General features: G+C 59.3%; 51 protein-coding genes, 2 tRNA genes, 1 other RNA gene and 3 pseudogenes (2 of these 57 cut by a window edge). 19 read left to right on the plus strand and 38 right to left on the minus strand.

Translation table 11 applies throughout. The annotated features are described in order from the left end of the window. From pnp to rlmE, 15 genes are all read right to left on the minus strand, one after another. Positions 1-271, minus strand: partial view of a polyribonucleotide nucleotidyltransferase gene (pnp, locus tag PMI26_RS19605; protein WP_007973102.1) — the start only. It extends 1835 nt beyond the left edge of the window; the window shows 271 of its 2106 coding nt (coding positions 1-271); it begins with the start codon at positions 269-271; the stop codon falls past the left edge of the window. Positions 272-477: 206 nt separating this feature from the next. Then, positions 478-747 carry a 30S ribosomal protein S15 gene (gene rpsO / locus PMI26_RS0129500; protein WP_015093441.1) on the minus strand — a complete coding sequence of 90 codons (270 nt, stop codon included), beginning with the start codon at positions 745-747 and terminating at the stop codon, positions 478-480. A 118-nt stretch (positions 748-865) separates the two neighbouring features. Next, positions 866-1783, minus strand: coding sequence for a tRNA pseudouridine(55) synthase TruB (gene truB, locus PMI26_RS19600; RefSeq protein WP_007973105.1), 918 nt, complete (start codon positions 1781-1783; stop codon positions 866-868). Between the two features lie 3 nt (positions 1784-1786). Further along, positions 1787-2188, minus strand: coding sequence for a 30S ribosome-binding factor RbfA (rbfA, locus tag PMI26_RS19595; RefSeq protein ID WP_007973108.1), 402 nt, complete (start codon positions 2186-2188; stop codon positions 1787-1789). Between the two features lie 159 nt (positions 2189-2347). Next, entirely contained in the window at positions 2348-4873 is a 2526-nt protein-coding gene (infB, locus tag PMI26_RS19590) for a translation initiation factor IF-2 (protein WP_007973110.1), read from the minus strand. A 27-nt stretch (positions 4874-4900) separates the two neighbouring features. Beyond that, the gene (nusA, locus tag PMI26_RS19585; protein WP_007973112.1) at positions 4901-6382 is read right to left on the minus strand and encodes a transcription termination factor NusA; all 1482 of its coding nucleotides are present in this window, start codon (positions 6380-6382) and stop codon (positions 4901-4903) included. Positions 6383-6441: 59 nt separating this feature from the next. Then, positions 6442-6900: a ribosome maturation factor RimP gene (gene rimP, locus PMI26_RS19580; protein ID WP_007973115.1), complete on the minus strand. Its 459-nt coding sequence runs from the start codon at positions 6898-6900 to the stop codon at positions 6442-6444. A 138-nt stretch (positions 6901-7038) separates the two neighbouring features. Then, a tRNA-Met gene (locus PMI26_RS19575) sits at positions 7039-7115 on the minus strand. A 97-nt stretch (positions 7116-7212) separates the two neighbouring features. Continuing rightward, positions 7213-7298, minus strand: a tRNA-Leu gene (locus PMI26_RS19570). A gap of 22 nt (positions 7299-7320) precedes the next feature. Beyond that, positions 7321-7704: a preprotein translocase subunit SecG gene (secG, locus tag PMI26_RS30525; protein ID WP_017336473.1), complete on the minus strand. Its 384-nt coding sequence runs from the start codon at positions 7702-7704 to the stop codon at positions 7321-7323. A 4-nt stretch (positions 7705-7708) separates the two neighbouring features. Beyond that, positions 7709-8464, minus strand: a complete 756-nt coding sequence (tpiA, locus tag PMI26_RS19565; RefSeq protein WP_007973117.1) for a triose-phosphate isomerase — start codon at positions 8462-8464, stop codon at positions 7709-7711. 66 nt (positions 8465-8530) lie between these two features. Then, on the minus strand, positions 8531-9868 hold the full coding sequence (gene glmM, locus PMI26_RS19560) for a phosphoglucosamine mutase (protein WP_007973118.1): 1338 nt from the start codon (positions 9866-9868) through the stop codon (positions 8531-8533). Between the two features lie 16 nt (positions 9869-9884). Then, entirely contained in the window at positions 9885-10736 is an 852-nt protein-coding gene (gene folP, locus PMI26_RS19555; protein WP_007973120.1) for a dihydropteroate synthase, read from the minus strand. 8 nt (positions 10737-10744) lie between these two features. Next, entirely contained in the window at positions 10745-12655 is a 1911-nt protein-coding gene (ftsH, locus tag PMI26_RS19550; protein WP_033047686.1) for an ATP-dependent zinc metalloprotease FtsH, read from the minus strand. 199 nt (positions 12656-12854) lie between these two features. After that, on the minus strand, positions 12855-13487 hold the full coding sequence (gene rlmE / locus PMI26_RS19545) for a 23S rRNA (uridine(2552)-2'-O)-methyltransferase RlmE (RefSeq protein ID WP_007973124.1): 633 nt from the start codon (positions 13485-13487) through the stop codon (positions 12855-12857). A 105-nt stretch (positions 13488-13592) separates the two neighbouring features. On the opposite strand from rlmE, the gene PMI26_RS19540 reads away from it, so the two are divergent. Continuing rightward, on the plus strand, positions 13593-13901 hold the full coding sequence (locus tag PMI26_RS19540) for a YhbY family RNA-binding protein (protein ID WP_007942889.1): 309 nt from the start codon (positions 13593-13595) through the stop codon (positions 13899-13901). Positions 13902-13910: 9 nt separating this feature from the next. On the opposite strand, the gene PMI26_RS19535 is transcribed toward PMI26_RS19540, so the two are convergent. The 8 genes from PMI26_RS19535 to grpE all read right to left on the minus strand — a co-directional run bounded on the left by PMI26_RS19535 (position 13911) and on the right by grpE (position 24378). Next, positions 13911-14315 (minus strand): hypothetical protein, encoded by a 405-nt coding sequence (locus PMI26_RS19535; protein WP_007973126.1) that lies wholly within the window; start codon positions 14313-14315, stop codon positions 13911-13913. A 28-nt stretch (positions 14316-14343) separates the two neighbouring features. After that, a complete protein-coding gene (gene greA, locus PMI26_RS19530; RefSeq protein ID WP_032829443.1) occupies positions 14344-14820 on the minus strand; it encodes a transcription elongation factor GreA in 477 nt (158 codons plus the stop codon). 2 nt (positions 14821-14822) lie between these two features. Beyond that, on the minus strand, positions 14823-18044 hold the full coding sequence (gene carB / locus PMI26_RS19525; protein WP_007973129.1) for a carbamoyl-phosphate synthase large subunit: 3222 nt from the start codon (positions 18042-18044) through the stop codon (positions 14823-14825). A 117-nt stretch (positions 18045-18161) separates the two neighbouring features. Further along, positions 18162-19298 (minus strand): glutamine-hydrolyzing carbamoyl-phosphate synthase small subunit, encoded by a 1137-nt coding sequence (gene carA, locus PMI26_RS19520; protein WP_007973130.1) that lies wholly within the window; start codon positions 19296-19298, stop codon positions 18162-18164. Positions 19299-19557: 259 nt separating this feature from the next. Further along, positions 19558-20361, minus strand: coding sequence for a 4-hydroxy-tetrahydrodipicolinate reductase (gene dapB, locus PMI26_RS19515; RefSeq protein WP_007973131.1), 804 nt, complete (start codon positions 20359-20361; stop codon positions 19558-19560). A gap of 10 nt (positions 20362-20371) precedes the next feature. After that, the gene (gene dnaJ / locus PMI26_RS19510) at positions 20372-21496 is read right to left on the minus strand and encodes a molecular chaperone DnaJ (protein WP_007973132.1); all 1125 of its coding nucleotides are present in this window, start codon (positions 21494-21496) and stop codon (positions 20372-20374) included. A 296-nt stretch (positions 21497-21792) separates the two neighbouring features. Beyond that, positions 21793-23709 (minus strand): molecular chaperone DnaK, encoded by a 1917-nt coding sequence (dnaK, locus tag PMI26_RS19505; RefSeq protein ID WP_007973133.1) that lies wholly within the window; start codon positions 23707-23709, stop codon positions 21793-21795. A 102-nt stretch (positions 23710-23811) separates the two neighbouring features. After that, positions 23812-24378, minus strand: coding sequence for a nucleotide exchange factor GrpE (gene grpE / locus PMI26_RS19500; protein WP_007973134.1), 567 nt, complete (start codon positions 24376-24378; stop codon positions 23812-23814). A 240-nt stretch (positions 24379-24618) separates the two neighbouring features. Between grpE and recN the strand changes: the two genes are divergently transcribed. Continuing rightward, positions 24619-26292, plus strand: coding sequence for a DNA repair protein RecN (gene recN / locus PMI26_RS19495; RefSeq protein WP_007973135.1), 1674 nt, complete (start codon positions 24619-24621; stop codon positions 26290-26292). A 189-nt stretch (positions 26293-26481) separates the two neighbouring features. Here recN and fur read toward each other — a convergent pair whose 3' ends face one another. After that, the gene (gene fur / locus PMI26_RS19490) at positions 26482-26886 is read right to left on the minus strand and encodes a ferric iron uptake transcriptional regulator (protein ID WP_003197684.1); all 405 of its coding nucleotides are present in this window, start codon (positions 26884-26886) and stop codon (positions 26482-26484) included. Between the two features lie 97 nt (positions 26887-26983). Here fur and PMI26_RS19485 point away from each other — a divergent pair, with 97 nt between their 5' ends. Then, positions 26984-27511 (plus strand): outer membrane protein assembly factor BamE, encoded by a 528-nt coding sequence (locus PMI26_RS19485; RefSeq protein WP_007973139.1) that lies wholly within the window; start codon positions 26984-26986, stop codon positions 27509-27511. Positions 27512-27572: 61 nt separating this feature from the next. On the opposite strand, the gene PMI26_RS19480 is transcribed toward PMI26_RS19485, so the two are convergent. The 3 genes from PMI26_RS19480 to PMI26_RS19470 are packed head-to-tail and all read right to left on the minus strand — an operon-like array spanning position 27573 to position 29725. Beyond that, positions 27573-27887 carry an RnfH family protein gene (locus PMI26_RS19480; RefSeq protein ID WP_033047687.1) on the minus strand — a complete coding sequence of 105 codons (315 nt, stop codon included), beginning with the start codon at positions 27885-27887 and terminating at the stop codon, positions 27573-27575. Continuing rightward, on the minus strand, positions 27880-28314 hold the full coding sequence (locus tag PMI26_RS19475; RefSeq protein WP_007973142.1) for a type II toxin-antitoxin system RatA family toxin: 435 nt from the start codon (positions 28312-28314) through the stop codon (positions 27880-27882). Before PMI26_RS19475 ends, PMI26_RS19480 begins: the two co-directional genes overlap by 8 nt. A gap of 7 nt (positions 28315-28321) precedes the next feature. Continuing rightward, on the minus strand, positions 28322-29725 hold the full coding sequence (locus PMI26_RS19470; RefSeq protein ID WP_007973143.1) for a sodium-dependent transporter: 1404 nt from the start codon (positions 29723-29725) through the stop codon (positions 28322-28324). Between the two features lie 118 nt (positions 29726-29843). Here PMI26_RS19470 and smpB point away from each other — a divergent pair, with 118 nt between their 5' ends. Then, positions 29844-30326 carry an SsrA-binding protein SmpB gene (gene smpB, locus PMI26_RS19465; RefSeq protein ID WP_007973144.1) on the plus strand — a complete coding sequence of 161 codons (483 nt, stop codon included), beginning with the start codon at positions 29844-29846 and terminating at the stop codon, positions 30324-30326. A 116-nt stretch (positions 30327-30442) separates the two neighbouring features. Here the strand turns inward: smpB and PMI26_RS19460 are convergent, their stop codons facing one another. Continuing rightward, positions 30443-31210, minus strand: a complete 768-nt coding sequence (locus PMI26_RS19460; protein ID WP_007973145.1) for a GntR family transcriptional regulator — start codon at positions 31208-31210, stop codon at positions 30443-30445. 261 nt (positions 31211-31471) lie between these two features. Between PMI26_RS19460 and PMI26_RS19455 the strand changes: the two genes are divergently transcribed. From PMI26_RS19455 to ssrA, 8 genes and pseudogenes are all read left to right on the plus strand, one after another. Then, positions 31472-33166: a lactate permease LctP family transporter gene (locus PMI26_RS19455; RefSeq protein ID WP_007973146.1), complete on the plus strand. Its 1695-nt coding sequence runs from the start codon at positions 31472-31474 to the stop codon at positions 33164-33166. A 150-nt stretch (positions 33167-33316) separates the two neighbouring features. Beyond that, positions 33317-34141 carry a (Fe-S)-binding protein gene (locus PMI26_RS19450; RefSeq protein ID WP_007973147.1) on the plus strand — a complete coding sequence of 275 codons (825 nt, stop codon included), beginning with the start codon at positions 33317-33319 and terminating at the stop codon, positions 34139-34141. After that, positions 34138-35592, plus strand: a complete 1455-nt coding sequence (locus PMI26_RS19445; RefSeq protein ID WP_007973151.1) for a LutB/LldF family L-lactate oxidation iron-sulfur protein — start codon at positions 34138-34140, stop codon at positions 35590-35592. Before PMI26_RS19450 ends, PMI26_RS19445 begins: the two co-directional genes overlap by 4 nt. Next, positions 35592-36263, plus strand: coding sequence for a LutC/YkgG family protein (locus tag PMI26_RS19440; RefSeq protein WP_007973154.1), 672 nt, complete (start codon positions 35592-35594; stop codon positions 36261-36263). Before PMI26_RS19445 ends, PMI26_RS19440 begins: the two co-directional genes overlap by 1 nt. Next, positions 36260-39070, plus strand: a pseudogene (locus PMI26_RS19435) (FAD-binding and (Fe-S)-binding domain-containing protein). Before PMI26_RS19440 ends, PMI26_RS19435 begins: the two are co-directional and overlap by 4 nt. Positions 39071-39259: 189 nt before the next feature. Then, on the plus strand, positions 39260-39535 hold the full coding sequence (locus PMI26_RS19430; RefSeq protein ID WP_007973159.1) for a hypothetical protein: 276 nt from the start codon (positions 39260-39262) through the stop codon (positions 39533-39535). Positions 39536-39708: 173 nt separating this feature from the next. Next, positions 39709-39987 (plus strand): hypothetical protein, encoded by a 279-nt coding sequence (locus tag PMI26_RS19425; RefSeq protein WP_007973162.1) that lies wholly within the window; start codon positions 39709-39711, stop codon positions 39985-39987. Between the two features lie 94 nt (positions 39988-40081). After that, positions 40082-40475: a transfer-messenger RNA gene (gene ssrA / locus PMI26_RS30530) on the plus strand. A gap of 96 nt (positions 40476-40571) precedes the next feature. On the opposite strand, the gene PMI26_RS19420 is transcribed toward ssrA, so the two are convergent. Next, positions 40572-40835, minus strand: a complete 264-nt coding sequence (locus tag PMI26_RS19420) for a hypothetical protein (RefSeq protein WP_007973164.1) — start codon at positions 40833-40835, stop codon at positions 40572-40574. Between the two features lie 243 nt (positions 40836-41078). On the opposite strand from PMI26_RS19420, the pseudogene PMI26_RS0129510 reads away from it, so the two are divergent. Further along, positions 41079-41276 (plus strand): annotated as a pseudogene (locus PMI26_RS0129510) (hydrolase); the annotation flags it as partial. 162 nt (positions 41277-41438) lie between these two features. On the opposite strand, the gene PMI26_RS19415 reads toward PMI26_RS0129510, so the two are convergent. From PMI26_RS19415 to PMI26_RS19405, 3 genes are all read right to left on the minus strand, one after another. After that, positions 41439-43286 (minus strand): CocE/NonD family hydrolase, encoded by a 1848-nt coding sequence (locus tag PMI26_RS19415; protein ID WP_033047697.1) that lies wholly within the window; start codon positions 43284-43286, stop codon positions 41439-41441. An 88-nt stretch (positions 43287-43374) separates the two neighbouring features. Further along, positions 43375-44817, minus strand: a complete 1443-nt coding sequence (locus tag PMI26_RS19410; protein ID WP_007973169.1) for a YfcC family protein — start codon at positions 44815-44817, stop codon at positions 43375-43377. A 106-nt stretch (positions 44818-44923) separates the two neighbouring features. After that, positions 44924-45844 carry a LysR family transcriptional regulator gene (locus PMI26_RS19405; RefSeq protein ID WP_007973171.1) on the minus strand — a complete coding sequence of 307 codons (921 nt, stop codon included), beginning with the start codon at positions 45842-45844 and terminating at the stop codon, positions 44924-44926. A 229-nt stretch (positions 45845-46073) separates the two neighbouring features. Here PMI26_RS19405 and PMI26_RS19400 point away from each other — a divergent pair, with 229 nt between their 5' ends. The 4 genes from PMI26_RS19400 to PMI26_RS19385 all read left to right on the plus strand — a co-directional run bounded on the left by PMI26_RS19400 (position 46074) and on the right by PMI26_RS19385 (position 50012). Further along, positions 46074-47297, plus strand: a complete 1224-nt coding sequence (locus PMI26_RS19400) for an OprD family porin (RefSeq protein WP_007973173.1) — start codon at positions 46074-46076, stop codon at positions 47295-47297. Positions 47298-47492: 195 nt separating this feature from the next. Next, positions 47493-47954, plus strand: coding sequence for an isochorismatase family protein (locus PMI26_RS19395; RefSeq protein ID WP_007973175.1), 462 nt, complete (start codon positions 47493-47495; stop codon positions 47952-47954). Between the two features lie 162 nt (positions 47955-48116). Further along, on the plus strand, positions 48117-48479 hold the full coding sequence (locus PMI26_RS19390) for a DUF6124 family protein (protein ID WP_007973177.1): 363 nt from the start codon (positions 48117-48119) through the stop codon (positions 48477-48479). Positions 48480-48605: 126 nt separating this feature from the next. Then, positions 48606-50012: a DUF2252 domain-containing protein gene (locus PMI26_RS19385; RefSeq protein WP_007973180.1), complete on the plus strand. Its 1407-nt coding sequence runs from the start codon at positions 48606-48608 to the stop codon at positions 50010-50012. Between the two features lie 269 nt (positions 50013-50281). On the opposite strand, the gene PMI26_RS19380 is transcribed toward PMI26_RS19385, so the two are convergent. Together PMI26_RS19380 and PMI26_RS19375 are read right to left on the minus strand one after the other, a co-directional pair. Continuing rightward, complete coding sequence (locus tag PMI26_RS19380) at positions 50282-51115, minus strand: phosphatase PAP2 family protein (protein ID WP_007973181.1); 834 nt, start codon at positions 51113-51115, stop codon at positions 50282-50284. Positions 51116-51149: 34 nt separating this feature from the next. Next, complete coding sequence (locus PMI26_RS19375; protein WP_033047688.1) at positions 51150-51821, minus strand: histidine phosphatase family protein; 672 nt, start codon at positions 51819-51821, stop codon at positions 51150-51152. Positions 51822-52216: 395 nt separating this feature from the next. Here PMI26_RS19375 and PMI26_RS32300 point away from each other — a divergent pair. Continuing rightward, positions 52217-53095 (plus strand): annotated as a pseudogene (locus PMI26_RS32300) (methyl-accepting chemotaxis protein); the annotation flags it as partial. Between the two features lie 201 nt (positions 53096-53296). Further along, positions 53297-54001, plus strand: a complete 705-nt coding sequence (locus tag PMI26_RS32305; RefSeq protein WP_371319542.1) for a methyl-accepting chemotaxis protein — start codon at positions 53297-53299, stop codon at positions 53999-54001. A gap of 146 nt (positions 54002-54147) precedes the next feature. Here the strand turns inward: PMI26_RS32305 and PMI26_RS19365 are convergent, their stop codons facing one another. From PMI26_RS19365 to PMI26_RS19350, 4 genes are all read right to left on the minus strand, one after another. Beyond that, on the minus strand, positions 54148-54567 hold the full coding sequence (locus tag PMI26_RS19365; protein ID WP_007973184.1) for a type II toxin-antitoxin system VapC family toxin: 420 nt from the start codon (positions 54565-54567) through the stop codon (positions 54148-54150). Next, positions 54564-54809, minus strand: a complete 246-nt coding sequence (locus PMI26_RS19360; protein WP_007973186.1) for a FitA-like ribbon-helix-helix domain-containing protein — start codon at positions 54807-54809, stop codon at positions 54564-54566. Before PMI26_RS19360 ends, PMI26_RS19365 begins: the two co-directional genes overlap by 4 nt. Before the next feature lie 87 nt (positions 54810-54896). Then, positions 54897-56270, minus strand: a complete 1374-nt coding sequence (locus tag PMI26_RS19355; protein ID WP_007973188.1) for a DUF1329 domain-containing protein — start codon at positions 56268-56270, stop codon at positions 54897-54899. A gap of 134 nt (positions 56271-56404) precedes the next feature. After that, positions 56405-57671, minus strand: partial view of a DUF1302 domain-containing protein gene (locus tag PMI26_RS19350; RefSeq protein ID WP_007973190.1) — the 3' portion only. 689 nt of this gene lie beyond the right edge of the window; only the last 1267 of its 1956 coding nucleotides appear in the window; its start codon lies off the right edge, out of view; the stop codon is at positions 56405-56407.

The following is a 57671-nucleotide window of genomic DNA, read 5'->3' on the forward strand; positions in this document are numbered from 1 at the left end:
TCAGGGTTTCTTTCTCGGAAGGACGGCCTTCGCGCTTGAAGAAACCGCCAGGGATCTTACCGGCAGCGTAAGTCTTTTCCTGGTAGTGAACAGACAGAGGGAAGAAGCCCTTGCCTGGATCGGCTTGCTTGGCACCGACTACGGTCACCAATACGCTGACGTCGTCGTCAACGGTGACCAATACTGCGCCGGAGGCCTGACGGGCGATGCGGCCAGTCTCGAGGGTAACGGTCGACTGACCGAACTGGAATTTTTTGATTACCGGGTTCACGGTGTCCTACCTTCTTTGTGGCTCTTGGGGGAACTGGTTTCTTGCGAAATTCTTGGGCAATGTCGGGAATCGGCCCGACCGGTTTGTCCAGGTGTTACTCAGGCAAAGCAGGTATCCAGATAAAACTTGAGGCTGGGAGCCTGCCATGCGCCGGCGGGAAACCCGCTGGTGCACGACAGACAACCAACCTCTAGCGCAATCGCTTATTAGCGACGCAGACCCAGGCGACCGATCAGAGTCTGATAGCGACCCAGATCCTTGCCTTTCAGGTAGTCCAGCAGCTTACGACGCTGGTTAACCATGCGGATCAGACCACGACGGGAGTGGTGGTCTTTACCGTTGGCCTTGAAGTGACCTTGCAACTTGTTGATGTTGGCGGTCAGCAGTGCAACTTGCACTTCTGGCGAACCAGTGTCACCAACAGCTTGCTGGTAGTCAGCAACGATTTGAGCTTTTTCTTGAACGTCGAGAGCCATGAGGCAATCCTTTTATCAGGAAACTGTTTGTCGAAAAACAGTTTCAACAGGCCAGGGACAAATCCCTGTATCTAAAAATGAGTAGTGACCGTGCCTGTTAACAGCCACCCTCGTTCGGTCATTCTGACCGAATCAGTCGACGCGGCGCGATGCGCCCGTCTTCGCTCACTTCACCGATACCGATGAAGCGACCATTGTGATCCTGTACCCGCACCATGCCGAACTTCGGAGCATCCGGGGCGCGTACCGGCTGGCCGTTGAGCCAGTAGAACGCACTCGCTTCCGAGAACTGCAACAGTGGCCAATCCAGCAGACCGCTGTCCGATGGCATCAGGAAGCGATCGACCGCTTCGTTGCCGCCTTCGGCATGTACCGCTTCCAGCTCTTCGAGAGTAACCGTCTGCGCCAGGGTGAATGGCCCGGCCTGGGTACGTCGCAGTTCTGCAACGTAAGCGCCACAACCGAGTTGCTCACCGATATCCTCCACCAGGGTACGGATATAGGTGCCTTTGCTGCAATCCACCGCCAGCCGCGCAGTATCTCCTTCGAAGGCCAGCAATTCCAAGCGCGTAATAGTAACAGAACGCGGTTCGCGCTCCACTACTTCGCCTGCACGCGCCAGCTTGTACAGCGGCTGACCATCACGCTTGAGCGCCGAGTACATCGGCGGTATCTGACTGATTTGCCCACGAAATTTCGGCAGTACAGCCTCGATATCGGAGCGACCAACGGTCACCGGGCGCTCCTGCAAAACTTCACCTTCGGCATCCGCCGTGGTGGTGGTCTTGCCCAGTTGCGCCAGGGTTTCGTAACCCTTGTCGGAATCGAGCAGGTATTGCGAGAACTTGGTGGCCTCGCCGAAGCACAGCGGCAACACGCCGGAGGCCAAGGGATCGAGACTGCCGGTATGACCTGCCTTTTCGGCGTTGAGCAACCAGCGAACCTTCTGCAAGGCCGCGTTGGAGGTGAACCCCAGCGGCTTGTCGAGAAGGATAATGCCGCTGACGTTACGACGGATACGTTTGACCTGAGCCACCGGTTACTCCTTGGTGTCTTCGGCTTCTGCCGCAACCGGATGCTGATTGTCTTCAGCCACTGCGCGCTCGATCAATGCCGACAGATGCGCACCACGCACGACGCTTTCGTCGTAGTGGAAGTGCAGCTGTGGAACGCTGCGCAGCTTCATCTCGCGAGCCAGCTGCATGCGCAGGAAACCGGCGGCGGAGTTCAGCACCTTGATGCTTTGTGCGATTTCTTCGGCACTGTCCTGCCCCATCACGGTGATGAAGATCTTGGCGTGACCGACGTCACGGCTGACTTCCACTGCGGTAATGGTGACCAGGCCGACGCGCGGGTCTTTGACTTCACGACGGATCAGTTGTGCCAGCTCACGCTGCATCTGATCGCCGATACGTTGGGTACGGCTGTATTCTTTTGCCATGTCTTGTTACCTGTAACTGCCCCACGGTGAAACCCGCAAGGTCTGAAAGCGGCAAACGCCCGGCCTGACAAAAGCCAGACCGGGCGTTGCGTTTAGAGTCCTGGTGACGAATTGAGCATTTGCATGCGGCTACCCGTCACGGCTCCTGAAGTGCGCGAATTAGAGGCTGCGAGCAACCTGCACCTTCTCGAAGACTTCGATCTTGTCACCGACCTTGACGTCGTTGTAGCTCTTCACGCCGATACCGCATTCCATGCCGGCACGTACTTCGGAAGCGTCATCCTTGAAGCGGCGCAGGGATTCCAGCTCGCCTTCGAAGATAACGATGTCTTCACGCAGTACACGGATTGGACGGTTACGGTGCACAACACCTTCGATAACCATGCAACCGGCGATCGCGCCAAACTTCGGCGAACGGAACACGTCACGCACTTCGGCGATGCCCAGGATGTTCTCGCGAACATCGCTGCCGAGCATACCGGTCAGGGCTTTCTTGACGTCTTCGATGATGTCGTAGATCACGTTGTAGTAACGCATATCCAGACCTTCCTGCTCGACGATCTTGCGCGCGCCGGCATCGGCACGCACGTTGAAGCCGAACAGTACAGCGTTGGAGGCCAGTGCCAGGTTGGCATCGGATTCGGTGATACCACCGACGCCGCCACCGACCACACGCACTTGCACTTCGTCGTTACCCAGGCCGTTCAAGGCGCCGTTCAACGCTTCGAGCGAACCACGGACGTCGGATTTGAGGACGATGTTGAGCGTCTTCTTCTCTTCCTGACCCATGCTTTCGAAGATGTTTTCCAGCTTGCCGGCGTGAGCGCGAGCCAATTTGACTTCGCGGAACTTGCCTTGACGGAACAGAGCCACTTCACGGGCTTTCTTCTCGTCGGCAACCACGCTCATCTCGTCGCCAGCGTCCGGGGTACCGTCCAGGCCGAGGATCTCGACAGGGATGGCCGGACCGGCTTCCTTGATTGGCTTGCCGTTCTCGTCGAGCATGGCGCGCACGCGGCCATAGTTCGAACCGACCAGGACCATGTCGCCCTGACGCAGGGTACCGTCTTGAACCAGCACGGTAGCCACCGGGCCACGGCCCTTGTCCAGGCGGGACTCAACCACGACACCACGGCCAGGAGCCGATGGGGTTGCAGTCAGTTCCAGGACTTCGGCTTGCAGCAGAACGGCTTCGAGCAGTTCGTCTACACCGGTACCCATCTTCGCCGAAACCGGTACGAATGGAGTGTCGCCACCCCACTCTTCCGAAGTCACGCCGTGTACCGACAGTTCGCTACGGATGCGATCGAGGTCAGCACCTGGCTTGTCGATCTTGTTCACAGCGACAACCAGCGGAACGCCAGCAGCCTGGGCGTGCTGAACAGCTTCGATGGTTTGCGGCATTACGCCGTCGTCCGCTGCAACCACCAGGATCACGATGTCGGTCGCCTTGGCACCACGGGCACGCATCGCGGTAAACGCGGCGTGACCAGGGGTGTCGAGGAACGTCACCATGCCACGGTCGGTTTCAACGTGGTACGCACCGATGTGCTGGGTGATGCCGCCGGCTTCGCCAGCAGCAACCTTGGCACGACGGATGTAGTCGAGCAGGGAAGTCTTACCGTGGTCAACGTGGCCCATTACGGTCACGACTGGAGCACGGGAAACTGCCTCGCCTTCAAACTTCAGGGACTCGGCCAGGGAATCTTCCAGGGCGGTGTCGCTGACCAGGGTCACTTTGTGGCCCAGCTCTTCGGCAACCAGTTGGGCAGTTTCCTGATCCAGTACCTGGTTGATGGTCGCTGGAGTACCCAGTTTGAACATGAACTTGATGATTTCAGCAGCCTTGACCGACATCTGCTGGGCCAGATCGCCCACAGTGATGGTCTCGCCGATCTTCACTTCGCGCACGACAGGGCCGGTCGGGCTCTGGAAACCGTGGGCGTTGCGCTTCTTCAGCTTGGCCTTGCCGCGACCACCACGACGGAAGCCATCGCTTTCTTCGTCGGTAGTACGTGGGGCAACGCGTGGCGCTGGCGCCTTTTCCTTGACCGAAGCACGATGCGGAGCGTTTTTGCGCTCGCCATCGCCACCACCGCGACGATTGTTGTCGTCGGCACGTGGTTTGTCCGGACGACGCTGTTCGTCGCGCTTGCGAGTGTCTGCCGCAGGTGCCGGAGCAGCTGCCACAACCGGTGCGCTTTCACGCACTGGCTCGGCTACCACAGCAGGCGCTGCAACAGGTTCGGCTGGAGCGGTCGGCGCAGCAGCAGGCTGGCGACGCGCTTCTTCTTCGGCGCGACGCTTGGCTTCTTCTTCAGCCTTCTGACGTGCAGCATTTTCTACTGCGCGACGTTCATCCAGTTCACGCTTGCGCTCGGCTTCGATTTCTTCCGGGCTGCGCTGTACGAAGACTTTCTTCTTGCGTACTTCAACGCTGATGCTTTTGCTGCCGGCAACCCGCAGGGTGCTGGTGGTTTTACGCTGCAGCGTAATCTTGCGTGGTTCTTCCACTTTCGCCTTGTGGCTGCTTTTCAAGTGAGTCAGCAACGATTGCTTCTCACTGTCAGTCACACTTTCTTCGGCGGCGGTGTGCGGCAGACCTGCCTCACGCATCTGCTGCAACAGGCGCTCTACCGGTGTTTTGACCTCATCGGCCAGTTGTTTCACCGTGACTTGCGTCATGCACTTCTCTCCTCAGGCCGCGCCTAATTACTCGAACCAGTGGGCTCGGGCGGCCATGATCAACTTGCCGGCACGATCATCGTCAATGCCGTCGATGTCGAGCAGGTCGTCAATAGACTGCTCGGCCAGGTCTTCGCGGGTAACTACGCCGCGCACCGCCAGTTCCATCGCCAAATCCTTGTCCATACCCTCAAGCGAGAGCAGGTCTTCGGCCGGATGGGCGTCTGCCAGCTTTTCCTCAGTAGCGATGGCTTTGGTCAACAAGCGATCCTTGGCACGAGCGCGAAGCTCGTTGACGATTTCCTCGTCAAAGCCGTCGATGTTGAGCATTTCTTCCAGCGGTACGTAGGCAATCTCTTCCAGGCTGGTGAAGCCTTCATCTACCAGCACCTGAGCCAGCTCTTCGTCGACTTCCAGCTCGTCGATGAAGTTGCGCAGGATGTCGCCGGTTTCTGCTTGCTGCTTAGCCTGGATGTCCGATTCGGTCATCACGTTCAGGGTCCAGCCAGTCAACTGGCTGGCCAGACGCACGTTCTGACCACCGCGACCAATGGCCTGAGCCAGATTGTCTGCGCCAACGGCGATGTCCATTGCGTGGGCATCTTCGTCAACGATAATTGCCGCAACCTCGGCCGGGGACATGGCGTTGATCACGAACTGAGCCGGGTTGTCGTCCCACAGAACGATGTCAACACGCTCACCACCCAACTCACCCGACACTGCCTGGACGCGCGAACCGCGCATACCGATGCAGGCGCCTTGCGGGTCGATGCGTTTGTCCTTGGAGCGAACGGCGATCTTGGCGCGGGATCCCGGATCACGGGACGCAGCCATCACTTCGATCAGGCCTTCGGCAATTTCCGGCACTTCGATGCGGAACAACTCGATCAGCATTTCCGGCGCGGTACGCGACAGGATCAGCTGCGGGCCGCGGTTCTCGGTGCGGATTTCCTTGAGCAGCGCACGCAGACGCACGCCAACCCGGAAAGTTTCGCGAGAAATGATGTCTTCACGGGCCAGCAACGCTTCGGCGTTGTTGCCCAGATCAACGATCACGTTGTCGCGGGTGACTTTTTTCACGGTGCCGGAGATGATTTCACCCAGGCGCTCGCGATAAGCGTCAACAACCTGAGCGCGCTCGGCTTCGCGAACTTTCTGCACGATGACTTGCTTGGCAGTCTGTGCAGCAATGCGGCCGAATTCGATGGACTCGATTTTCTCTTCGACAACGTCACCGACCTTGGCGCCAGGGTGCGTTTCAGCAACCTTGCTCGGCCAGGTTTCGATGGCCGGATCGTCCAGGTCTGCCTCTTCGACGACCGTCCAGCGACGGAAAGTCTCGTAGGCACCCGTGTGGCGGTTGATTTCCACACGCAGATCAACTTCGTCTTCGAAACGCTTTTTGGTCGCAGTGGCCAGGGCCAGCTCCAGCGCTTCAAAAATCACGTTTGCCGGTACACCCTTTTCGTTGGATACCGACTCAACAACCAGCAGTACTTCTTTGCTCATCGTACGCCTCGCCTTTCGCAAGCCATTGGATCCGCGGGATCCGCAGTATCTGGCACGCCTCAGTCAAAACTGGGAATAATGTTGGCCTTGTCGATCATATCGATCGGCAACAGGAACTCATGGTCTTCTACCTGCACCACGACATCCTGCTCTTCTACGCCGCGCAGAAGGCCCTGAAAGTTGCGTCGTCCTTCAAAAGGCGAGCGCAGCTTGATCTTCACTTGTTCACCGGCAAATTTTGCAAACTGCTCAAGAGTGAACAGAGGGCGTTCCATGCCAGGCGAGGAAACTTCAAGGGTGTATTCAACGGAGATCGGATCTTCAACATCCAGCACACCGCTGATCTGACGGCTGACGATGGCACAATCGTCCACCAGCACGCCGCCTTCTTTATCGATATAAACGCGCAACATCGAGTGACGACCCTGAGCCGAAAACTCGATACCCCAGCATTCATAGCCTAGGGCCACGACCACCGGGGCCAGCAAGGCCTGCAACTCTTCTAGCTTGCTCGACACCTGAACCCCCTAGTGCATGTATGTGCATGCTATGCAAAATAAAAAAATGGGCGAAACGCCCATCCTTGAAACGCCGTCGAACAGCGGCGTAGAAAGTGTCCAGCTAACAAAAAGCCCCTTAAAAGGGGCTCCTTAAACTGGTTGCGGGGGCCGGATTTGAACCGACGACCTTCGGGTTATGAGCCCGACGAGCTACCAGACTGCTCCACCCCGCGACAAAGCTGGGGCGGAAGTATACGACCGATCCCCTACAGGGTCAATGTAACCTTCCACCTGCAAGAAAGCCCGCAACAGCGGGCTCTCCTGACTAATTGGTACCGAGAAGGGGACTCGAACCCCTACACCCTATGGGCACAACCACCTCAAGGTTGCGTGTCTACCAATTCCACCACCTCGGCAATACTACGTTTGAAGCCCTTCTTACTTCTGCTCTTGAGCTGGAGGTACGTCAGTCGCTGGAGTAGCCGACTTTTGCTCTTGAAGCACCGGGACATCATCAGAAGCCGGTTGTTGCTTTGGAACTTCCAGTACCGCTGGATTTGGGAGACCTACTTGAGTCAGCTGGTGAGCCTTCTCTTTAGCAAAGTAACCTAACCCTAAGCTGGTTATGAAAAAACCTGCGGCAAGTATAGCAGTAAACTTACTAAGAAAGGTAGAGGAACCTTGGCTTCCGAACACAGTATTTGAAGCACCTGCTCCGAAAGACGCGCCAGCGTCCGCACCTTTACCCTGCTGCAGCAAAACCAGAGCTACTACGCCCAATGCACCCAGCAGATGAAAAACGACTACGACTGTTTCCAGCATTTTTTCAGTTTCCCGCGGCGCGACAAATCGCACCGAACTCATCTGCATTCAGGGAAGCCCCACCAATGAGGCCCCCATCGATATCCGGCATGCCGAACAGTTCGACCGCATTGGCCGCCTTCACGCTGCCGCCGTATAGAAGCCGTACACCTTGTGCGACTTCAGAATTCTCTGCCGCCAACTGGGCGCGAATGGCTGCGTGCACATCCTGCGCCTGTTGCGGCGTTGCAGTCAGCCCGGTGCCAATGGCCCAGACCGGCTCGTAAGCGATCACTGCCTTGGCAAAGGCACTGACACCCAGCTCCTCAATGATACTGCCCAGCTGACGCGAGACAACCTCAAGAGTCTTTCCGGCTTCACGCTGCTCAAGGGTTTCCCCTATGCACAACACCGGAATCAAGCCACATGCCTGTGCCGCTGCGAACTTGCGGATCAGCATTCCGTCCTGCTCGCCCATGATCTGGCGGCGTTCGGAGTGCCCGACAAGCACCAGGGAACAACCTGCATCCACCAACTGACTCGGTGCAACTTCACCGGTCAACGCACCTTGCCCGGACTCCACCGCAGAATTCTGCGCGCCGACCGAAATCGACTTTCCTTTCAAGCCATCAATCACTTGATTGATATGCAAAAAAGGCGGGAATACCGCGACATCAACACCGCTCGGCAAGGCCAAGTCACGAAGGCCGTTGATCAGCTCAGCGACGCTGGCGCGGGTACCGTGCATCTTCCAGTTACCAGCTACCATAGGGCGACGCATGCTGTACCTCGTCGGTCAAAGTGGGCGCAGATGTTACCCAACACAATCAAGGCTGGCAAGCCGAATTCAGGCAGAAACTTCAGTAACCAGTTTTGCCAGCTCTTCGGCATAGCCGCGAACCAGGGTTTCGTCTTCACCTTCGACCATCACACGCACCAGCGGCTCGGTTCCGGACTTGCGCAGCAGCACACGCCCCCGACCTGCCATGGCCTTGGTCACACGTTCGCTGGCTTCCTTGACCGATGGATGCTCCAGGGGATTTGCACCACCGCCGAAACGCACATTGATCAGCACCTGAGGGCACTTGCGCAGCGCCTGACGAGCCTGCGCCAGACTTTCATCCCGCCTGCGCAGCCCCATCAGCACCTGCAGCGCAGCAATGATTGCATCACCCGTGGTGGTGTGACTGAAGCACACAACGTGTCCGGAGTTTTCACCGCCCACGATCCAGTTGCGCTCCAACAATTCGGCAATCACATAGCGGTCACCGACATTGGCACGCACGAAGGGAACACCGAGATCAGCCAGGGCCAGCTCCAGCCCCAGGTTACTCATCAGGGTTCCAACGACGCCGCCCTGCAGCTTGTCGCACTCATGCAGGTCACGGGCAATGATGAACAGCAACTCGTCGCCATCGACCACCGCACCTGTGTGGTCGACCATCTGAACACGATCGCCGTCACCATCGAAGGCGATGCCCAGATCGGCATGCTCAGCCACGACGGCAGCCTGCAGCGGCCCCATGTGGGTCGAACCGCAATTGTCGTTGATATTCAACCCGTTCGGCTGCGCCGACAGCACGACGACTTCCGCGCCCAGCTCACGGAACACACTCGGCGCCACTTTATAAGTCGCACCGTGAGCGCAATCGATCACGATCTTCATGCCGGTGAAGCTGGTGCCGGTGGGCACACTGCTCTTGCAGAATTCGATATAGCGTCCCGAAGCGTCGTTGATTCGCGATACCTTACCGATCTTGCTCGACTCCACCACGGTCATTGGTGTATCGAGCAATTCTTCGATCATCAGCTCAACCTCATCCGGAAGCTTGGTGCCTTTGCCGGAGAAGAACTTGATGCCATTGTCATCATGCGGATTGTGCGACGCACTGATCACAATGCCGGCCTCGGCATGGAAGGTGCGTGTCAGGTAGGCAATCGCCGGGGTCGGCATCGGCCCCAGGAGCATCACATCGGCACCCGCGGAAGTAAGTCCCGCCTCAAGTGCAGACTCGAACATGTAGCCGGAGATCCGGGTGTCCTTGCCTACCAATACCTTGCAGGCGCCCATCTTGCGGAACGCCATGCCTGCAGCCCAGCCGAGCTTGAGCATGAAATCAGGAGTAATCGGGTATTCACCGACACGCCCACGAATACCGTCGGTGCCAAAATATTTTTTGCTCATAAGTGCTCCATCATTCTTATTCGGCTGATTCCACTGCGGCGATCATCCGCACCACATCCACTGTTTCGGCTACATCATGGACGCGCAATATACGCGCACCTTTCGCCGAAGCCAGCGCCGCGAGCGCCAAACCGCCATACAGCCGGTCTCCCACCGGACGATTCAATGCCTGGCCAATCATGCTCTTTCGCGAAACCCCGACCAACAGGGGCCGCCCCAGGGCATGCAGGGCTTCCATATGTTTGAACAAGCTCAGATTGTGCTGCAAGGTCTTGGCGAAGCCAAAGCCGGGGTCAAGAATGATCCGCCCCGCAGGAATGCCCACCAAAGAACATTGAACCATGCGCTCGGCGAGAAACTCACCGACTTCCCTTGTAACGTTCTGATACTGCGGATTGTCCTGCATATCACCCGGCTCGCCCAGCATATGCATCAGGCAAACCGGCAGACCAGTGGCCGCCGCGGCATCCAGCGCACCATCGCGACGCAACGAACGTACGTCATTGATCAACCCGGCACCCAGACGCGCAGTTTCACGCATGACGGCTGGCGTTGAGGTGTCGACCGAGATGATCACGTCCAGCTCGCGAGCAATGCGCTCGACAATCGGCGCTACGCGCTCCAGCTCTTCCAGCGGCGACACCGCCCTGGCACCGGGACGGGTGGACTCGCCACCAACATCGATCAGCGTCGCGCCAGCCGCCACCATGGCTTCGGCGTGGCGCATGGCCGCGTCGAGCTGGCTGTATTGGCCACCATCGGAGAACGAATCTGGAGTGACATTGAGGATACCCATGACATGCGTCTGGGCCAAATCAAGAACCCGGTTGCCGCAAGGCAACCGGGTCGAGGACTGAACAGAAGTCATTTCAAACCTTATACGTCAGCAGCAGGACCGCCGATCGGTGTTTCCGGACGCTCATCCTGTACCACCGGCGGGGTGCCGGAAGTACCCGTGCCACCCGACCAGTCGCGTGGCTCGCGAGGCGTACGACCCGCCATGATGTCGTCGATCTGCTCGGCATCGATGGTTTCGTACTTCATCAAGGCATCAGCCATGGCATCGAGCTTGTCACGGTTGTCAGTGAGAATCTGCTTCGCCGTGCCGTAGCACTGATCGATGATGCTACGCACTTCGGAGTCGATCAGCTTGGCTGTCTCGCCGGAGAAGCTTGCATTTTGACCGCCACCGCCGCGACCGAGGAACACTTCACCCTCTTCTTCGGCATACATCAACGGACCGAGCTTTTCCGAAAGACCCCACTTGGTCACCATGTTCCGCGCAATCTGGCTGGCACGCATGATGTCGTTGGAAGCACCGGTGGTCACGCCATCGAAGCCCAGGGTCATTTCTTCAGCGATACGACCGCCATACAGCGAGCAGATCTGGCTGATCAGTGCGCGCTTGGACAGACTGTAACGATCCTCTTCCGGCAGGAACATGGTGACACCCAACGCACGACCGCGCGGGATGATAGACACCTTGTACACCGGATCATGCTCAGGCACGACGCGCCCCACAATGGCGTGGCCCGCTTCGTGATAAGCCGTGTTCTGCTTTTCTTTCTCGGACATGACCATGGACTTGCGCTCGGCGCCCATCATGATCTTGTCTTTCGCCAGTTCGAACTCTTTCATTTCGACGATGCGCTTGCCGGCACGGGCAGCGAACAGCGATGCCTCGTTCACCAGGTTGGCCAGATCGGCACCGGAGAAGCCTGGGGTACCACGAGCGATCACGGCCGGAGCAACGTCGTCACCCATTGGCACTTTGCGCATGTGAACCTTGAGAATCTGTTCGCGGCCACGAATGTCCGGCAGACCGACCACAACCTGACGGTCGAAACGGCCTGGACGCAGCAACGCAGGGTCCAGTACGTCAGGACGGTTGGTCGCGGCAATCACGATGATGCCGTCATTCATTTCGAAGCCGTCCATCTCGACCAGCAGCTGGTTGAGCGTCTGCTCGCGTTCGTCGTGACCACCACCCATGCCAGCGCCACGATGGCGACCGACCGCATCGATTTCGTCGATGAAGATGATGCATGGAGCGTGTTTCTTGGCCTGTTCGAACATGTCGCGAACACGGCTGGCACCCACACCGACGAACATCTCGACGAAGTCGGAGCCGGAAATGGTGAAGAAAGGTACTTTGGCTTCGCCGGCGATAGCCTTGGCCAGCAGGGTTTTACCGGTACCCGGAGGACCGACCATCAGCACACCGCGAGGAATGCGGCCACCCAGGCGCTGGAACTTGCCCGGATCGCGCAGGAACTCGACCAGTTCGCCGACTTCTTCCTTGGCTTCGTCGCAACCGGCAACGTCAGCCAGGGTAGTTTTCACCTGATCCTCGGAGAGCAGGCGCGCCTTGCTCTTGCCAAAGCTCATCGGCCCGCCCTTGCCACCGGCACCGCCCTGCATCTGCCGCATGAAGAACATGAACACGGCGATGATCACCAGGATCGGGAAGCTGGCGACCAGGAGCTGGGTCCAGATGCTTTGCTGCTCAGGCTGCTTGCCTTCGACCACGACGTGGTTGTCCACCAGGTCGCCGATCAGGCCGTTGTCCTGGATCGCCGGGCGAATGGTCTTGAAGCTGTCGCCATCGTTGCGCTTGCCGGTAATCACGTAGCCATCAACCGCCACGCGCTCGACCTTGCCATCCTTGACCTGCTGGATGAAGTCGGAATAGTTGAGGGTCTGCGGCTCGTTAGGGCTGGAGAAGTTGTTCATCACCGTCACCAGGACAGCCGCGATGATCAACCACAGGATCAGATTCTTTGCCATATCGTTCAATTAACTACCCTCTGAAGCAAGCTCCGCTACTGGCGCGCGCTTCGCATGATATTCACCGGCCTAACTTACTACATTACCTACGACTTGGCAGGCGCCGTCTGTAACCCTTTGTGAAACACTTCCTACACAATATTCGCTAATTCTGACAAGGCGTAATACAAAAATCCTATCAGCCTGATCGAAAACTCACTCAATCCTCACTGCGACCGCGGAAACCGCGACCCAGCAGGTACTGCTCGCGAGAACGGTCGCGCGACGAGGTCGGCTTGCGCATCTGCACCTTCTCGAACTGCTGGCGAACGCTCTTGTGGAATTCGTCGAAACCTTCGCCCTGGAAGATCTTGATCAAAAAATCACCACCGGGCTTGAGCACCCGCGTCGACAGATCCAGTGCCAATTCGCACAGGAACATCGCGCGCGGCATATCAACGGCCGGCAATCCACTCATATTGGGGGCCATGTCGGAAATCACAAGGTCTACTTCTTTATTTCCGACGGCGTCGAGGATCTGGGCCAGCACGGCATCCTCGGTAAAGTCGCCTTGAATGAAGGTGACGTCGGGGATGCTGTCCATTTCAAGAATGTCAGAAGCGATCAGTGTGCCCTGCCCGCCAATCAGACGACTGGTCACCTGCGACCAGCCACCCGGAGCCGCACCCAGGTCGATTACGCTCATGCCAGGGCGGATCAAACGGTCCTTTTCCTGGATCTCCAGCAGCTTGTAGCTGGCGCGGGAACGGTACCCGTCTTTCTGTGCCATTTTGACGAATGGGTCGTTGAAATGTTCTTGCAGCCACTTAAGGCTTGTCTTGGAACGGGCCACGGGATACCTCGGAATTAAAACGGGTCGTGATTAACTGGGCGGTCCCGGACTCGCTCGGGTAAACTGGCCGCCGCTTTTTACAAGATCAGACGCAGGGGTCAGATTATGCCGCTCACTCAAGAGCAGAAGAAACAGTACAAATCCATTGGCCACCATCTGAAACCGGTTTTGATTGTGGCAGACAATGGTTTGACTGAAGGTGTGTTAGCCGAACTCGAACGCGCTTTGGCGGATCACGAGCTGATCAAGATCAAGCTCAACATCCTCGATCGCGAATCGCGCCTGGCGTCCATTGCAGAGCTCTGCAAGGTCGGCAAAGCGGATCTGGTTCAGGTCATCGGCAAGATGGCGCTGATCTACCGCAAGAACTTCAGCGTCAACAAGCAGCTGTCGAACGTCCATCGCTTCAAGTGATGGCAAGGGTCAAGGGTGTGCTTCGCGCACCCTGCCACTCCATCCCGGCAGCGGCTGCAACACCAGCACCAGACCGGAAAAGCCCAGAACAAGATAGCTGAACGCCTGCCAACGCAGCGCATCCGGCCATCCGAAGCGCACCACGAAGTACATCGCGCACGCATACAGCGCCATCAACAGCAGTTGCCCGCGTATATCCCGCCATAGACTGGCAAGGCCCTCGGCCTTAATCAGCACCAAAGCCTGAAAAATCAAACACGCCGTAGCGAATCCCACTACCAGCGTATTGAGCGTACCTGCAATTTCGTCGATCAGCAGCGGCGCCAGGCCAATTCGGCCCAGCACCGGCAACAGACCAATTTGCAACAACCACAAGCCACCGACCCACAACATCTGGGTCAGTTGCCAAAGCATGGCGCCCGCACGAAACGGGCGCCGGCCTTCAGACGTGGCGAACTTCGACAATCTCGTACTCGATAACACCGCCAGGCGTTTTCACGGCGACCACATCACCCTCTTCCTTGGCAATCAAGGCGCGAGCGATCGGCGAACCGACGGAAATCTTGCCCAGCTTGATGTCAGCCTCGTCCTCACCAACGATCTGGTAAGTCACGCTTTCATCGGTTTCGACGTTGGCGATTTCGACGGTGGTGCCGAAAATCACTTTGCCGGTGTGAGGAATGGTCGTCACATCGATGATCACCGCGTTCTGCATGCGGCCTTCGATGTCACGGATCCGCGCCTCGACCATACCCTGCTGCTCGCGGGCAGCGTGGTATTCGGCGTTCTCCTTCAAGTCACCCAACTCGCGGGCCGTACCGATGTCCTGGCTGAGCTTCGGACGAACGACCTTGGTCAGGTGAGTGTGCTCTTCTTCCAGGGCGCGAGCGCCCTGAACGGTCATTGGGTACTTCGTTATGCTCATGCCTTCAATCCTGCGTGTAGATCCTGCAAGCGGCGCACGGTCTTCTCGGGACCGAACTTCAGCGCTTCGCAGATGGCTTCGCCAGCAGCAATGGTGGTGGTGCAGTAAATCTTGTGCTGCAGGGCATTACGACGAATGGAGTACGAATCAGCGATCGACTGACGACCTTCGGTGGTGTTGATGATCAGCGTGACTTCGTCATTCTTGATCATGTCGACCACGTGCGGACGACCCTCGGTCACCTTGTTCACACGGCGCACTTTCAGGCCTGCAGCCTCGATCAGCTTGGCAGTCCCGGCAGTGGCAACCACTTCGAAGCCCAAGTTGATCAGATCACGGGCCACGCCCGCAACCAGTGGCTTGTCGTCGTCGCGTACGCTGATGAACGCAGTACCGCCGGTCGGCAATACTTCGCTGGCACCCATCTGGGCCTTGGCGAACGCTTCACCGAAGGTGTCGCCCACGCCCATCACTTCACCGGTCGACTTCATCTCTGGGCCGAGGATCGGGTCAACACCAGGGAATTTGGCGAACGGGAACACCGCCTCTTTCACGCTGTAGAAGTTCGGGATGATTTCCTTGGTGAAACCCAGTTCTTTCAGGGTTTTACCGGCCATCACGCGTGCTGCGATCATCGCCAGGGAAACACCGATGCACTTGGACACGAACGGTACGGTACGGGAAGCGCGCGGGTTGACTTCGATGACGTAGATGTCTTCGCCTTGCAGCGCCAACTGCACGTTCATCAGGCCGACCACGCCCAGTTCCAGGGCCATTTTCTTGACCTGTTCGCGCATCTCGTCCTGGATGTGCGCCGGCAGCGAGTACGGCGGCAGCGAGCACGCGGAGTCACCGGAGTGAACGCCGGCCTGTTCGATGTGCTGCATGATTGCGCCGATCACCACGTCCTTGCCGTCGCAGACCGCATCCACGTCCATCTCGATGGCGCAGTTGAGGAAGTGGTCCAGCAGCACCGGGCTGTCGTTGGACACTTGAACCGCTTCACGCAGGTAGCGCTTGAGTTCTTCTTCTTCGTAGACGATTTCCATCGCACGACCGCCCAGTACGTAGGACGGGCGCACCACCAACGGGTAACCGATCTTGGCCGCGGCACGAATGGCTTCGTCTTCGCTGCGCACGGTGGCGTTTGGCGGCTGACGCAGGTTCAGGCGCTGGACCATTTGCTGGAAACGCTCACGGTCTTCGGCACGGTCGATGGCGTCAGGGCTGGTGCCGATGATCGGCACGCCGGCAGCTTCCAGAGCGCGAGCCAGTTTCAGCGGGGTCTGGCCGCCGTACTGGACGATCACGCCTTTTGGCTTCTCGACGCGAACGATTTCCAGCACGTCTTCCAGGGTCACTGGCTCGAAGTACAGGCGATCAGAGGTGTCGTAGTCGGTGGAAACGGTTTCCGGGTTGCAGTTGACCATGATGGTCTCGTAACCGTCATCGCGCAGGGCCAGTGCCGCGTGTACGCAGCAGTAGTCGAACTCGATGCCCTGACCGATACGGTTCGGACCGCCGCCCAGGATCATGATCTTGTCGCGACCCGATGGCGCCGCTTCGCACTCTTCTTCATACGTCGAGTACAGGTAAGCGGTGTCGGTGGCGAACTCGGCAGCGCAGGTGTCAACGCGCTTGTAGACCGGGAAGATTTCCAGCTTGTGACGGTGAGCACGCAGGGCCTTCTCGGTCACGCCCAGCAGCTTGGCCAGACGCATGTCGGAGAAGCCTTTGCGCTTGAGACGGAACATCAGGTCACGGTCGATGCTGGTCAGACCCAAGGTCTTGACCTTCTCTTCGTCCTTGATCAGGTCTTCCATCTGCACCAGGAACCAAGGATCGATCATGGTCATGCCGAAGATGTCTTCAACACTCATGCCGGCGCGCATGGCGTCCGCCACGTACCAGATACGCTCGGCGCCCGGCACGGTCAGCTCGCGCTTGAGCACGCTCATGCTTTCCGGATTGGCCAGATCAACCTTCTCGTCCAGGCCGCAAACACCGACTTCCAGGCCGCGCAGGGCTTTCTGCAGGGATTCCTGGAAGGTACGGCCTATGGCCATGACTTCACCGACCGACTTCATTTGAGTGGTCAGGCGCGCGTCAGCCTTGGAGAACTTCTCGAAGGCGAAACGTGGCAACTTGGTCACGACGTAGTCGATGGACGGTTCGAAGGACGCCGGGGTCTTGCCGCCGGTGATGTCGTTCGACAGCTCGTCGAGGGTGTAGCCCACAGCCAGCTTGGCCGCGACCTTGGCGATCGGGAAGCCGGTGGCTTTCGAAGCCAGCGCCGAGGAACGGGATACGCGCGGGTTCATCTCGATCACGACCATGCGGCCGGTGTTCGGGCAGATACCGAACTGAACGTTGGAACCACCGGTTTCCACGCCGATCTCGCGCAGCACCGCCAGGGAGGCGTTACGCAGGATCTGGTATTCCTTGTCGGTCAGGGTCTGTGCCGGAGCCACGGTGATCGAGTCACCGGTGTGCACGCCCATCGGGTCGAAGTTTTCGATGGAGCAGACGATGATGCAGTTGTCCTTCTTATCGCGGACAACCTCCATCTCGTACTCTTTCCAGCCGATCAGCGATTCGTCGATCAGCAGCTCTTTGGTCGGCGACAGGTCCAGACCACGGGCGCAGATTTCTTCGAACTCTTCACGGTTGTAAGCGATACCGCCACCGGTGCCGCCCATGGTGAAGGACGGACGGATGATGCACGGGAAGCCAAGCTTCTCGAGGACCGCGTTGGCCTCTTCCATGCTGTGGGCGATACCGGAACGCGGGCACGCCAGGCCGATGGACTTCATCGCCTTGTCGAAACGCGAACGGTCTTCAGCCTTATCGATGGTATCGGCGTTGGCACCGATCATCTCTACGCCGAACTTCTCCAGAACGCCTTCGCGCTCCAGATCCAGGGCGCAGTTCAGGGCGGTCTGGCCACCCATGGTCGGCAGCAGCGCGTCCGGACGCTCTTTCTCGATGATCTTGGCAACGGTCTGCCACTTGATCGGCTCGATGTAGGTGGCGTCGGCCATGGCCGGGTCGGTCATGATGGTGGCCGGGTTGGAGTTCACCAGGATGACGCGGTAACCCTCCTCGCGCAGGGCTTTGCAGGCCTGGGCGCCGGAGTAGTCGAATTCGCAGGCCTGGCCGATCACGATCGGGCCAGCGCCGAGAATCAGGATGCTTTTAATGTCTGTACGTTTTGGCATGGGTTTGTCACTCAAATCCGCAGGTCAGTCGGCAAGCCGTCTTGTTCAATCTCTGAAGCCTTGAGGGGGCCGCCGGTGCGGGGCCACCCTCAAGCTTTGCTACATCAAGGCGAGCGATCAGCGTCGCTTGGCCATCTCGTTGATGAAGCGATCGAACAATGGCGCTACGTCGTTCGGGCCAGGGCTGGCTTCCGGGTGACCCTGGAAGCTGAAGGCGCTCTTGTCGGTACGCTCGATCCCTTGCAGGGTGCCGTCGAACAGCGATTTGTGGATCGCGCGAACGTTGGCTGGCAGGGTGGCTTCGTCCACGGCAAAACCGTGGTTCTGGCTGGTGATCATCACCACACCGGTGTCCAGGTCCTGGACCGGGTGGTTGGCACCGTGGTGACCGTGACCCATCTTCAGAGTCTTGGCACCGGAGGCCAGGGCCAGCAGTTGGTGACCGAGGCAGATACCGAAGACCGGGATCTCGGTTTCCAGCACGTCCTTGATCGCCTGGATCGCGTAATCGCATGGCTCCGGATCACCCGGGCCGTTGGACAGGAACACGCCGTCCGGCTTCAGCGCCAGCACATCGGCAGCTGGTGTCTGGGCAGGCACTACGGTCACGCGGCAACCGCGCTCGACCAGCATGCGCAGGATGTTCACCTTGACGCCGTAGTCGTAGGCAACCACGTGGTACGGCAGCTCGGACGCGTCGATGGTCGCGTGGCTGTCGGTTTTCAGGTCCCAGACAGTCGAACGCCATTCGTAGCTGTCCTTGGTGCTGACAACCTTCGCCAGATCCATGCCTTTCAGGCCAGGAAAACCCTGGGCGGCGGCGATGGCGGCTTCTTCGGAAATGTTGTCACCGGCCATGATGCAGCCGTTCTGCGCGCCTTTTTCACGCAGGATGCGCGTCAGGCGGCGGGTGTCGATACCGGCGATAGCCACAACATTGTTGGCCTTCAGGTAGTCGGACAGAGACATCGTGTTACGCCAGTTGCTCGCCACCAGTGGCAGGTCACGGATGACCAGGCCAGCGGACCAGACGCGGTTCGACTCGGCGTCTTCCGGCGTGGTGCCGGTGTTGCCGATGTGCGGATAAGTCAGGGTAACGATCTGTTGGGCGTAGGAAGGATCGGTAAGGATTTCCTGATAGCCGGTCATTGCGGTGTTGAACACCACCTCACCAACGGTCTGACCGTCGGCTCCAATGGCTTCGCCGCGAAAAATGCTGCCATCAGCAAGGGCGAGTATGGCTGGCTTAGTCAAGAAGACCTCCCGTAAATAAAGCCTGAAAGGGCGATCGCAGGTTGTAAAAAAGCGGAGTGACGTATGGACACGTCACCCCGCTTCTTCACTGAATTATTCTGCGCGCTTTTAGTGGACACACTAAAGCTGTAGCTTACAGAAAAAGGCCTTTTCGGTCTACCGCCAATGAGCCTTAAAGGCTGGAGAATGCGACAGGACGTCGCTTGGCGGAACAAAACCGGGCTCAAACGCTGTGCGCGAGCCCGATTTCGGGTGCATCTTAACGCAGATCGAGCACGTCTTGCATGTCGTAAAGGCCAGGCTCGCGCCCGTCCAGCCACAATGCAGCACGTACCGCGCCCTTGGCGAAGGTCATGCGACTGGACGCCTTGTGGGTGATCTCGACACGCTCGCCGTCGGCGGCGAACAGCACGGTGTGATCACCGACGATGTCGCCGGCCCGCACAGTGGCGAAACCGATGGTTTCACGATCACGCGCACCGGTCTGGCCTTCACGGCCATACACCGCCACTTTCTTCAGGTCACGACCCAACGCATCGGCAATCACCTCACCCATGCGCACGGCAGTGCCCGACGGCGCGTCGACTTTATGCCGATGGTGAGCCTCGGTGATTTCGATATCGACGTCGTCACCCAATACGCGAGCGGCCGTGTCGAGCAGCTTCAGGCACAGGTTGACCCCGACACTGAAGTTGGCCGCGAAGACAATCGGAATGTCCTTGCCCGCTTCCGCCAGCAACTGCTTTTCTTCAACACTGAAGCCCGTGGTCCCGATGATCATGGCCTTGCCGTGTTTACGGCAGAAAGCCAGGTTCTTCAAGGTCACCGTCGGGTGCGTGAAGTCGATCAGCACGTCGAACTCGTCGACCACCCGATCCAGATCACCGGACAGCGGCACGCCGATGCGACCGATAGCCGCCAGTTCACCGGCATCCGCACCGACCAGCGTGCTGTCAGGACGATCCACAGCCGCCGTCAATCCGGCGCCTGGTGCCTGCTGCACTGCTTCAATCAGGGTCTTGCCCATGCGCCCGGCGGCGCCCATCACTGCAATACGTCGCATGCCTGTCTCCTTACAAATCGCCGAAGAAGCGTTTCACGCCTTCGAACCAACCAGTGGTTTTCGGCGAATGGCTGTTGTCGTCCGCCAGCGAACTGCGGAATTCCTCAAGCATTTCGCGCTGGCGACGGCTCAGGTTGACCGGCGTCTCGACCGCCACACGGCACATCAAGTCGCCCGCACCACCGCCACGCACAGGTGCGACACCCTTGCCACGCACACGGAACTGCTTGCCGGTCTGAGTCCCCTCGGGGATCTTCAACTTGACCCGGCCATCAAGGGTCGGAATTTCCAGCTCGCCACCTAGCGCCGCATCTACGAAGCTGATCGGCACTTCGCAGAACAGGTGCTTGCCATCACGCTGGAAGATCGAGTGCTCGCGCACGTTGATCACCACGTACAGGTCGCCGGTCGGGCCACCCTGGGCTCCCGCCTCGCCTTCGCCGGACAGACGAATGCGGTCACCGGTATCGACGCCGGCCGGCACTTTCACCGACAGGGTCTTGTACTCTTCGACGCGACCTTCGCCGTGGCAGGAATCGCACGGATCGGAAATGATCTTGCCCTGGCCATGGCAGCGCGGGCAGGTCTGCTGTACCGAGAAGAAGCCTTGCTGCATGCGTACCTGGCCGATACCGCCGCAGGTCGGGCAAGTCACCGGCGAAGAACCTTTCTTGGCACCGGAGCCATCGCACGGCTTGCAATTGACCAGCGTCGGGACGCGGATATTCACGGTCGTGCCGCGCACCGCTTCTTCCAGGTCCAGCTCCAGGGTGTAGCGCAAGTCACTGCCGCGCTGAGCGCCGCCACGGGAACCGCCGCGACCGCCACCGAAGAAGTCACTGAAGACATCGCCAAAGATGTCGGAGAAGTTCTGACCACCGAAACCGGCACCGCCACCACCCATGCTCGGGTCGACACCGGCATGGCCGTACTGGTCGTAGGCCGCGCGCTTGCTGGAATCCGATAGCACTTCGTAGGCCTCGTTGGCCTCCTTGAACATCTCTTCCGACGCTTTGTCATCGGGATTACGGTCCGGGTGGTGCTTCATCGCCAGGCGACGGTAAGCCTTTTTCAGGTCCGCTTCGCTTGAGCCACGCTCAACGCCCAACACTTCGTAATAGTCACGCTTTGCCATAAGTCTTTGCACTCTTGAGGACGTCCGGCAAAACCCTCCTGAGTCTGCCGAACTCGTTGAGCCCCAATACAGGCCCGGACCCAACTCACGTCAATTCAACGATCCTGGTCTTTGTTTCAAAGTGGCACTTTCGGCTCGGAAAGCAGGAGCATTCCCGGCCATGCCAGCAGCACGCGAGCGCTGTCGCATGCTGTAAAAATTCGCGTATTCCAGATACGCCAACGCGGGAGCAAGCTCCCGCGCGGCGACATCCTACCAGTCACCGCCTAAAGGCAGTCAACCGGCCGACCAACAACTTACTTGTGGTCTTTGACTTCTTCGAACTCAGCATCGACAACGTCGTCAGCCTTCTCAGCCGATTCGCCCTGCGGTGCAGCGCCTTCAGCAGGCTGAGCCTGTTCGGCGTACATCTTCTGCGCCACTGGAGCGGAGACTTTCGACAGCTCTTCAACCTTGGCGTCGATAGCGGCCTTGTCGTCGCCTTTGACGGCGGCTTCCAGGGCAACTACGGCAGCTTCGATTGCAGTCTTCTCTTCGGCAGTCACTTTATCGCCGGCATCGGTCACCATTTTGCGCGTCGAGTGAACCAGTGCATCGCCCTGGTTACGGGCAGCGGCCAGCTCTTCGAACTTGCGGTCTTCCTCGGCGTTCGCCTCGGCATCACGCACCATGCGCTCGATTTCCTCGTCGGACAGGCCGGAGTTGGCCTTGATCACGATCGACTGAGTCTTGCCGGTAGCCTTGTCCTTCGCACCGACGTGCAGGATGCCGTTGGCGTCGATGTCGAAGGTCACTTCGATCTGCGGCACACCACGTGGAGCCGGTGGAATGTCGGCCAGGTCGAACTTGCCCAGGGACTTGTTCTGAGCAGCTTGCTTACGCTCGCCCTGCAGCACGTGAATAGTCACGGCGCCCTGGTTGTCGTCGGCAGTCGAGAACACTTGCGATTTCTTGGTAGGAATCGTGGTGTTTTTCTCGATCAGCGCGGTCATCACGCCACCCATGGTTTCGATACCCAGGGTCAGCGGGCTGACGTCGAGCAGCAGAACGTCTTTCACGTCACCGGCCAGTACCGCGCCCTGGATGGCAGCACCCATGGCAACCGCTTCGTCCGGGTTGACGTCTTTACGCGCTTCTTTGCCGAAGAACTCGGTGACCAGCTTCTGCACCAGTGGCATACGGGTCTGACCGCCCACCAGGATCACGTCGTTGATCGCGCCAACGTCGATACCGGCATCTTTCATTGCGATGCGGCAAGGTTCGATGGTGCGCTGAACCAGGTCTTCCACCAATGCTTCGAGCTTGGCGCGGGAGATCTTCACGTTCAGGTGCTTCGGACCGGTGGCGTCTGCAGTGATGTACGGCAGGTTCACGTCGGTCGACTGGCTCGAGGACAGTTCGATCTTGGCTTTTTCAGCGGCTTCTTTCAGGCGCTGCATGGCCAGCGGGTCACCCTTGAGGTTCATGCCGCTTTCTTTCTTGAATTCGTCGACGAGGTAGTCGATCAGACGAATGTCAAAGTCTTCACCGCCCAGGAACGTGTCACCGTTGGTGGCCAGTACTTCGAACTGGTGCTCGCCATCGACTTCAGCGATCTCGATCACGGAAACGTCGAAAGTACCACCGCCCAAGTCGTAAACGATCACGGTGTGATCGCCCTTGGCCTTGTCCATACCGTAAGCCAGAGCAGCAGCGGTCGGTTCGTTGATGATACGTTTCACGTCCAGACCGGCGATGCGGCCGGCGTCTTTGGTCGCCTGACGCTGGCTGTCGTTGAAGTAGGCCGGAACGGTGATCACCGCTTCAGTCACGGTCTCGCCGAGGTAGTCTTCGGCGGTCTTCTTCATTTTCTTCAGGATTTCAGCCGAGATTTGTGGCGGCGCCATTTTCTGGCCGTTCACTTCAACCCAGGCGTCGCTGTTGTCAGCCTTGACGATCTTGTAAGGGACCATCTGGATGTCTTTCTGCACGACTTCTTCGTCGAAACGACGACCGATCAGACGCTTCACCGCATACAGGGTGTTGTGCGGATTGGTCACAGCCTGACGCTTGGCCGACTGGCCAACCAGGATTTCGCCATCGTTGGCGTAAGCGATGATCGACGGCGTGGTACGCGCGCCTTCAGCGTTTTCAATAACTTTGGCCTTGCCGTTTTCCAGCACGGAGACGCAGGAGTTGGTAGTCCCCAGGTCGATACCGATAATTTTGCCCATGTTCACTCTCCCGAAACTTTGGATTTGGTTGCCGCAGCAGTGGTGGCTAACTGCGGTAGCACTTAAACGCTTGACTTATAAATGGGGGCCTTGCGGCGGATTTCAAGCCTGCTCGTCAATCGAAGGCGAAACCGGCGCAGGCGCCTTGCTGACCACGACCATCGCCGGGCGCAGCAGGCGTCCATTGAGCTGATAGCCCTTCTGGAACACCTTCAGAACGCTGTTCGGCTCGACATCGGCGCTTTCCTGCATGGCCATCGCCTGATGGTGAACGGCGTTGAACGGTTCGCCATGCGGGTCGATCGCTTCAAGCTGATAACGCTTGAGAGTGTCGTGGAACATTTTCAGGGTCAGCTCGATGCCTTCGCGCATCGGACGGATGCTTTCGTCGTCCGGGCTGGACAGCTCCAGGCCGCGTTCCAGGCTGTCGACGATCGGCAGCAGGTCGCCGGCGAATTTTTCCAGCGCGAACTTGTGAGCCTTCTCCACATCCTGCTCGGCGCGACGGCGGACGTTCTGCAGATCGGCGGCTACACGCAAAGCCTGATCCTGAGCGCCTGCCAGTTGCTCTTCGAGCACTTGTACACGAGCCGCCAGGTCTTCACCCGAAGCCTCGGGCGCCTGGTTGGCGTCTGGGTTTTGCGTATCCACTGTCTGTTCGTCAGCCATAGATTTCTCCTTTCAATATCGTCCGCGAGCTCAACTCGCGCTTCTGCCCAGCTATATGGGGCCGCAAAATCCGGCTTCAAGGGGCGCCGATGATTAACCCTACAAAAAACAATCACATTGTCATGCCGGCTCGCGATAAGGGATTGGTCGGACCGATCGAATCGAGCTAACGAGGGGCATTGTCAGCCAGAAACAAAACACTGTATAAATAACCAGACCTAACACCTGGGAGCGGCCCATATGCTGGTGCACCTGTCCGTACACAACTACGCCATCGTTGAACATCTCGATCTCGAACTCGATCGCGGGATGAGCGTGATCACCGGGGAAACCGGCGCGGGCAAGTCGATCATGCTCGACGCGCTGGGCCTGACCCTGGGCGACCGTGCCGACAGCGGCGTGGTCCGCCCGGGCGCCGACAAGGCCGATATCCTGGCCACCTTCGATCTGGCCGACATTCCGGAAGCCAGCGCCTGGCTGGCCGAACGCGACCTCGAAAACGACGGCCCGTGCATCCTGCGCCGGGTGATCACATCCGAAGGACGCTCGCGCGGCTACATCAACGGCACGCCCTGCCCGCTGGGCGATCTCAAGGCGCTGGGCGAACTGCTGATCGACATTCACAGCCAGCACGAACACCAATCCCTGCTCAAGACCGACACCCACCGTCGCCTGCTCGATGAATATGCCGGCGCGACGGATCTGGCCCGCCAGGTTCAACTGGCCGCCCAACGCTGGCGCCAGACCCGTCAGGAACTGGAGCGGCTCTCCAACTCCGGCGACGAGCAGCGCGCCCGCCATCAATTGCTCAGCTATCAACTCGAAGAGCTGGAAAACCTTGGCCTCGGTGACAATGAGCTGGAGCAGCTGGAGCAGGAACACAAGAACCTGACCAACGCCGAAACCCTGCTGGGCATTTGCCGGCAAGTCGTCGAACAATGCAGCGAAAGTGATTCAGGGAATGTCCTCAACGCCCTCACCGCCAGCCTCAACCGCCTGTCGAGCGTGAACAGCTCGATCGGCGCCCTGGGCGAAGCCAGCAGTTTGCTGACCAGCGCACAGATCCAGGTTGAAGAGGCCGTGGGCGAACTGAACCGTTTCCTCGACAATTTCGATGCCGATCCATCGCGCCTTCAATACCTTGAAGAACGCCTCGATGCGATCTACACCCTGGCGCGCAAACACCGCATCCAGCCAACTGAAGTGGCCGAGATGCAGCAGAAACTGCTGGATGAAATCGAGACCCTGAACGCCAACGACGAATCCATCGAGCGCCTGAGCGATGAGCTGTCGTCCTATGCCCGGCACTATCAGGAAAAGGCCCGGGAGCTGAGCGATCTAAGGCATCAAGCTTCGAACAGCCTGGCCAGCGCCGTGGAGCAGGAAATCCAGCGACTGGGCATGCCCGGTGGCCGCTTCACCATTGAACTGCGCCCGAACAGCGGCAACGAACTGCTGCCAAACGGGCTCGAACAGGTAGAACTGCTGGTCAGCGCCAACCCCGGCCAGCCACTGAAGGCCCTGGCGAAAGTGGCGTCCGGCGGCGAACTGTCGCGGATCAGCCTGGCGATTCAGGTGATCACCGCACAGACCTCCCGCGTACCGACCCTGGTGTTCGACGAAGTCGACGTCGGCATTGGCGGCCCGACCGCAGAAATCGTCGGCCAGTTACTGCGCAGGCTCGGCGAGCGCGGGCAGGTGCTGACCGTGACCCACTTGCCGCAAGTGGCAGCGCAAGGTCATCAGCATCTATTTGTGCATAAAGTACGCGACGAAGATGCCACCCGCACGGCGGTTTCCAAACTGAGCAAAAACGAGCGCGTCGAAGAAGTCGCACGAATGCTGGGCGGCATCGATCTCACCAAGGAATCCCTGGCTCACGCCAAGAAAATGGTCGTCACCGCAAAAATCTAAAACGAACCCTGTAGGAGCTGCCGCAGGCTGCGATCTTTTGATCTTTGCTTTTAGTAAGGGCAAAGTCAAAAGATCGCAGCCTTCGGCAGCTCCTACAAGATCCATGTGCAAACCAGCACAGCAGAAAGCACGAAGGCGACCCTGGGGTCGCCTTCGTTCGTTTCGCGAACGGATGTTCGCGCGACATGCTTACTTTTTCTTGCGCACGTACAGCACCAGATTGTGATCAACCATCTCGAAGCCATACTTGTCGACGATTGCTTTCTGAAGCCGCTCGATTTCTTCGTCGAAGAATTCGATCACTTCGCTGGTTTCGACGTTGACCATATGGTCGTGATGCTTGCCGTCGTCCAGCTCGAAGACCGCGTGGCCTCCGTCGAAGTTGTGCCGCACCACAAGGCCAGCTGCCTCGAACTGGGTCAGAACACGGTAAACCGTGGCCAGACCGACGTCCTCACCAGCCTCCATAAGGGCCTTGTAGACATCCTCGGCACTCATGTGGCGTTGCTCGGCGGAGTCGAGCATTTGCAGAATTTTGACCCGTGGCAGGGTCACTTTGAGGCCGGCTTTGCGTAGTTCGCTATTTTCAACCATGGTCAGCTTTCTCGCGATGCTGCTTCGCAGCTTCTCTTAATGCGGGTATGATCGGCGTTTACGTTGTCCCAGCCAAGATAGTGGAAGTCGCCCACCGATGCAAAACACCAAGCTCTTGCTAACCAGTTTCACCTTTGTGGGACTGCTCGCACTCGCCGGTTGTTCATTCCCCGGGGTTTACAAAATCGACATCCAGCAGGGCAATGTCGTCACGCAGGACATGATAGACCAGTTACGCCCGGGAATGACCCGCAAGCAAGTACGGTTTATCATGGGCAACCCTCTGCTGACCGACACGTTCCATGCCGATCGCTGGGATTATCTGTACAGTTTGCAACCTGGTGGCGGTGAACGCCAACAGGAACGCATCAGCGTTATCTTCAACCCAAATGATCAGCTTGTCAGCCTCTCCGGTGATTTCATGCCAGGCGTGAGCCGTGACGAAGCAATTCTCGGCAAGGACAGCGGCACGACAGTGGCTGCCCCGGCAGAAAACGTCGAGAAGCCAAAACCGGAAAAGCCGGTCAAGCCAGGTTCGTTGCTGGACCAGATCCAGAAGGACGTCGACGGCGTAGAAACCGTGCCGGTCCCGACGCCGCAACCACTGGACACCTCGCCGCAATAATCTGCGACGCAATAAAAAGCCCGGCATGTCCGGGCTTTTTATTGTCTGGCGTTCAAGCCACTCACTGATTCCGCGCTTTGGCTTCGGCAGCTTTTGCCGCGCGCAGTCGGCGCACCTCTTTCGGGTCGGCCAACAGGGGCCGGTAAATCTCGATACGATCTCCTGCCTGGACAGACCGACGCTCTGGATCGGCTACAACCTTGCCGAAGATCCCTACGGGACAATTGGCCAGATCCAGCTCCGGAAACTCCCCAGCCAGGGCGGACCCAAGCAAGGCTGCCCGCACGCTCGTCCCGACCGGCACCGTCAGCGTCAGCAGCACCTGACGGTCCACGGCCGCGTAGACCACCTCGATTTCAATCATGACCTCAACCATGTATCTGCTTGGCACGCTGGCAGAACGCATCCACCAGGGTGTTGGCGGCCTGATTGAACAGCGGCCCCAAGGTGGCACGAACCAGTGGCCCGGCATAATCGAACGACAGATCGAGGCTGATCTTGCAGGCTTTGTCAGTCAGCGACTTGAATACCCAGATGCCATGCAATTGGGTGAAAGGGCCCTCTTCGAGGTTCATTTCGATCGACTGCCCGGGAACCAGGGTGTTGCGCGTGACGAAATGCTGGCTAAGGCCGCCCTTGGCCACCCCAACGCTCGCCCGCATATGCTCAGGGGAGCTCTCCAAGACTTCGGCCGACGAGCACCACGGCAGAAACTCCGGGTAGCGCGCCACGTCGTTGACCAGGTCATACAGCGCTTGTGCCGGGTACGGCAGCAAGGCCGAACGTGAAATGTGTGTCGTCATGTCAGCGTCACTTCCACAGCTGGGCGGCAAACACTACGAGGATGCCGATGGGCGCCACATAGCGCATCAAGAACAAGGACAGACCAAACAGCGCAGGGTTGCGAATCGACAACTCGTCGCGCACCGCTTCACGCCCCATGATCCAGCCCGCAAACACCACGAAACACAAACCGCCAAGCGGCAACATGAGTCGCGAGGTGAAGAAATCGATCACGCCAAAGAAGTCGAGACCACCGGTTGCTCCCCATTGGTAGAGGTGGAACATCCCGCCTTCGTTCACGAAGAACTTGGCCTCCTTCCAGATATTGAAGGAGAACACCGTGCCCAGGCCGACGAACCAGCAGCTGAAAGCCAGCCAGAAGGTGACCCAGGCACGACTCACTTTAGTGCGCTCGACCAGATAGGCCACCATCGGTTCAAGCAGGGAAATCGCCGAACTCCAGGCAGCGACCGCCACCAGCACGAAGAACACCACCCCCATCAACTGCCCGAACGCCACGTTGCCGAAGGCAAACGGCAGGCTGACGAACATCAGCCCCGGCCCTTCGCTCGGGTTCAGGCCCGCCGCGAAAACAATCGGAAACAATGCCAGGCCGGCCACCAGGGAAACGAAGGTGTCGAGCAGCGCCACACCAACGACAGTCCCCGATATCGACGAGCTCTTCGGCATGTAGGCGCCATAGATCATGATCGAGCCGACGCCCACGCTCAGGGAAAAGAACGCATGCCCCATCGCGGGCAACAAACCGTCCAGAACCTTTTCCGGGTGGAAGTCGAACATGAAATGCACGCCTTCCATGAAATGACCGGTGGTCATGCTGTAGCCCAGCAGCACCAAGACCATCACGAACAACAACGGCATCATGATGCGCAGACTGCGCTCAAGCCCGGCGACCACACCCTTTGCGATCACCACCGCCGACAGCAGCATGAAAATCGTGTGCCAAAGTGTCAGGCGCCAGGGGTCGGCAATGACATTGCCGAAGTAAGCCCCCACCTGATCCGCCGTCACACCCTGAAAATCGCCACGCCCCATGTCGATGATGTAATCCAGCGACCAGCCGCCCACCACACTGTAGAACGACAGGATCAGCAACGCCGTGATCATTCCGGCAAATGCGCCCCAGGACCATTTGCCCGAGTGCCCCGCCTCGACCGCCAGCGCCTTCAAGGCATTGGCCGGGCTCTGTCGTGCACGCCGGCCGATCAGCGTTTCGGCCAGCATGACCGGCACGCCAATCAGCGCGATGCAGGCCAGGAACATCAGCACGAAGGCACCGCCGCCATAGACGCCGACCATGTACGGGAATTTCCAGATACTACCCAGCCCCACGGCCGAACCGGTCGCGGCGAGTATGAAGACCCAGCGGCTAGCCCAACTGCCGTGGACAGAAACCTTGTCTGTCGACATCGTTATCACGCCCAAGCGTTCAAAAAAGAGGCCGCATTGTCCGGGATTCAATCAACCTGCTCAAGCACGTAGCAACCCCGTAGCCGACTCTGTTGTAACTCCCTATAATGCCGCCCCTATGGCTAAACAGAAGAAACACCCAACAGGGACCATCGCGCAAAATAAAAAGGCGCGACACGATTACTTCATCGAGCACAAGTTCGAGGCTGGTCTGGTCCTGGCCGGCTGGGAAGTAAAAAGTCTTCGGGCAAGCAAGCTGCAACTGGTTGACAGTTATGTCCTGCTCAAGGATGGCGAAGCCTGGCTGCTCGGCAGTCACATTACGCCCCTGACGACCGCCAGCACCCACGTCATCGCCGACCCGGTGCGCAGCCGCAAACTGCTGCTCAACCGTCGCGAGCTGGACAAGCTGTCCGCTGCGGTGCAGCAAAAGGGTTACGCCTGCGTGTGCCTGTCCTGGTACTGGAGCAAGCACATGGTCAAGTGCGAGATTGCCTTGGGCAAGGGCAAGAAGGAATACGACAAGCGCGATACCGAGCGCGAACGCGACGCGGGTCGCGAGTTGCAGCGTGCGGTGCGCAACAAGGGCAAGGAAGACTGATTTTTCTGTCTTGGTTTCGCGGCGTCAGCGAAAAGATCGCAGCCTGCGGCAGCTCCTACATTGGAATGCGTTCCCTGTAGGAGCTGCCGCAGGCTGCGATCTTTTGCTTTAAAAGGTCACATCCCCTTGCGCCGTTCTGCCCGGGCCACGCGCTGCACTTCCTGACGCACTTCTTCCAGCACCTCCTGCACATACAGAATGTGCCGACTGGAAACTTCCCGCGCCTGCTCCGCCCGCCCTTCGATAATCGCCTGGTACAACTCCCGATGCTGCGTGATTAGCATGTCGCGGGTTTCAGTGCGCTGTTTGTACATGCCACCGATGTTGGTCACCACGTTGCGCTTGAGCAAGTCGAACAGCCCGCGGATGGTATGCAGCAGCACGGCATTGTGGCTTGCCTCGGCGATCGCCAGGTGAAAGCTTGCGTCCGCGGCCCCCTCTTCGGCACGGCTCACCTCTTCGTGGCGCGAATAGCAGTCCTGCAACTTGTTGAATGCCGCGGTCAGCCGCTCGCGATCCACATCAGTGGCGCGCAACGCCGCGTAGTAGGCGCAGGAGGCTTCCAGCGTATGGCGAAACTCGAGCAGGTCGCGCTGCGCCTCGGGGTTGCTTTCCAGCAGCTGCAACAAGGGATCACTGAAGGTGGTACCCAGTGATTCCACCACATAGTTGCCGCCGCCCTGGCGACTGACCAGCAACCCCTTGGCGGTCAGCTTCTGAATGGCTTCACGCAACGAAGGGCGGGACACGCCAAATTGTTCGGCCAACGCACGCTCGGCCGGCAAGCGCTCTCCGGCCTTCAGCGTGCCCTCGAGGATCATGCCCTCAAGCTGCTCGACAATATCGTCAGACAAACGGCGCTGACGAATCTGATCAAACCCCATAACTCGATTTCTCCACGATCCGACGGCTCGCCGGGGCTCTATTCTGGCCTATCGGCGCCGCGCCAGCACCTGCCACAGCGCATTTGGTCATACCAGACGGACGACCTGCGCACTTTGCATTCGACAAAAGTTTTAGGGCGGCAAATTGACACACCGCCTACAAGGCTTTTACCCTAGCCAACAGCGATTGTAAATTGGTCTTACCAATTATCCAAGAACGCTGATCAGTGCCTGACCAACAACAATTAGGGGCCACCCCATATGCAAACCTGGCAACAGCTCTATACCCCGCTCGGCAGCCTCGGCCTGTCCGCACTCGCCGCCGTCATCCCCATCGTGTTTTTCTTCCTGGCCCTGGCCGTGTTCCGCCTCAAAGGGCACGTGGCCGGCAGCATCACCCTGGCGTTGTCGATCCTGGTGGCGATCTTCGCTTTCCAGATGCCGGTCGATATGGCGCTCGCCGCCGCCGGGTATGGCTTCGCCTATGGCCTGTGGCCGATTGCCTGGATCATCGTGGCAGCGGTATTCCTCTACAAACTGACGGTCAAGAGCGGTCAGTTTGAAGTCATCCGCAGTTCGGTCCTGTCGATCACCGATGACCAGCGCCTGCAGGTGCTGCTGATCGGCTTCTGCTTCGGTGCATTCCTGGAAGGTGCCGCCGGTTTCGGCGCGCCGGTGGCGATTACCGCCGCACTCCTTGTAGGGCTGGGCTTCAACCCGTTGTACGCCGCCGGCTTGTGCCTGATCGCCAACACCGCGCCGGTGGCCTTCGGCGCCCTCGGCATTCCGATCATCGTGGCCGGGCAAGTGACCGGTATCGACGCCTTCAAGATCGGCGCCATGACCGGCCGCCAACTGCCACTGCTGTCGCTGTTCGTACCGTTCTGGCTGGTGTTCATGATGGACGGCCTGCGCGGCGTGCGGGAAACCTGGCCAGCAGCGCTGGTGGCCGGTTTGAGCTTTGCCGTGACCCAGTACTTCACTTCGAACTTCATCGGCCCGGAACTGCCGGACATCACCTCGGCCCTGGCCGCACTGATCTCCCTGACCCTGTTCCTGAAAGTCTGGCAACCAAAACGCGCCGCCGGCCAGCACATCGTCGGCGCTGTCTCGGCCTCGGTAGTGAGCGCCAGCGTCGGTGGTTTCGGCCAGAAGCGCACAACCGTGGCTTCGCCCTACAGCCTTGGGGAAATCTTCAAGGCCTGGTCGCCGTTCCTGATTCTCACCGTACTGGTCACGATCTGGACCCTGAAGCCGTTCAAGGCGATGTTCGCCGCTGGCGGCTCGATGTACAGCTTCGTGTTCAACTTCGCCATTCCGCACCTGGACCAGATGGTGATCAAGGTCGCGCCGATCGTGGCTACGCCAACGGCTATTCCGGCAGTGTTCAAACTCGACCCGATTTCTGCCACTGGCACAGCGATCTTCTTCTCGGCGCTGATCTCGATGCTGGTGCTGAAGATCAACGTCAAAACTGGTCTTACCACTTTGAAGGAGACCTTCTACGAACTGCGCTGGCCGATCCTGTCCATCGGCATGGTGCTGGCGTTCGCCTTCGTCACCAACTACTCGGGCATGTCCTCGACCATGGCCCTGGTACTGGCGGCGACGGGTGCGGCGTTCCCCTTCTTCTCGCCATTCCTCGGCTGGCTGGGCGTGTTCCTCACCGGCTCCGATACTTCGTCCAACGCCCTGTTCAGTTCGCTGCAAGCGACCACCGCGCACCAGATCGGCGTCAACGACACCTTGCTGGTGGCGGCGAACACCAGCGGCGGCGTGACCGGCAAGATGATCTCGCCACAATCGATCGCCGTGGCCTGCGCCGCGACCGGTCTGGTGGGCAAGGAATCGGATCTGTTCCGCTTCACCCTCAAGCACAGCCTATTCTTTGCAACGATTGTCGGCTTGATCACTCTGGCTCAGGCCTACTGGTTCACCGGCATGCTGGTGCACTAAGGACTACAAGCCAAACGGTAAAAACCGACGCTGGGCCACGCCCCCGGCGTCCGCAATTCACACCCCGGTCTGTAAGGCTGCTGAAAGCTTCCGGCTCTATATTCAGCAGCCTCAACAGACGAATAACCGGGACCACCCGGAGACCGCCTGATGAGCGAGCTTTTTTACAACGCCGTGCCGAATGCGACCCGTGTCGCCCCGCCACTGCCCGAGCCTCGGCAATACCCCAGCGAGAAACCGTCACGGGTCTACCTGTTCGGGACCTGCGTGGTCGATTTGTTCTACCCCGAAGCCGGGATGGATGCGATCCACCTGCTGGAACGCGAAGGCATTCGTGTCGAGTACCCGCAAGGGCAAAGTTGCTGCGGACAACCGGCCTACACCTCGGGTTACACCGAGCAGGCACGAACCGTCGCGCGCTCGCAACTGGCGTTGTTTGCCGGGGATTATCCGGTGGTGGTGCCGTCGGGCTCTTGCGCCGGGATGTTGCGCGAACACTATGCCGACTTGTTCAAGGACGAGCCGCACACGTTGAAACAGGTTCAGGCCCTGGCTGCCAGAACCTTTGAGCTGGCCGAGTTCCTGCTGTTTGTCTGCAAGGTGCAGTTCAAGGACAGCGGTGAGCCGGTGAAAGTGGCGCTGCACACTTCGTGTTCGGCACGCCGCGAAATGAACACCCACCTGCACGGCCGCGAATTGTTGTCGCAGTTGAGCAATGTGGAGCGAGTCAATCACGATCACGAAAGTGAGTGCTGTGGCTTTGGCGGAACATTCAGCGTCCGTATGCCAGACATTTCCGGCGCGATGGTGGCTGACAAGACCCGGGCGTTGAAGGAATCCGGCGCGCACAAGGTATTGAGTGCCGATTGCGGCTGCTTGATGAACATCAACGGCTCGTTGGAGAAACAGAAAGAAGCGCTGCGCGGCCAACATCTGGCCAGCTTCCTCTGGCAGCGTACCGGAGGTGCGAAATGAGCACCTCGACGATTATTCCTACGGTTGCCGTAGAAGAAGATTTCCGCACCCGCGCCCACAACGCGCTGGGTGACGCGCAATTGCGAGGCAACTTTCGCAAGGCGATGGATTCACTGATGACCAAACGGGCAGCGGCGTTCAGCGATGCCCATGAAAGAGAACACTTGCGCGCACTGGGCAATGCAATCCGTGCCCGCGCGCTCTCCAAGTTGCCCGACCTGCTCGAGCAACTGGAACAGAACCTGACCCGCAACGGTGTGACAGTGCACTGGGCGGAAACGGTGGACGAGGCCAATGGCATCGTCCTCTCGATCATCCGCGCTCACGAGGGGCGGCAAGTGATCAAGGGCAAATCGATGGTCAGTGAAGAGATGGAAATGAACCATTTCCTGGCTGACCGGGGCATTGAATGCCTGGAATCGGACATGGGCGAGTACATCGTCCAGCTCGACCACGAGAAGCCTTCACACATAATCATGCCGGCGATCCACAAGAATGCCGTTCAGGTCGCGTCCTTGTTCCACGACAAACTTGGGGTGGAATACACCAAGGACGTTGACCAACTCATTCAGATCGGTCGCAAGGTCTTGCGGCAGAAATTCTTCGAAGCGGACATCGGCGTCTCCGGCGTCAACTTCGCCGTGGCCGAAACCGGCACCCTGCTGCTGGTGGAAAACGAAGGCAACGGTCGCATGACCACCACCGTACCGCCCGTGCACATCGCCGTTACCGGTATCGAAAAAGTCGTGGAAAACCTGCGCGACGTGGTGCCGTTGCTATCGCTGCTGACCCGCTCGGCCCTGGGCATCCCGATCACGACCTACGTCAACATGATCTCCGGCCCGCGCAAGGCACATGAACTCGACGGCCCGCAGGAAGTGCATCTGGTATTGCTCGACAATGGTCGCAGCCAGGCCTTTGCCGACAGCGAATTGCGCCAGACCCTGAACTGCATCCGCTGCGGTGCCTGTATGAATCATTGCCCGGTGTATACCCGAATCGGCGGCCATGCCTATGGGGAGGTTTACCCCGGCCCTATCGGAAAAATCGTCACCCCGCACATGGTCGGCCTGGCGAAAGTCCCGGATCACCCGAGCGCGTCTTCGCTGTGCGGTGCCTGCGGCGAAGTCTGCCCGGTAAAAATCCCGATCCCTGCGTTGCTGCGGCGCCTGCGCGAAGAAAACGTCAAGGCCCCGGACAGCCCCCATCAAGTGATGCGTGGCCAGGGCAGCAAGTATTCGCGCAAGGAGCGGTTCCTCTGGAATGCCTGGGCGAAGCTCAACAGTTCGCCGACGCTGTATCGCCTGTTCGGCTTCTTCGCCACCCGTTTGCGCGCCCTCACGCCGAGTAATGTCGGCCCGTGGACGCAAAACCACAGCGCACCGAAACCCGCCGCCCGCTCACTGCATGACATGGCCCGCGAGCACTTGGCCAAACAGGGAGACCGCTGATGAGCGCCAAGCAAAATATCCTCGCCAAACTGCGTAAAAGTCTGACAGGCACCACACCGGTGGCCGACAACTTTGATGTCGATCTGGTGACCCTGCCTTACTCCTACGCGCCAGAGCAACGCATTCCACAACTGCGCAAACTGATGGAAGCGGTGCACACGGAAATCCACCTGACCTCCGGTGAAGACTGGCCGGCGCTGTTAGCGCAATTGCTACGGGATCGCCAGTTGCCGAGCCTGCTGATCGCACCGACAACGCCCCACGGTCAACGCATCACACAGCATTGGGCGAATAATCCCGATCTGCCGGCGCTCAAAGCCTACGACCGTCCGGTCGAAGAATGGAAAGCCGAACTGTTCAACGACACCCCGGCGAGCCTGACCGGCAGCCTGGGCGCCATCGCGGCAACCGGTAGCCTGATCATCTGGCCGACCCGGGAAGAACCGCGCTTGATGAGCCTGGCGCCACCTGTGCATTTCGCCCTGCTCAAGGCCAGCGAAATCCGCGACAACTTCTATCAGGTGCAGCAGGAGTTCGAATGGGCCCAGGGCATGCCGACCAACGCGTTGCTGGTGTCCGGCCCGTCGAAGACCGCCGACATCGAGCAAGTGCTGGCGTACGGCGCCCACGGCCCGAAAGACCTGGTGGTACTGATCCTGGAGGACCAATGAGTCTACCGGCCGCTTTCCTGCGAGATGCACAGCAACTGATTCCACAAGAGCGACGTTTCGACGACCCGCTATCGACCCTGGCCTTCGGCACCGATGCCAGTTTCTATCGATTGATTCCGCAACTGGTGATCCGCGTCGAGTCCGAAGACGAAGTGGTGGCGCTGCTGCAACTGGCGCAACGCGATCAGGTGCCGGTGACCTTCCGCGCCGCCGGTACCAGTTTGTCCGGCCAGGCGATCAGCGACTCGGTGCTGATCGTGCTGGGGGACAACTGGAACGCGCGCGAGATCCGCGACCAGGGCACGCAAATCCGCCTGCAACCGGGTGTGATCGGCGCCCAGGCCAACGCCTGGCTGGCGCCGTTCGGACGCAAGATCGGCCCGGACCCGGCCTCGATCAACGCCTGCAAGATCGGCGGCATCGTCGCCAACAACGCCAGCGGCATGTGCTGTGGCACGGCGCAAAACACCTATCACACCCTGGCGGGCATTCGTCTGGTGCTGGCCGACGGCAGTCGTCTCGACACTGAAGATGCCGCCAGCGTCGCGGCGTTTCGCCAAAGCCATGCCGCGTTGCTGGAGCGCCTGGCGACTCTGGGTCGCGAGACCCGCGCCAACGCTGATCTGGCTGCGAGAATCCGCCACAAATACCGTCTGAAAAATACCACTGGCCTGTCGCTCAATGCCCTGGTGGATTTCGACGAGCCTGTGGATATCTTGAGCCACTTGCTGGTGGGCTCCGAGGGCACGCTCGGGTTCATCAGTGCAGTGACCTACGACACGGTGATCGACCACCCGAACAAGGCCTCGGCCCTGATTGTCTTCCCGGATGTCGAGACCTGCTGCAACGCGGTTACCGTACTGAAAAGCCAACCGGTGTCGGCCGTGGAACTGCTGGATCGGCGCAGCCTGCGCTCAGTGCAGGACAAACCCGGCATGCCGTCTTTCGTACAGCATCTGTCGAACAATGCCTGCGCCCTGCTGATCGAATCCCGCGCCGCCTCGTCCGCCCTGCTGCATGAACAACTGGCGCAGATCATGGCGTCGCTGCAGACGTTCCCGGTGGAAAAGCAGGTCGACTTCACGGAGGACCCACGGGAAAACGCCCGTCTCTGGGCCATCCGCAAAGACACCTTCCCCGCCGTTGGCGCGGTGCGCAAGACCGGCACCACGGTGATCATCGAAGACGTCACCTTCCCGGTCGAACAACTGGCCATCGGCGTCAATCGCCTGATCGAGCTGTTCGACAAACATCACTACGATGAAGCGATCCTTTTCGGACACGCCCTGGAAGGCAATCTGCACTTCGTCTTCACCCAAGGCTTCAACAACACGGAAGAAGTCGCACGCTATCAGGCGTTCATGGACGACGTGGCGCAACTGGTGGCAGTGGAGTTCGGCGGCTCGCTGAAAGCCGAACACGGTACCGGGCGCAACATGGCGCCGTTCGTCGAGCTGGAATGGGGCAGCGATGCCTACCAGTTGATGTGGCAACTCAAGCGTCTGCTCGACCCCAACGGGATTCTCAACCCGGACGTGGTGCTCAGCGATGATCCGCAGATCCACCTCAAGCACCTCAAGCCCTTGCCGGCCGCCGACGAGATTGTGGACAAGTGCATCGAATGCGGCTTCTGCGAACCGGTCTGCCCATCGAAGGGCCTGACCCTGAGCCCACGCCAACGCATCGTGATCTGGCGCGATATTCAGGCGAAAAAACGCGCCGGCATCGATACCACCGAACTCGAAGCCGCGTACGAATACCAAGGCATCGACACCTGCGCCGCCACCGGCCTGTGCGCACAACGTTGCCCGGTCGGCATCAACACCGGCGAACTGGTGAAAAAACTCCGTAGCCGCACGGCAACCCATACGAAAACCGCCAATTGGCTTGAAGGAAATTTCGCCACGGCGCTACAAGGGGCGCGGTTCACCCTGCACGTCGCCAATGGCGCACGGATGTTGTTGGGCGCGCCACGCCTGGCAAAACTCTCGTCGACACTGACGAAGCTGTCCAAAGGTCAGGTCCCGCAATGGACCAACGCCATGCCGCAGCCGGAAAAAGCCATCCGCTTCAGTCCTGCCGTGTCGGACGAACGCCCTCGGGTGGTGTACCTGGCGGCGTGTGTGTCGCGGGTCATGGGGCCGGCGGCGGGGGATAAAGAGCAGGTGTCGTTGTACGACAAAACCCGCGGGCTGCTGGAAAAGGCCGGTTACCAGGTGGTCTTCCCGGACAATCTGGACAACCTCTGCTGCGGCCAGCCATTCGCCTCCAAAGGCTACGCCGAACACGCCGAACACAAGCGCCAGGAACTGATCGGCGCCTTGCTGCACGCCAGTCGCGGTGGGCTCGACCCGATTTACTGCGACACCAGTCCCTGTACGTTACGGCTCACTCAAGACCTTGGCGACGTTCGACTGGACCTCTAGGATCCGGTGCGTTTCATCCGCACGCACCTGATGGATCGCCTCGACTTCACACCGCAGGAAGCGCCGATTGCAGTGCACGTCACCTGCAGCACTCAGCACCTTGGCGAAAGTCAGGCACTGATCGATCTGGCGCGCAAATGCAGCAAAAACGTGGTCATTCCTGAGGGCATTCACTGCTGCGGCTTCGCCGGCGACAAGGGTTTCACCACGCCGCAATTGAATGCCCATTCGCTGCGCACGCTCAAGGACGCGGTGCAACAATGCAGCGAAGGCATCTCCACCAGCCGCACCTGTGAGATCGGTTTGACGCAACATGGCGGCATTGATTACCACGGTCTAGTCTATCTGGTGGACCGCGTTACCCAGGCTAGGGTGCCCTGATAGAAGGACCCAAGGAAGGTGCATAGATGTACCTACTTGCCGGAATCGATAGCTCCACAGTAAAAAACAGAACCCTGAGGTGCCACCGCAGTCCACTGATCAAGTCCCGCCAATGCGGGACTCTCCCAACACTCGGTAGCTCGATTTGATGGCCAGCAATGCCTGGCCCTTCAGCTCAAGGAGATACACATGAATCGTTCTGTGCTGTTAGGTTTGTTTATTACTGCCTCTATGCTCGCTTCCCCCTCGTTTGCCGCAGAAAAAGATCAGTGCGCGGTCAATCTGCAAACCATCGAAAACGCAAAGGCACAGATTCCTCCGGAAATGGTTGACCAGGTAAAAGCCTCCGTCGAGCAAGCCGAAGCCGACCATGCAAAAGGCACCAAGCAGGGCACTGATGATTGCATCGCCGAGACCAACGACGTCATCAAGGCCCTCACCGACGCGAAAAAAGGCGGGAAGTAATCCGATACGAAGCAAAACAAAACCCGCCAACGGCGGGTTTTTTTGCATCCGGGGTCTGGGAATGTGTAACCGCCCGCATCGAGGGAAAAGCTTGGCACGCTGTCTGAAAAAACCGAATTCTTGTGTTGAATCGTAGTCTTTGAGGTAGGCCCCATCCGTTCAAGGTGATACCCATGAAGCGCACCACACTCGCTGGTCTGTTCATTTCCGCTGCAATGCTGGCCTCTCCTGCATTTGCTGCGGACAACAACCTGTGTACGAGCAAGCTGCAAGAGCTCAAAGGCAAAGTGAACGCGCTGCCGGCGACCTCCGGAAGCACCGCCATGGAGATCAAGAGACTGATGTCCAGCGCCGAAGCCTCACAAGCCTCCGGAGACGACACAAAATGCGTCACCGAAGCCACCCAGGCATTGGCACTCGCTGACAAACAGAGCAACCAGCCAAACCCATGATGTGTGGTGGCCTACCTTCGGGTTGGCCTTCTGAGTCGTGTTGACGTACACTGTGCAGGCTTGTTGCTCACTTGATTCACAGAGCACCAGGCTCGGGGCCGTTTAGGATTCGACGCCGGTTGCGAAACTTTAGGTGCATGCCGAGTTGGTAACAGAACTCGTAAATCCACTGTTGCAACTTCCTATAGTTGCCAATGACGAAACCTACGGGGAATACGCTCTCGCTGCGTAAGCAGCCTTAGCCCTTCCCTCCTGGTACCTTCGGGTCCAGCAATCATCAGGGGATGTCTGTAAACCCAAAGTGATTGTCATATAGAACAGAATCGCCGTGCAGTACGTTGTGGACGAAGCGGCTAAAACTTACACAACTCGCCCAAAGCACCCTGCCCGTCGGGTCGCTGAGGGTTAACTTAATAGACACGGCTACGCATGTAGTACCGACAGCGGAGTACTGGCGGACGGGGGTTCAAATCCCCCCGGCTCCACCAATTGAGACACCAACGAAGCCCACCCTGTGTGGGCTTTGTTGTTTCTGGCTGTATCGCAGGTCCTACAACAGTCTGAAACAGGACCCACGCCAACGATCAGTACTTGATGTCCCGGGCTGTGCGACGAGTATCCTGCTTGGTGCTGCGCTTGTCCTGACGACATTCCACGTTACTCTTGTCACTGCCCTTTCTGCAGGCATCCTTGGTTTGCCGAGCAGTGGAGCGCCCTTCCTGCCTGGTATCGCGAGCTTCACGCCGTTGTTCACCCTGCTCGGTCGCGTAGACAGGTAGCATCACCCACTGCACGCCAGCGGCGATGAGTAGCGTCGCCAGGGCTTTCAAATAGTGCTTGGGAATCATGATGTTTCTCCAACTCCATTCCGCTCAGTCGCTTCGTTCACTCAAGCGGGAATTCAGCGAGAACCTGTATTGCATCGTACGCTCCCAACTCACAAAAGCACTTTGTGGCAGGTGAAATCTGACGAGAGGGTTACATAGACGTTCACGCAAGGCCGCTAAGTGCAGGAGGCGGCCAGCGAGACCATCCACAATATTTTGCATCCACTATCCCCCCCTATCACTGCCATTCCCTCGGAGAAGCCCATGCGCCAAGCCCTCCTGATCATCGACGTACAACCCGGCTTCGCCCCACCACAGTGGCTGGTCGAAGGTATCCAGGCACTCCTCGGCACCCTGCCCAGTGTCGCCACGGTCGAGCGTCACGACGAGTCCATAACCCCCTTCGAAAAACAGCTTGGCTGGCACCCCGCGCCGGACGATGACAGCCTGATTGCCAGCGATGGTCGTTAACGATAACGCGTGTGAACTGGATAAGCGCGGCGCACTTGAGTCCATCGCCAGCAATCGAGCGTCGACCGACTGCTCCTACAATTTCCCGGAAATGCGTGAAGAACCTTTTTTTCTCGGCCCCGGGTGATAAACAGCAACACCGGCCGCCCTGCATCAATCCGAATCGATAGCCTGACAATCCAGATCCGCCAGCGCTTCGGGTTCAAAAGTAGTCAGCACCAGGCGTGAGGCGAAGTCTGCGCACATATGAACCGTGTTGGTCGCGATGCGCTTGTACAAGGCCTGCCCCTCGGCCTCACCACTGTTGGGATTGACGTCGAAGTGCGGGAAATTGCTGCTGGCAATGTCCAGGCGCACGCGGTGCCCGCGTTTGAACAGGTTGCAGGTGGCAAACGGCTCGATCACGACTTTTACCCGTTGCCCCGGAGTCAGTAGCTGCGGTTTCTCCCACGAGTCGCGGTAACGGCAGCGCACGATTCCGTCGGTGATGTTCATCGCATAGCCATCCGGATAAACGTCCACCAGTTTGGCGGTGAAGTCGGTATCGAGGCCGTCGCTTTCCACCCACAGTTCAATGCTTAGCGGGCCAGCGACGATCATGTCTTCGGTCAATGGCAGGGTCTGGAAACTCAGCACATCGGCACGGTCGGCCAATGGCTGGTCATTACCCTGTGTGCCGAAAAAATCCGCTCGCTCACGTTGATCGAATGCGCCGCCGACGAATACCGGAGCACCGGAGGTCAGTGCGCCGCCGATGGTCGGCACCGGATGATCGGGATCGGCGCGATAGCTCAGACTCGACTCACATGCTGAAGGCGGTTCCGTGCTCAATTGGCGCTGATCGTTCAGGTACAGGCTCAGGGACCGACTACCCGGAAGCGGCCACTGCGAGCTCTTCAACCAGCGTCCGCCATGTTGCAGTCGGCCGTGCTGATCTTTCGAACCATCGCCCCCGCCCATCAGAAACACCTGGACCGGCGCCGTGGCCGCAGCCTCGCCGGTCTGGTCCTTGAGCGAGCGTGCAAACCAGTCCAGTCGACAATCCAGCCAGGTGCGCGCCACGTTGCCATCGAAGTTGGCCGCCACACCGAACTCGACATCGCCGCTGTGACTGATGTTGCGATCGCCGTGCAGCCACGGTCCCATGATCAAATGCTGGGCGCTGCGGTTGTGGCGGCTGAAGGCACGGTAGTTGGCCAGCGTCGAGCTGACATACGCGTCATACCAACTGGACATGAACAGCACCGGAATATCCGGCAGGTTGTCGTAGTGTCCTTCGGCATAGATGCCGGGCTTGCGCCAGTAGTCGCTGAAAGTACCCTGCGCCCATTGTTCCAGTAGATAGGCTTCGTACTCCGGCACATGGCGAATCGGCGAGTGTCCGGCCTGCCACGGCATGCGGGCGAACCACTGGTGTATGTCTTCTTGCTCGAGGGCTTCGCGGATCTTTGGGTTGGCGATCGCGGCGGGACTTTCCTTGGCCTGCCGCCAGGCCCACGTCGCCTGTTTCAATTCGAACGCGCCACCCTGGCGAATGCCGCACTGGAACGCGTTCGCAAAGCCGCCGGAGTCGAGCACCATGCTTTGCAGTCCCGGTGGATGCAGGCAGGCCATCGCCAATTGCGTATGGGCCGCATAGGACAACCCCATGCTGCCGATTCGCCCGTTGCACCAGGGTTGCTCGACGATCCAGGCGAGGGTGTCAAAACCGTCTTCGCCTTCCGAGGTGTATTTGGTGAATACGCCTTCGGAGGCGTAGCGCCCGCGACAATCCTGAAAGATCGCCACGAAGCCTTGCGCAGTGAAACGCTCGGCCATGGCCCTGCGGGAAATGTGCTGGGCGTCGAGTTGTTTTTCCGAGCGCGAGGGGCTGCTCTTGTTGTAGGGCGTGCGCTCGATCACCACCGGCCACGGGCCTGCGCTATCGGTTGGCAGGTAAATATCGGTCGCGAGGTGGATGCCATCACGCAGACGGATCATCTGGTCACGCAGCAAGCGCATGGCGGGCAATGCCTGTTCGTTCAGCGAAGTCATATCAGAACCTTGTGGAAACCGGCGCCCGTCCCCTTGCGGGTGGACGCCTTGGAACTCAGTAACCGGTGGTCACTGCGACCGCCAGCAACACCATCGCCAGCACGGTATAGATCAGGAACAACGGCAAGATGTAGCGCGCCCACTGACCCCAGCCGACTTGTGCGGTGGCGAGTAGCACCAGCAGACCGCTGGAGGTCGGGGTGATCATGTTGGTCAGGCCATTGCCGAGCAAAAACGCATACACCGTGGTTTGCGGGCTGACACCGGAGAGTTGGCCGAGTGGGCCGAAGATCGGCATGGTCACGGCCGCCTGACCGGAGGTGGACGGGATCAGCACATCCAGGCCTAGCTGCGAGAAGAACATCGCGTAGGCCGAAACCACCGGGCCATGATCGCTGACTACGCTGGCCAGGCCGTTGACGATGGTGTCGAGCACCTGACCGGTGCTGAGGATGATTTCCACCGCAGTCGCCAGACCGATCAACACACCGGCGATCAGGACTTTTTTCATGCCGTCGACAAAAGCACTGGCGGCGATGCTCGCACCCATGCCGTGGATCGCTGCGAAGATCACGCTCAGCAGCAGATAGAACGCCGACAGTTCGTGGTACTTCCAGCCCCAGCGGTTTGACGCAAACACCATGAAGCCCACGCCGAAGGCCAGCACCAGCAGGTTGAGCAAATGGCGCAACGGCAGCGGTTGGCTTTCGAAGGTAATGACCGCGCTGGCGTCATAGCCGTGGCGACGAATGCTCCACAGCACGAAGACAATGCCAACGGCGAGGAACAATGCGTAAGCGGCAATGCGCATGCTCATGCCGCTGAAAATCGGCAGCCCGACCATAGGTTGCGCCACGGACAGCGCGACCGGATTGGTGATCGATGCCAGATAACCGATCTTCACTGAAATACAGACGATGGCCAGACCGATCAGGTTCGACAGCCCCAGTCGATTGGCCATCGCGACCATCAGCGGCACGATCAGGATGAATTCCTTGGCCAACCCCATGAAGGTGCTGCCGGCGGAGAACACCAGCATCAGCATCGGCACCAGCACGTAGATGTTGCCGCGCGTCATGCCGAGCAGGCGTTCGAGCCCGGCGTCGATCACCCCGGCCTTGTTCAGCACGCCGAACATGCCGCCGATGAACAGCACCATGAAAATCAGTCCGGCTCGTTTTTCGATGCCCTGCGGGATCGCCATGAACCCTTCGATCAGCGACACCGGGCGGGCCACCGCATCCTTGGCTGCGCGAGGTTCGACAGCCAACAGATGAGTGAGGGAATGACTCTTTTCCAGGACTTGATAAGAGCCCGGTACCACCAGCCCGTTCTGACGCTGGAAGCTGCCGGAGTTGACCGCATACGTGAACCCGACCGCGAGCAACACGATGCTCAGCAGGATGATGGCCGGGTTAATGGTTTTGCGTACAGTCGGCTTGACGGGTTGCGTCTGACTTTCGGCGGCACCCGGTTGTGCGAGGTCGATCTGGGACATGGCGGTGAGCCCTTTGGTGTTTTTATTTTGAGTGTCAATGTTTCGATGGGGCAGACACTAGGGCAAACGCCAAGGGGCTACAACGTTATGCGTGGAGCGGGTCGGGCTATGCGTTTTGTGATGCGTGGACGGTCTTCATCGACTCGTTCAGACGTTGTTTGAGATGGGCGGCAAAGGCACTCACCATCGGTGGACGCTGCTCATCCCGACGGAATGCCAGACCGAATTCGTAGCGCAGTGCCGGGCGAAAAGGTCGGGTGACAACCGGCAAATGAGTGAAGTGACTGGCCAGCAATCCATTGACGATCGACACCCCCAGGCCCTCGGCGACAAAGCTGCAGGCGGCGCCGACCGAATGCACTTCGATGCGCACTTGCGGGGTCAGGTTGACGGCGCGAAACACCTGATTGAGCTCGGCGCGCAAGGCCCGTTGCCGGCCCAGCAACACCAGCGGCACATTGCGCAGATGCTGCACGTCGATCACTGCATGGCGGGTCAACGGATGATCCGCGGGCATGACGCAGACACCTTCGGTTTCCAGTACCGGTTCAATGTCGAAGTCGGACAGTTCAGTAGGCAAACGCACGAAGCCGAGATCGGCAGACCGGTCGAGCACGGCGCGCTCGATGGTGTCGTAGGAGCCAGTGAGCAACTCGACGACGATGTCGTCGTGACTCTTGAGAAATTCGGCAACGATTTTCGGCAGCAGCTCCTGGGTCATGCTGGTCGGCACGCCCACCTTGAGCAGGCTCTTGTGCGAGCGACCGATGCGCAGCTCATCGGCCATACGTTGAATGCGCTGCATGCCATCCACCAGCCCGGTGACCTCGGCGAGCAGCTCTTCGGCTTCCGGCGTGGCCATCAAACGGCCCTTTTTACGCAGGAACAAGGCGAAGCCCAATGCTTCTTCCAGCTGCGTGAGCAAGCGGCTGACGGCCGATTGGGATAGCCCCATGCGAGTGGCGGCACCGATGGTCGAACCGGTGGCCATGATGGCTTTGAAAGCCTCGAGTTGCTTGATATTCACGCTGCCGATTCCCCTGGTTTTGCAACGGTGCCCGCCCGCGAAAAACCAGCTTTCGCATAGCCTGATGCGCTTCTCGCATAACGTTGTGGACGCGCTGTCGAGCCGTTAGTGTCCGCCGCAATGCGCCGCTGAGTCCAGCTTCGCAGGCCAACAAAATCGAGACCCATCCCGATTCCGGGACCTTTGCGACTGCCCATAAAACCGATAATGCGGGGCTGAGGAAAACACCATGCGTGGACTGTTCACGAGAGGCGGCATTGTGTCCGCAGGATTGCTGGCGGGTCTGTCGCCAGCGCTGATGGCCCAAGGATTTTTCGAGGATTCCCAAGGCAAACTGACCTTGCGCAATTACTACTTCAACGATGGTTATCGCGACGGTGGCGAGGACCGCAAAGAGTGGGCGCAGGGTTTCTTGCTCAACCTGCAATCGGGCTACACCGAGGGTACGGTGGGGTTCGGTCTGGATGCGCTGGGCCTGGCCGGCCTGAAGCTCGACTCCAGCCCGACCCATGCGGGCACCGGTTTGCTGCCGGTGCACGACGATGGCCATGCAGCGGATGGTTTTTCCAGCCTGGGTATCACTGCAAAAATGCGAATCGGCGAGGCCGTGATCAAGACCGGTAACCTGATGCCGAGGATTCCGGTGCTGGTCTACAACGATGGGCGCCTGTTGCCGCAAACCTTTCGCGGTACGCAAATCGAATACAGCGGCATCCGCGATCTGTACTTGCACAGCGGTCATCTGGACAAGTTCAAGCAGCGCAATTCCACCGACAGCGTCGATATCTATCCACAGGGCTACACCGGCAGCAAAGGCACTGACTTTGATTTTGCCGGCGCCACCTACAAGTTCACGCCCACCCTCAGCGGCACCTGGTATTACGGGGAGATGCGTGAGTTCTACCGGCAGCAGTTTTTCGGTCTGGTGCATAAACAACCGATAGGCAGTGGCAGCCTGACCAGCGATTTGCGCTACTTCATCAGTGGCGATGCCGGTGAGGCACGCAATGGTGCGGTGGATGCCGATATGTTCAGCGGTCTTTTCACCTATCGCCTCGGCGGCCATGCACTTGGCCTGGGTTATCAGAAAGTCAGCGGCGATACGGCATTGCCCTACACCAGCGTGTCGACGGTCTATTCGTTCTCCAATGCCGGCGTCGGAAAGTTCATCCAGGCCGGTGAGCGGACCTGGATGCTGCGCTACGACTATGACTTCGCTGCGTTTGTGCCTGGCCTGAGCCTGATGACCCGTTACTACAAGGGCGAGAACGGGGACTACAAAGGACGCGAAGCCCGGGAGTGGGAATCCGACACCAATCTGCGATATGTCATACAGAGCAGCGCGTTCCAAGGCATAGGCATCGAAGTGCGAAAAGCCACTTATCGTTCTACCTACGCCAGTGATCGAGATAACTATCGCCTGTACCTGACTTATGACATCGCATTGTGGTAACCCATTGACCCGGCCCCACAATCAAAGCTGACAAGGCCCGCCCAGTGCGGGCCTTATTGCATCTGGGGTTTGATAATTCATGCCTCACACCGCACCCTGTGGGAGCGGGCTTGCCCGCGAAGAGGCCAGCGAAACCGCCCGGATGTTTTCCAACCGCAGGTCCCCGCGTCACCACCCTCTCTCCCGGAGAAGCCCATGCGCCAAGCCCTCCTGATCATCGACGTACAACCCGGCTTCGCCCCACCACAGTGGCTGGTCGAAGGTATCCAGGCACTCATCGGCACCCTGCCCAGTGTCGCCACGGTCGAGCGTCACGACGAGTTCATAACCCCTTTCGAAAAACAGCTTGGCTGGCACCCCGCGCCGGACGATGACAGCCTGATCCCCGCAGACCGCATTTTCATCAAACACGGCTACGCCCCCACGCCGCAAACCATCGACTACCTGAAAAGCCTGAACGTCGAGCGCGTGCTGGTGTGCGGCCTGCAGACCGAAACCTGCTGCCTGGCGGCGGGGTTTGCGCTGTTTGATGCGGGCTTGCAGCCGACCTTGATTACGGATTTGACGGTGGGGTCGTCGCTGGACCGGACGGGAGGGTTGGGGGTGAGGCTTTGGGAGCATCATTTCAAGCACACGGTGAAATCGAGCGACCTGTGACTTCACCGCGTCCTAGGACATTTCCCGCAAAACGCATCGCCATTCATGAACTGGCGGGGCCTACTTCTCGACGATAGCCTTTCTGGGTCGCTGAAAATCAGCGACCGGCTTTGACAGGCTGAAAAACGGGGCAGCTCCTATAAACAAACCAGGATCTCAATCATGAAAAGACACAGCCCCACCCTGCAAGACTCTTCACCTGATACAACAACCGAATCACCCGACTTATCCAACCTCTCCAACACCACCGAACCCGCCATCAGCGCCCGCCTGCGCAACCCCAATCACCTCGACCCCGTCAGCCACGTCTTCACCATCCGCCCCGACATCGACACGCCATCCCTGCTCACCCACGCCAGCGAAACCCTCGCCTCGCTCAACGTCATGAGCACCGACCTTGCCTGCGAGCTTGAGAGTTCGCGTCGCAACATCGCCCTGGCAATCCAGCAGTTGGCCGTGCTGGCGCAATTGCTGGTGAACCGGGCACTAGACAAGATCGCGCCACTCGACGAAGCAGAGGCTTGAGATGGATCGATACATGCCGATACCAGACAGACAGGTCAGTCGCCGGGCAAACACTTCGCATGAACCCGCAAAGCCCTTCTACACTCCATTCGCAAACGCCCTAAAACACCCGTCGAATAGGCCCCCATGACGACCCTCACCGACCGTTTGAAGCAAGGCAAGGATGCGCGCAAGAAGTGCTCGCGCCGTTCGCAAGCAGCCTTGGGCAATGTCGACCGCGACCCGATAGCGCTGATCAAGGCGTCGAGTGAAGGACGCGTCAAATCGCTGGTGGAGTTGCGCTACGGGCGCATGCTGGTGTCGCCGTTCACCTTCTATCGCGGCAATGCGCTGCTGCAGGCCCACGACTTGGCGGGCACTTCGAACATGGGGCTGGTGTCGCCGATATGTGGTGATAGCCACCTGATGAACTTCGGCGGTTTCGCAACGCCTGAACGCAACCTGCTGTTCAGCGTCAACGACTTCGACGAAGCCCATCCCGGGCCGTGGGAGTGGGACTTGAAACGCCTGGTGGCGAGTTTTCTGGTGGCCGCCCGCGACTTGCGCCATGGCGAATCGGTTGAAGAAAGCATCTGCCATGAGGTGGTGAGTGCCTATCAGAAAACCATGCTCGAATGCGCCGAACAAAGTTCGCTGGAAACCTGGTACGAATCCATCAGCTATGACGACCTGCTGGCGCAGGCCAACAAAAGCACTCTGGAGCACGTGGAACGCGCCATCGAAAAAGCCGAGCGTCGCACCCATGCCGAACTGCTGCCAAAAATCAGCGAACGCGACGCCCATGGGCGTCTGATCATTCGCGATGACCTGCCGGAAATTTTCCACCTGCACAAGAACACCACATTGCTGGACGCCGATGATGACTGGTTGCGCCTCTCGGACTGGCGCCCGCTCTACGACACTTTCATGCGTGACTATCGCGGCACCCTGCAAGCGGACCGCCGTGATCTGCTGTCGCGTTTTCATGTGCAGGACATGGCGTTCAAGGTGGTGGGCGTCGGCAGTGTCGGCACCCGTTGCCTGGTGGCGCTGCTGACCGACGATCAGCAGTTCCCGTTGTTCCTGCAATTCAAGGAAGCGCGGCGTTCGGTGCTCGCTGGCTACGTGAAGGCCAGGTCGCGGGTGCGGCATGAAGGGCAGCGGGTGGTCGAGGGTCAACGCTTGATGCAATCGGCCAGCGACCTGTTCCTCGGCTGGACCACCGGTCCCAGCGGGCGGCATTTCTATGTGCGGCAATTGCGCGATATGAAAATCTCCGCCGAACTCGAGACTTTCGATGGCGATGCCTTCGCGGCCTATGGCCGGCTTTGCGGCCGAGCCCTGGCTCGCGCCCATGCCAAGTCTTCCGGGCAGGCGGCGGTGATCAGCGGCTACATCGGCAAGAGCGAGGCATTGGCCGATGCGCTTTATAAATACGCCCAGGGCTATACCGAGCAGAACGAGCGCGATTTCGAGCGCTTCCAGCAAGCTTGCCGCAAGGGCCGTTTACGTGCACGGTCGGAAGCCGACTTTGCCGCGGATCATTTGCCGTAGCGGTGTCGCAGGCTCTGGTGCGGGGCTTTGATCGAGATGAATTTTTCTTCACCCCACCCTCTCGCGCCAGCCTGTACATTTCGCTCGCTCATTCAAGAAACTACGGTTTGCCCGCCCTCCCGCGGGCTTTTTTTTTTGGGCTTTCACTGGTTTTTCGACTCTTGCAGGCGATGGGCGTTAACGATAACGCGTGTGAGCTGGATGAACACGGCGCTCTTGAGTCCATCGCCAGCAGGCTGGCTCCTACAATTCCCCCGGGCTACGCCCACTCAATTCACTGGCTGACTCTGAGCCACCGGCACCGATTGTTGCGCTTTGGAGAGCACCGGCTGTTCCAGCCTCGCTCGCCCGTAAAACGCCAGCGCCGTCAGCAAACACGCCAGCCACACGAAGATCCCGGCCCAGAAGGTGTGGGACATGTAGTGCCAGCCTTGCAGCACCCGCGTTGTGCCGTAGATGAAACCGAGGGTCAGCGAGCCGTACATGATCGCTTTCGAATAGCGCCAGCGATAACGGCGAGCCACGAAGTACAACGCCAGCATGGTGAAACCGCCCGAGGCATGTCCGCCCGGCCAGCAGCGCCCTTCACCGGCGACTTTCAGCAGGTCGAAATTCTCGTACCACTCGACGTGCTGCATTTTGCCGCCGTACAGGGTGGTCTCGATCGGGCAATACACGCTGGTGTGGCCCTTGAGGTAGTGAATCACCCCGGTGCTGATGGAGAACGCGAACACGACGTAGAGAAAATCGCGACGGTGGCGGGTGGCAAAGCGCAGCACCGGTGCGACTTTGATTTTTTCCAGGAAGGCGATGATTTTCGAATGTTTTTCAGCCTTCAGGCGCGGCCAGAGAAACGACAGCAAGGCACCGATAATCGCAATTTCGCCAGTCCAGTTCGGGATGATCCGCGCCCATTTGTGGGTAATTTTCTCGAACAGGTGGACCTGGTCCAACGGGTATGTCTGCGTCACCGGATCAAAAAAGTAATTGTTGAAGGCGATGTCGATGCTGGTCATGTCGAACATCAGGAACACCACGACCGCGCAGGCCAGCGGAATACCGAAATTCACCCAATAAAAGCGGTAGCGAGAGGCGGTCAGCATTGTGAATCCTGATTCAGAAAGAGGAAAGAAAAGCTCAATGAGTGCTCACCGAGCTCCAGTCGGAAGCTTCGATAAAGCCAAGCATGTGCGGAGTCTGTGGGGTTTCGGCGGAAATAAACAGTGAAGCGCCATAACCCAGGGTCGAAGGCGGTAACGCGAGCTCTTTTTCCAGTTGCTCCATGCACTCGCTGTGGGTCACCAGAACCAGGTTACGCCCGGCCACTTTATGCGCAAGCGCGTCACGCAGCATGGTGCCCTTGCAACTGATCAGCCAGTCCTCTCCCGTGCCAACCTTGTTGAACATGAAGTTGGCCGTCTGAGCCGTACGCAGGATCGGGCTGTGGTAGATATCGGCCTTGCCCAGGCCAAGGTGTTTGAACTGCGCCCCGAGGCTCTCGGCAATGCTGCGAGAGCGCTCGGTAATGCCGTCATTGCCAACCAGGCAAGGCGCCGAGGAGTGATCGCAACGCTCGACGTGGCGCACCAGCACGATCACGTCGCCCTTGGCCCATCCCGTCATCAAAGCCTGTGCACCGGCCACATTGCCGTGAGCCAGGTCCGGTGCAGTGGCGGGACGCAGCAAAAAAAAGGTCAACGGAATCACCAGCAGCGCCGAGGCCAACACCACCGCAGCGTTACGATAGCGGGCGAAGCGCTTCAGATCGATCGAGCGTTTTATCCCGAAAAGACTCAGTCTCAATTCCACATCAAGCCGCCTCGCCGGCACGCACCACCTCATTAGATCCCGGGAGGTTAAAGAAGCGTGCGTCGGTGGCAGGTGAAACACATGTGAAAAAAAGCTTAAAAGCACTGTAAAAATCTTGTTACAGAATCCATTTGGAAAAATCCTTTCAGCTCCCGCCATTGCTGCCGATACAGCCTGCTTACACAGCTTGGCGGCCCCCAAAAAAAACAATCTTCCAGCCAACCGACGAAAAAGAAGCACTACGTTCCTGGAGGAATTTGATGAATAGCTGGTTCGGCAACATCAGCGTGAACCTGAAACTGGGCCTTGGATTTGGCCTCGTGCTGGCACTGACCTGCGTCCTCGCCCTGACCGGCTGGAGCAGCCTGGGCGGGTTGATCGACCGCAGCAACTGGATGAGCGACATCACCCAGCTCAACGCCGGCCTGACCAAGCTGCGCGTGGTTCGCCTGCAATACATGCTGACCAACGGCGACGAAACCGCCGCGCAGGGCGTGCAGACCACCCTCGATGCCTTCTCGGCCCAGCAACAGGCCCTGCTGGCGAAGTTCAAGAGCCCGGAAAACCTCAAGCTGCTCCGGGAGCAGGGCACCGTGATCGACGCCTACAGGACGTCCCTAAGCAAAATGCGCAACGCTTATCGCGCCGGCAACAGCGCCCGCGACGCCATGAGCGTCAACGCCGAAACCGCCAACTCGCTGATCAATGACATCAACACCCGCGTGCAGCAAATGCCGCTGAGCGACCAGCGCTTCGAACAGTTCCAGGCCATTACAACGGCCAAGGAAGCCTTCCTGTTGGCGCGTTATGAAGTACGTGGATACACCGCCACCACCAATACCGAAACCGAACAAAAAGCGGTCGGCCAACTGGACGCCGCCATCGCCAGCCTGAAACCGCTGAACGCGCATTTCGCTGACACCCAGCAAGACGCCCTGCGTCAGCTGGAAACCGCGCTGGGCAACTATCGCAGTGCCTTGCAGGCCTACAAGGCCGCCAGCAATGACGCGGTGCAGGCGCGCAAGGAAATGACCGAACAGGGCGCCGCCATCGTGTCCCAGAGCGATCAGCTGTATCAGATCCAGCTCGACCGCCGGGACGCCGAAAGCGCCCAGGCACGCACGCTGCAACTGATCAGCACATTGCTGGCATTGTTGGTGGGCATCATTGCCGCCGTGGTCATCACGCGCCAGATCACCCGTCCATTGCGCGAAACCCTGGCGGTGGTCGACCGCATCGCCAGCGGCGATCTCTCCCAGAACGTGCTGGTCACCCGTCGTGACGAACTCGGCGTGTTGCAACAAGGCATCGCACGCATGGGCGTGACCCTGCGCGACTTGATCAGCGGCATCCGCGACGGCGTGACCCAGATCGCCAGCGCCGCCGAGGAACTGTCGGCCGTGACCGAACAGACCAGCGCCGGGGTCAACAGCCAGAAAGTCGAGACCGATCAGGTCGCGACCGCCATGCACGAGATGACCGCCACCGTGCAGGAAGTCGCGCGCAACGCCGAAGAAGCTTCGCAAGCCGCTGCGGCGGCGGACGGCGAAGCCCGTGAAGGCGACAAAGTGGTCAACGAAGCCATCGCCCAGATCGAGCGCCTGGCCAGCGAAGTGGTGCGTTCCACCGAGGCCATGAGCGTGCTGCAACAGGAAAGCGACAAGATCGGCAGCGTCATGGACGTGATCAAGGCCGTGGCCGAGCAGACCAACCTGCTGGCGCTCAACGCCGCCATCGAAGCGGCCCGCGCCGGTGAAGCCGGCCGTGGTTTTGCCGTGGTGGCCGACGAGGTCCGCGGCCTGGCCCAGCGCACGCAGAAGTCCACCGAGGAAATCGAAGGCCTGGTGGCCGGCCTGCAGAACGGCACGCAACAAGTGTCCGCCGTGATGAACAACAGCCGCGTCCTCACCGACAGCAGCGTGGCTCTGACCCGCAAGGCCGGCGAGTCACTGGAGAGCATCACCCGCACGGTGTCCAACATCCAGTCGATGAACCAGCAGATCGCCGCGGCTGCCGAACAGCAAAGCGCCGTGGCCGAGGAGATCAGCCGCAGCATCATCAACGTGCGCGATGTGTCGGAACAGACGGCTGCGGCGAGCGATGAGACCGCCAAGTCCAGCGTTGAACTGGCACGGTTGGGTGGTCAATTGCAGCAGATGGTGAGCCACTTCCGCGTTTGACCGTATACCTGCGGTGATTGAAAGACCCATTCGCGGGCAAGCCCGCTCCCACAGGTAAGGTGTCGAACACAGAATCTGTGAACGACTCAAAACCCTGTGGGAGCGTGGCTTGCCCGCGATGGCAATCTACCTGTCAGCGAAGATGTTCAGGCCTCCCAAGGATTGATGACTTCAATCCCGGAAAATCCGAAATCTCGAACATTGCGGGTGGCTATTGCCGCCCCATGGCTTCGGCAAATGGCGGCAATTTGCGCATCAGCCATTGAAACCGCACGCCCATTTGCCTCAGCACCTGCCGTCAGCGTTGCGTACTCAACCGCGGCATGAGCATCGAACGGCAAAATGCGCCCGGCAAAGTCCTCTTCGAACATGGCCATGGCATGGGCTTCAAGTTTTTGTTTACGCTTGCCCGAAGGCAGGCGTGCGATGCCGTGGAGTATTTGCGCCACCGTTACCGCACTGACTGCCAGATCCATCGCCGGCTGCGCATCAACCCAGGCAAGCACCCGGCTTTCAGGCTCGACTCGCATAAACTCTGAAAGAACGTTGGTATCGAGCACTATCATTCAGAAAAATCCACCGCCGTTGCTTTCTCTGAACGCTCCGGCAGATCAAGCTCGACTCCGCCCAGAGTGCTGAAACGATTGCGGATCCTGCTTCCAAGTCCACCGGCACGATCAACCGTCGCCAAGGCCCTGCCCAGAATCAGGCGAGCCTCTTCTTCCATGGAATGTCCGTTATGAGCCGCTGTGATGCGCAGTTGCTCCTTGAGTTTCTCATCAAGGTTTCTAATTGTGATGCTGGCCATGACGCCTCCTGCAATCAATGAAATCATTGATTGCAGTCTAGCACATTCTGGCAAACCAAAACCCGGCAATCTTCCGAATGGCCAATATCACCGCGTCCCACGCTGGCGCAATGCCGACGGCATGAAGTACGCGTCTTCCGGCACCGGTTGGGCGAAGTCCACGGTGCCCTGCTCTTCGTTATCCAGGTTCTGCACGTAGTAACGACGCGCCTGCAGGTCATGGAAAACGTCCAGCGCACTCCAGGTGGTGGGCAGGTCGTAGAAGTTTTTCAGGTAGGCCATCGACACCCGCCACAACTCCCCTCGCCCGTCATACTGATCGACCAAGGCGGCGCCCCAACTGTCCTCGTCCAGAAACAGCACACGCTTGGAATAGATATGCCGCGCACCCGGCTTGAGCGTGCCTTCGACCACCCAGACCCGGTGCAGCTCATAACGGGTGTATTGCGGATTGAGGTGGCCCGGTGTGAGCAGCTGCGCGTACTTCACTTCGGGGCTGCCGACTTTGTAGTTGTTGTAGGGAATGTAGACCTCTTGCTTGCCCTTGAGCTTCCAGTCGTAGCGGTCCGGCGAGCCGTTGAACAGGTCGGTATCGTCCGCCGTGCGCAGGCCGTCGGAAGAGGCGATCGGGGTGTCATAGGCGAGGTTCGGCGCCCGGCGCACACGGCGTTGGCCCGCATCGTAGACCCAGGCCTGACGCGGGTCCTTGAGCTGGTCCAGGGTCTCGTGAACCAAGGCCGCACCACCCGCCAGGCGGGCCGGGCTCTTCACGAAGGCCAGGTAGTAGAACAGGATGTTTTTCAGGTCGGCGAATTGCCCGCCCGGGCGGTAATAGTTGAAGAGCCCCTCCTGCTGCGAGGTCACAAGTGCGAAGCTGCCGTTGCGTTGCACCGGCGCTTCGGAGGCACGACGGACCACATAGATGCCGCGATAACGGGTGATGTGGTTCCACAGCACCTCGACCCCGTCCTTGGGCACCGGGAACGGCACACCGCCATAGGCATCGGCAAATCCGGTGCCGCCATCGAGCAGCTTGGTCGCGGTGGCATTCTTCAAGGTGTTGTCATACAGCCACTGCGGCGCCGAGCCAGAGCGGCGTGAGGGATAGACCGGCATCTGGAAGGTGTCGGGGTAGCTGTTGAACAGGGCGACCTGACCCGGACTGAGGTGGGCCTTGTACTGTTCAAGGTTGGCCTTGGTGATGGTGAACAGCGGCTTGTCCGCCGCATAGGGGTCCAGGTGATGCTGGCCTGGCTTGTAGCCCGCCGGCGCCTGGGTGATGCCGCCGGTCCAGGCCGGAATGGTCCCGGCGGCGTTGCCGGCACGCTCGGCGCCCATTGGGGTCAGGGTGGTTTTCAGTTGCTCGGCCAGTTGGGGCGTAACCGCGGCCAGCGCGCTGCCGGCGGCAAGGCTCAGGAACAGTGCCAGGGTGGTCTTGGTCAGTCGTGAAGTGTGAAACATGATCGTTCTCCGAAATACAAAAACCTGTGGGAGCGGGCTTGCTCGCGAAAGCGGTGTGTCAGGCGACAGGTGTGTGGGATGTGCCGCCCTCTTCGCGAGCAAGCCCGCTCCCACACAGGGTCTGCGTGTAGCAATCAAAGGAAGTACTTGAGGTTGAAGCCGATGTTGTCGCGGTCACGCAGGCCGTTGTCCTGCCCGCCGCCATAGAACTCGGTGTATTGCAGCTCGGCCTCCAGCCTGTTCTGGTAGTTGGCCTTGATCCCCAGGGTGTAGGCCTTGCGGCCCTCGATCACGTTGCCCGCCTGATAGCTGTTGCCCTCGAAGTCATCCTTGTAGACGACATAAGGCGAGACGTTGACCCCGGCATACACGTCGTTCCAGGTGCCGTTGAGCATCGCGGTGTAGCTGTAGGAGTTGCGGTTGACCTGGTCGTCGCGCTCGCCGCCGGACACATAGGAAAAGTTGCCGGTGCCCGCGTAGTAACGGTTGCTGCCGTCATAAGCGGTGTATTGCAGGCTGCTGCCGCGCAGGTGCTCGGACGCCAGCTCGAATACGCCGAACATCGAGTCGAATGACAGGCTCGGGCCAAAGTTGTAGATGGTGCCCAGGGACGTGTTGAACGCTTCCACCCGCTCGGCGTTATTGATCTGGCTGTCGAGCGTGACCTGCTGCCCGCCGATGTTGATGGTCTGGCCGCCCGCCGCTGCGGCGGCACCGTTGGCCAGGTCGCCGATCAGATCGTTGGTGGCGGCGACCCCGATGGGCAGATTCGGCCGATACGCCACTTCACCGAACACCGACGCCTGGCCCAGGGTGGTGTTGAAACTGAAGCCGTACATGCGGATGTCTTCGGCGTAGCGCCGGTGCGCCTGAATATTGCCCAGCACATCCACGGTCGCCAGGCCGTTGGCCAACTGCCCCGCCTGGCTGCCGGCGACACCGGCCAACAGGTTGGTCAGGGCATTCATGTCGATGCCCTGGTACCCGCCCAGATCGGCGGAAATGGTCGGCTCCTTGGCGTGGTAGTTGACCATGTACAACCCGAACTCGGTGCTGTTGAGTGCTTCTGCGATGTAGCGAAAAGCGAAACCGAACTGGCCGTCGTTGCGCGCGTTGAAATCCTTGCCGACCGTGGCCACCTTGACGGTGTTGCCAAAGGTCGGGGTGACCCCGTTGGCATACAGGCCGGTGGTGCTCAGGGCCTGGTTGAGCAGCGGGTTGTTGCCCAGTGCGCTGTACAGATCGATCACGTTGCCGAAGCCTGGCACCGGAGTGTCCAGCGCGGTACCGCTGAAGTTGTTGTAGGCGGTGTTGCCGCCGTCGGCGAACAGGTCCGTCTGCGAGTAGAACGTGCCGACCGGGTCGATGCGGGTTTCCTTCCAGTTGGTCTGGTAAAAGCTT

Origin of the sequence: Pseudomonas sp. GM33 (genome assembly GCF_000282295.1) — a bacterium.
In the GTDB taxonomy this organism is placed as follows: Bacteria; Pseudomonadota; Gammaproteobacteria; order Pseudomonadales; family Pseudomonadaceae; genus Aquipseudomonas; species Aquipseudomonas laurylsulfatiphila.

What these genes read in the sequence shown, in the direction of transcription:
- rpsO (WP_015093441.1), bottom strand. Translation starts at nt 747, where the DNA reads ATGGCTCTCGACGTTCAAGAAAAAGCTCAAATCGTTGCTGACTACCAG.
- rbfA (WP_007973108.1), bottom strand. Translation starts at nt 2,188, where the DNA reads ATGGCAAAAGAATACAGCCGTACCCAACGTATCGGCGATCAGATGCAG.
- infB (WP_007973110.1), bottom strand. Translation starts at nt 4,873, where the DNA reads ATGACGCAAGTCACGGTGAAACAACTGGCCGATGAGGTCAAAACACCG.
- nusA (WP_007973112.1), bottom strand. Translation starts at nt 6,382, where the DNA reads ATGAGCAAAGAAGTACTGCTGGTTGTTGAGTCGGTATCCAACGAAAAG.
- secG (WP_017336473.1), bottom strand. Translation starts at nt 7,704, where the DNA reads ATGCTGGAAACAGTCGTAGTCGTTTTTCATCTGCTGGGTGCATTGGGC.
- tpiA (WP_007973117.1), bottom strand. Translation starts at nt 8,464, where the DNA reads ATGCGTCGCCCTATGGTAGCTGGTAACTGGAAGATGCACGGTACCCGC.
- glmM (WP_007973118.1), bottom strand. Translation starts at nt 9,868, where the DNA reads ATGAGCAAAAAATATTTTGGCACCGACGGTATTCGTGGGCGTGTCGGT.
- folP (WP_007973120.1), bottom strand. Translation starts at nt 10,736, where the DNA reads ATGACTTCTGTTCAGTCCTCGACCCGGTTGCCTTGCGGCAACCGGGTT.
- ftsH (WP_033047686.1), bottom strand. Translation starts at nt 12,655, where the DNA reads ATGGCAAAGAATCTGATCCTGTGGTTGATCATCGCGGCTGTCCTGGTG.
- PMI26_RS19540 (WP_007942889.1), top strand. Translation starts at nt 13,593, where the DNA reads ATGCCGCTCACTCAAGAGCAGAAGAAACAGTACAAATCCATTGGCCAC.
- PMI26_RS19535 (WP_007973126.1), bottom strand. Translation starts at nt 14,315, where the DNA reads ATGCTTTGGCAACTGACCCAGATGTTGTGGGTCGGTGGCTTGTGGTTG.
- carB (WP_007973129.1), bottom strand. Translation starts at nt 18,044, where the DNA reads ATGCCAAAACGTACAGACATTAAAAGCATCCTGATTCTCGGCGCTGGC.
- dapB (WP_007973131.1), bottom strand. Translation starts at nt 20,361, where the DNA reads ATGCGACGTATTGCAGTGATGGGCGCCGCCGGGCGCATGGGCAAGACC.
- dnaJ (WP_007973132.1), bottom strand. Translation starts at nt 21,496, where the DNA reads ATGGCAAAGCGTGACTATTACGAAGTGTTGGGCGTTGAGCGTGGCTCA.
- dnaK (WP_007973133.1), bottom strand. Translation starts at nt 23,709, where the DNA reads ATGGGCAAAATTATCGGTATCGACCTGGGGACTACCAACTCCTGCGTC.
- grpE (WP_007973134.1), bottom strand. Translation starts at nt 24,378, where the DNA reads ATGGCTGACGAACAGACAGTGGATACGCAAAACCCAGACGCCAACCAG.
- recN (WP_007973135.1), top strand. Translation starts at nt 24,619, where the DNA reads ATGCTGGTGCACCTGTCCGTACACAACTACGCCATCGTTGAACATCTC.
- fur (WP_003197684.1), bottom strand. Translation starts at nt 26,886, where the DNA reads ATGGTTGAAAATAGCGAACTACGCAAAGCCGGCCTCAAAGTGACCCTG.
- PMI26_RS19485 (WP_007973139.1), top strand. Translation starts at nt 26,984, where the DNA reads ATGCAAAACACCAAGCTCTTGCTAACCAGTTTCACCTTTGTGGGACTG.
- PMI26_RS19480 (WP_033047687.1), bottom strand. Translation starts at nt 27,887, where the DNA reads ATGGTTGAGGTCATGATTGAAATCGAGGTGGTCTACGCGGCCGTGGAC.
- PMI26_RS19475 (WP_007973142.1), bottom strand. Translation starts at nt 28,314, where the DNA reads ATGACGACACACATTTCACGTTCGGCCTTGCTGCCGTACCCGGCACAA.
- PMI26_RS19470 (WP_007973143.1), bottom strand. Translation starts at nt 29,725, where the DNA reads ATGTCGACAGACAAGGTTTCTGTCCACGGCAGTTGGGCTAGCCGCTGG.
- smpB (WP_007973144.1), top strand. Translation starts at nt 29,844, where the DNA reads ATGGCTAAACAGAAGAAACACCCAACAGGGACCATCGCGCAAAATAAA.
- PMI26_RS19460 (WP_007973145.1), bottom strand. Translation starts at nt 31,210, where the DNA reads ATGGGGTTTGATCAGATTCGTCAGCGCCGTTTGTCTGACGATATTGTC.
- PMI26_RS19455 (WP_007973146.1), top strand. Translation starts at nt 31,472, where the DNA reads ATGCAAACCTGGCAACAGCTCTATACCCCGCTCGGCAGCCTCGGCCTG.
- PMI26_RS19450 (WP_007973147.1), top strand. Translation starts at nt 33,317, where the DNA reads ATGAGCGAGCTTTTTTACAACGCCGTGCCGAATGCGACCCGTGTCGCC.
- PMI26_RS19445 (WP_007973151.1), top strand. Translation starts at nt 34,138, where the DNA reads ATGAGCACCTCGACGATTATTCCTACGGTTGCCGTAGAAGAAGATTTC.
- PMI26_RS19440 (WP_007973154.1), top strand. Translation starts at nt 35,592, where the DNA reads ATGAGCGCCAAGCAAAATATCCTCGCCAAACTGCGTAAAAGTCTGACA.
- PMI26_RS19430 (WP_007973159.1), top strand. Translation starts at nt 39,260, where the DNA reads ATGAATCGTTCTGTGCTGTTAGGTTTGTTTATTACTGCCTCTATGCTC.
- PMI26_RS19425 (WP_007973162.1), top strand. Translation starts at nt 39,709, where the DNA reads ATGAAGCGCACCACACTCGCTGGTCTGTTCATTTCCGCTGCAATGCTG.
- PMI26_RS19420 (WP_007973164.1), bottom strand. Translation starts at nt 40,835, where the DNA reads ATGATTCCCAAGCACTATTTGAAAGCCCTGGCGACGCTACTCATCGCC.
- PMI26_RS19415 (WP_033047697.1), bottom strand. Translation starts at nt 43,286, where the DNA reads ATGCGCTTGCTGCGTGACCAGATGATCCGTCTGCGTGATGGCATCCAC.
- PMI26_RS19410 (WP_007973169.1), bottom strand. Translation starts at nt 44,817, where the DNA reads ATGTCCCAGATCGACCTCGCACAACCGGGTGCCGCCGAAAGTCAGACG.
- PMI26_RS19400 (WP_007973173.1), top strand. Translation starts at nt 46,074, where the DNA reads ATGCGTGGACTGTTCACGAGAGGCGGCATTGTGTCCGCAGGATTGCTG.
- PMI26_RS19395 (WP_007973175.1), top strand. Translation starts at nt 47,493, where the DNA reads ATGCGCCAAGCCCTCCTGATCATCGACGTACAACCCGGCTTCGCCCCA.
- PMI26_RS19390 (WP_007973177.1), top strand. Translation starts at nt 48,117, where the DNA reads ATGAAAAGACACAGCCCCACCCTGCAAGACTCTTCACCTGATACAACA.
- PMI26_RS19385 (WP_007973180.1), top strand. Translation starts at nt 48,606, where the DNA reads ATGACGACCCTCACCGACCGTTTGAAGCAAGGCAAGGATGCGCGCAAG.
- PMI26_RS19380 (WP_007973181.1), bottom strand. Translation starts at nt 51,115, where the DNA reads ATGCTGACCGCCTCTCGCTACCGCTTTTATTGGGTGAATTTCGGTATT.
- PMI26_RS32305 (WP_371319542.1), top strand. Translation starts at nt 53,297, where the DNA reads ATGACCGCCACCGTGCAGGAAGTCGCGCGCAACGCCGAAGAAGCTTCG.
- PMI26_RS19365 (WP_007973184.1), bottom strand. Translation starts at nt 54,567, where the DNA reads ATGATAGTGCTCGATACCAACGTTCTTTCAGAGTTTATGCGAGTCGAG.
- PMI26_RS19360 (WP_007973186.1), bottom strand. Translation starts at nt 54,809, where the DNA reads ATGGCCAGCATCACAATTAGAAACCTTGATGAGAAACTCAAGGAGCAA.
- PMI26_RS19355 (WP_007973188.1), bottom strand. Translation starts at nt 56,270, where the DNA reads ATGTTTCACACTTCACGACTGACCAAGACCACCCTGGCACTGTTCCTG.